The sequence below is a fragment of the Lactobacillus sp. VURO6/B1 (VP7) genome, from assembly GCF_058139575.1.
The window spans coordinates 1-57,671 of the sequence record NZ_JBVOWJ010000009.1; the positions used below are offsets into that span (position 1 = coordinate 1).

General features: G+C 36.6%; 53 protein-coding genes (1 of these 53 running past the window's edge). 18 read left to right on the forward strand and 35 right to left on the reverse strand.

Annotation, left to right across the window (positions count from 1 at the left end):
* Positions 1 to 575: 575 nt before the first annotated feature.
* A complete protein-coding gene (locus ACZ2M0_RS06040) occupies positions 576 to 1,682 on the forward strand; it encodes a serine hydrolase domain-containing protein (RefSeq protein WP_490058930.1) in 1,107 nt (368 codons plus the stop codon).
* Between the two features lie 170 nt (positions 1,683 to 1,852).
* Here ACZ2M0_RS06040 and ACZ2M0_RS06045 read toward each other — a convergent pair whose 3' ends face one another.
* Both ACZ2M0_RS06045 and ACZ2M0_RS06050 read right to left on the reverse strand, forming a co-directional pair.
* Positions 1,853 to 4,693 carry a DEAD/DEAH box helicase gene (locus ACZ2M0_RS06045; protein WP_490058867.1) on the reverse strand — a complete coding sequence of 947 codons (2,841 nt, stop codon included), beginning with the start codon at positions 4,691 to 4,693 and terminating at the stop codon, positions 1,853 to 1,855.
* Positions 4,694 to 4,766: 73 nt separating this feature from the next.
* Positions 4,767 to 5,594 (reverse strand): exodeoxyribonuclease III, encoded by an 828-nt coding sequence (locus tag ACZ2M0_RS06050; protein ID WP_490058868.1) that lies wholly within the window; start codon positions 5,592 to 5,594, stop codon positions 4,767 to 4,769.
* A 326-nt stretch (positions 5,595 to 5,920) separates the two neighbouring features.
* Here ACZ2M0_RS06050 and ACZ2M0_RS06055 point away from each other — a divergent pair, with 326 nt between their 5' ends.
* Positions 5,921 to 6,931, forward strand: a complete 1,011-nt coding sequence (locus tag ACZ2M0_RS06055; protein WP_490058869.1) for a D-2-hydroxyacid dehydrogenase — start codon at positions 5,921 to 5,923, stop codon at positions 6,929 to 6,931.
* An 89-nt stretch (positions 6,932 to 7,020) separates the two neighbouring features.
* Here ACZ2M0_RS06055 and ACZ2M0_RS06060 read toward each other — a convergent pair whose 3' ends face one another.
* The 3 genes from ACZ2M0_RS06060 to ACZ2M0_RS06070 form a co-directional block, all read right to left on the reverse strand.
* Positions 7,021 to 7,788, reverse strand: a complete 768-nt coding sequence (locus ACZ2M0_RS06060; RefSeq protein WP_490058870.1) for a pyrroline-5-carboxylate reductase family protein — start codon at positions 7,786 to 7,788, stop codon at positions 7,021 to 7,023.
* 13 nt (positions 7,789 to 7,801) lie between these two features.
* A complete protein-coding gene (locus tag ACZ2M0_RS06065) occupies positions 7,802 to 8,665 on the reverse strand; it encodes an aldo/keto reductase (RefSeq protein ID WP_490058871.1) in 864 nt (287 codons plus the stop codon).
* Between the two features lie 63 nt (positions 8,666 to 8,728).
* The gene (locus ACZ2M0_RS06070; RefSeq protein WP_122051749.1) at positions 8,729 to 9,439 is read right to left on the reverse strand and encodes a YjjG family noncanonical pyrimidine nucleotidase; all 711 of its coding nucleotides are present in this window, start codon (positions 9,437 to 9,439) and stop codon (positions 8,729 to 8,731) included.
* Positions 9,440 to 9,632: 193 nt separating this feature from the next.
* Here ACZ2M0_RS06070 and ACZ2M0_RS06075 point away from each other — a divergent pair, with 193 nt between their 5' ends.
* From ACZ2M0_RS06075 to ACZ2M0_RS06100, 6 genes are all read left to right on the forward strand, one after another.
* On the forward strand, positions 9,633 to 9,818 hold the full coding sequence (locus tag ACZ2M0_RS06075) for a hypothetical protein (protein ID WP_034978719.1): 186 nt from the start codon (positions 9,633 to 9,635) through the stop codon (positions 9,816 to 9,818).
* A 258-nt stretch (positions 9,819 to 10,076) separates the two neighbouring features.
* Entirely contained in the window at positions 10,077 to 12,311 is a 2,235-nt protein-coding gene (nrdJ, locus tag ACZ2M0_RS06080; protein WP_490058872.1) for a ribonucleoside-triphosphate reductase, adenosylcobalamin-dependent, read from the forward strand.
* Positions 12,312 to 12,347: 36 nt separating this feature from the next.
* Entirely contained in the window at positions 12,348 to 12,734 is a 387-nt protein-coding gene (locus tag ACZ2M0_RS06085) for a DUF4430 domain-containing protein (RefSeq protein ID WP_490058873.1), read from the forward strand.
* A 74-nt stretch (positions 12,735 to 12,808) separates the two neighbouring features.
* Positions 12,809 to 13,201 carry a DUF4430 domain-containing protein gene (locus ACZ2M0_RS06090; RefSeq protein ID WP_490058874.1) on the forward strand — a complete coding sequence of 131 codons (393 nt, stop codon included), beginning with the start codon at positions 12,809 to 12,811 and terminating at the stop codon, positions 13,199 to 13,201.
* Between the two features lie 8 nt (positions 13,202 to 13,209).
* Complete coding sequence (locus ACZ2M0_RS06095; RefSeq protein WP_046331385.1) at positions 13,210 to 13,728, forward strand: ECF transporter S component; 519 nt, start codon at positions 13,210 to 13,212, stop codon at positions 13,726 to 13,728.
* On the forward strand, positions 13,725 to 14,267 hold the full coding sequence (locus ACZ2M0_RS06100; protein WP_490058875.1) for a cob(I)yrinic acid a,c-diamide adenosyltransferase: 543 nt from the start codon (positions 13,725 to 13,727) through the stop codon (positions 14,265 to 14,267). Before ACZ2M0_RS06095 ends, ACZ2M0_RS06100 begins: the two co-directional genes overlap by 4 nt.
* Before the next feature lie 76 nt (positions 14,268 to 14,343).
* On the opposite strand, the gene ACZ2M0_RS06105 is transcribed toward ACZ2M0_RS06100, so the two are convergent.
* Both ACZ2M0_RS06105 and ACZ2M0_RS06110 read right to left on the reverse strand, forming a co-directional pair.
* Positions 14,344 to 15,207 carry an NAD(P)-dependent oxidoreductase gene (locus tag ACZ2M0_RS06105; protein WP_490058931.1) on the reverse strand — a complete coding sequence of 288 codons (864 nt, stop codon included), beginning with the start codon at positions 15,205 to 15,207 and terminating at the stop codon, positions 14,344 to 14,346.
* Positions 15,208 to 15,284: 77 nt separating this feature from the next.
* A complete protein-coding gene (locus ACZ2M0_RS06110; protein WP_490058876.1) occupies positions 15,285 to 16,136 on the reverse strand; it encodes a helix-turn-helix domain-containing protein in 852 nt (283 codons plus the stop codon).
* Between the two features lie 260 nt (positions 16,137 to 16,396).
* On the opposite strand from ACZ2M0_RS06110, the gene ACZ2M0_RS06115 reads away from it, so the two are divergent.
* Positions 16,397 to 18,142: a 1-deoxy-D-xylulose-5-phosphate synthase gene (locus tag ACZ2M0_RS06115; RefSeq protein ID WP_490058877.1), complete on the forward strand. Its 1,746-nt coding sequence runs from the start codon at positions 16,397 to 16,399 to the stop codon at positions 18,140 to 18,142.
* Positions 18,143 to 18,175: 33 nt separating this feature from the next.
* Positions 18,176 to 19,042, forward strand: coding sequence for an alpha/beta hydrolase (locus ACZ2M0_RS06120; protein ID WP_490058878.1), 867 nt, complete (start codon positions 18,176 to 18,178; stop codon positions 19,040 to 19,042).
* A gap of 5 nt (positions 19,043 to 19,047) precedes the next feature.
* Here the strand turns inward: ACZ2M0_RS06120 and ACZ2M0_RS06125 are convergent, their stop codons facing one another.
* Positions 19,048 to 19,401: a MerR family transcriptional regulator gene (locus ACZ2M0_RS06125; protein ID WP_490058879.1), complete on the reverse strand. Its 354-nt coding sequence runs from the start codon at positions 19,399 to 19,401 to the stop codon at positions 19,048 to 19,050.
* Between the two features lie 315 nt (positions 19,402 to 19,716).
* Here ACZ2M0_RS06125 and ACZ2M0_RS06130 point away from each other — a divergent pair, with 315 nt between their 5' ends.
* Positions 19,717 to 20,595, forward strand: coding sequence for a LysR family transcriptional regulator (locus ACZ2M0_RS06130; RefSeq protein ID WP_490058880.1), 879 nt, complete (start codon positions 19,717 to 19,719; stop codon positions 20,593 to 20,595).
* A gap of 87 nt (positions 20,596 to 20,682) precedes the next feature.
* Here ACZ2M0_RS06130 and ACZ2M0_RS06135 read toward each other — a convergent pair whose 3' ends face one another.
* From ACZ2M0_RS06135 to ACZ2M0_RS06170, 8 genes are all read right to left on the reverse strand, one after another.
* Positions 20,683 to 21,459 (reverse strand): ABC transporter permease, encoded by a 777-nt coding sequence (locus ACZ2M0_RS06135; protein ID WP_490058881.1) that lies wholly within the window; start codon positions 21,457 to 21,459, stop codon positions 20,683 to 20,685.
* Between the two features lies 1 nt (position 21,460).
* Positions 21,461 to 22,231 (reverse strand): ABC transporter permease, encoded by a 771-nt coding sequence (locus ACZ2M0_RS06140; RefSeq protein WP_490058882.1) that lies wholly within the window; start codon positions 22,229 to 22,231, stop codon positions 21,461 to 21,463.
* Complete coding sequence (locus tag ACZ2M0_RS06145) at positions 22,228 to 23,175, reverse strand: ABC transporter ATP-binding protein (RefSeq protein ID WP_490058883.1); 948 nt, start codon at positions 23,173 to 23,175, stop codon at positions 22,228 to 22,230. The genes ACZ2M0_RS06140 and ACZ2M0_RS06145 overlap by 4 nt, the downstream gene beginning before the upstream one ends.
* Positions 23,176 to 23,309: 134 nt before the next feature.
* Positions 23,310 to 24,203 carry an EamA family transporter gene (locus tag ACZ2M0_RS06150; protein WP_045927307.1) on the reverse strand — a complete coding sequence of 298 codons (894 nt, stop codon included), beginning with the start codon at positions 24,201 to 24,203 and terminating at the stop codon, positions 23,310 to 23,312.
* 282 nt (positions 24,204 to 24,485) lie between these two features.
* A complete protein-coding gene (locus ACZ2M0_RS06155; protein WP_490058884.1) occupies positions 24,486 to 25,709 on the reverse strand; it encodes an ABC transporter permease in 1,224 nt (407 codons plus the stop codon).
* Positions 25,702 to 26,598: an ABC transporter ATP-binding protein gene (locus ACZ2M0_RS06160; RefSeq protein ID WP_187160627.1), complete on the reverse strand. Its 897-nt coding sequence runs from the start codon at positions 26,596 to 26,598 to the stop codon at positions 25,702 to 25,704. The genes ACZ2M0_RS06155 and ACZ2M0_RS06160 overlap by 8 nt, the downstream gene beginning before the upstream one ends.
* Before the next feature lie 217 nt (positions 26,599 to 26,815).
* A complete protein-coding gene (locus ACZ2M0_RS06165; protein WP_187160628.1) occupies positions 26,816 to 27,493 on the reverse strand; it encodes an NAD(P)H-binding protein in 678 nt (225 codons plus the stop codon).
* 147 nt (positions 27,494 to 27,640) lie between these two features.
* Complete coding sequence (locus ACZ2M0_RS06170; RefSeq protein WP_490058885.1) at positions 27,641 to 29,617, reverse strand: PTS sugar transporter subunit IIABC; 1,977 nt, start codon at positions 29,615 to 29,617, stop codon at positions 27,641 to 27,643.
* A gap of 208 nt (positions 29,618 to 29,825) precedes the next feature.
* Here ACZ2M0_RS06170 and treR point away from each other — a divergent pair, with 208 nt between their 5' ends.
* Positions 29,826 to 30,557 carry a trehalose operon repressor gene (treR, locus tag ACZ2M0_RS06175; protein WP_122051731.1) on the forward strand — a complete coding sequence of 244 codons (732 nt, stop codon included), beginning with the start codon at positions 29,826 to 29,828 and terminating at the stop codon, positions 30,555 to 30,557.
* Complete coding sequence (treC, locus tag ACZ2M0_RS06180) at positions 30,554 to 32,206, forward strand: alpha,alpha-phosphotrehalase (protein ID WP_490058886.1); 1,653 nt, start codon at positions 30,554 to 30,556, stop codon at positions 32,204 to 32,206. The genes treR and treC overlap by 4 nt, the downstream gene beginning before the upstream one ends.
* 54 nt (positions 32,207 to 32,260) lie before the next feature.
* Here treC and ACZ2M0_RS06185 read toward each other — a convergent pair whose 3' ends face one another.
* Entirely contained in the window at positions 32,261 to 33,154 is an 894-nt protein-coding gene (locus ACZ2M0_RS06185) for a LysR family transcriptional regulator (protein ID WP_490058887.1), read from the reverse strand.
* Positions 33,155 to 33,274: 120 nt separating this feature from the next.
* On the opposite strand from ACZ2M0_RS06185, the gene ACZ2M0_RS06190 reads away from it, so the two are divergent.
* Positions 33,275 to 35,080, forward strand: a complete 1,806-nt coding sequence (locus ACZ2M0_RS06190; protein WP_490058888.1) for an FAD-dependent oxidoreductase — start codon at positions 33,275 to 33,277, stop codon at positions 35,078 to 35,080.
* Between the two features lie 13 nt (positions 35,081 to 35,093).
* A complete protein-coding gene (locus ACZ2M0_RS06195; protein WP_490058889.1) occupies positions 35,094 to 36,905 on the forward strand; it encodes an FAD-binding protein in 1,812 nt (603 codons plus the stop codon).
* A 737-nt stretch (positions 36,906 to 37,642) separates the two neighbouring features.
* On the opposite strand, the gene ACZ2M0_RS06200 is transcribed toward ACZ2M0_RS06195, so the two are convergent.
* Both ACZ2M0_RS06200 and ACZ2M0_RS06205 read right to left on the reverse strand, forming a co-directional pair.
* On the reverse strand, positions 37,643 to 37,909 hold the full coding sequence (locus ACZ2M0_RS06200) for a DUF2087 domain-containing protein (RefSeq protein WP_490058890.1): 267 nt from the start codon (positions 37,907 to 37,909) through the stop codon (positions 37,643 to 37,645).
* The gene (locus tag ACZ2M0_RS06205; RefSeq protein ID WP_490058891.1) at positions 37,899 to 39,497 is read right to left on the reverse strand and encodes an ABC transporter ATP-binding protein; all 1,599 of its coding nucleotides are present in this window, start codon (positions 39,495 to 39,497) and stop codon (positions 37,899 to 37,901) included. The genes ACZ2M0_RS06200 and ACZ2M0_RS06205 overlap by 11 nt, the downstream gene beginning before the upstream one ends.
* 145 nt (positions 39,498 to 39,642) lie before the next feature.
* Here ACZ2M0_RS06205 and ACZ2M0_RS06210 point away from each other — a divergent pair, with 145 nt between their 5' ends.
* Positions 39,643 to 40,488, forward strand: a complete 846-nt coding sequence (locus tag ACZ2M0_RS06210) for a helix-turn-helix domain-containing protein (protein WP_490058892.1) — start codon at positions 39,643 to 39,645, stop codon at positions 40,486 to 40,488.
* Here the strand turns inward: ACZ2M0_RS06210 and ACZ2M0_RS06215 are convergent.
* From ACZ2M0_RS06215 to ACZ2M0_RS06255, 9 genes are all read right to left on the reverse strand, one after another.
* Positions 40,485 to 41,354, reverse strand: coding sequence for an ABC transporter ATP-binding protein (locus ACZ2M0_RS06215; RefSeq protein WP_490058893.1), 870 nt, complete (start codon positions 41,352 to 41,354; stop codon positions 40,485 to 40,487). The genes ACZ2M0_RS06210 and ACZ2M0_RS06215 overlap by 4 nt on opposite strands.
* A 1-nt stretch (position 41,355) precedes the next feature.
* Positions 41,356 to 42,618, reverse strand: a complete 1,263-nt coding sequence (locus ACZ2M0_RS06220) for a tellurium resistance protein TerC (RefSeq protein ID WP_490058894.1) — start codon at positions 42,616 to 42,618, stop codon at positions 41,356 to 41,358.
* Entirely contained in the window at positions 42,615 to 43,733 is a 1,119-nt protein-coding gene (locus tag ACZ2M0_RS06225; protein ID WP_490058895.1) for an ABC transporter permease, read from the reverse strand. Before ACZ2M0_RS06225 ends, ACZ2M0_RS06220 begins: the two co-directional genes overlap by 4 nt.
* A gap of 286 nt (positions 43,734 to 44,019) precedes the next feature.
* Positions 44,020 to 45,486, reverse strand: a complete 1,467-nt coding sequence (locus ACZ2M0_RS06230) for a DUF4874 domain-containing protein (protein ID WP_490058896.1) — start codon at positions 45,484 to 45,486, stop codon at positions 44,020 to 44,022.
* Positions 45,487 to 45,500: 14 nt separating this feature from the next.
* The gene (locus ACZ2M0_RS06235; RefSeq protein ID WP_490058897.1) at positions 45,501 to 46,928 is read right to left on the reverse strand and encodes a DUF4874 domain-containing protein; all 1,428 of its coding nucleotides are present in this window, start codon (positions 46,926 to 46,928) and stop codon (positions 45,501 to 45,503) included.
* 14 nt (positions 46,929 to 46,942) lie between these two features.
* Entirely contained in the window at positions 46,943 to 47,953 is a 1,011-nt protein-coding gene (locus tag ACZ2M0_RS06240) for a substrate-binding domain-containing protein (RefSeq protein WP_045927287.1), read from the reverse strand.
* A 266-nt stretch (positions 47,954 to 48,219) separates the two neighbouring features.
* Complete coding sequence (locus ACZ2M0_RS06245; protein ID WP_045927286.1) at positions 48,220 to 49,053, reverse strand: PTS system mannose/fructose/sorbose family transporter subunit IID; 834 nt, start codon at positions 49,051 to 49,053, stop codon at positions 48,220 to 48,222.
* Positions 49,043 to 49,876, reverse strand: a complete 834-nt coding sequence (locus ACZ2M0_RS06250; protein ID WP_045927285.1) for a PTS mannose/fructose/sorbose/N-acetylgalactosamine transporter subunit IIC — start codon at positions 49,874 to 49,876, stop codon at positions 49,043 to 49,045. Before ACZ2M0_RS06250 ends, ACZ2M0_RS06245 begins: the two co-directional genes overlap by 11 nt.
* A 2-nt stretch (positions 49,877 to 49,878) precedes the next feature.
* Positions 49,879 to 50,370, reverse strand: a complete 492-nt coding sequence (locus ACZ2M0_RS06255) for a PTS sugar transporter subunit IIB (RefSeq protein ID WP_045927284.1) — start codon at positions 50,368 to 50,370, stop codon at positions 49,879 to 49,881.
* 166 nt (positions 50,371 to 50,536) lie between these two features.
* Here ACZ2M0_RS06255 and ACZ2M0_RS06260 point away from each other — a divergent pair, with 166 nt between their 5' ends.
* Positions 50,537 to 50,932, forward strand: coding sequence for a hypothetical protein (locus ACZ2M0_RS06260; RefSeq protein WP_045927283.1), 396 nt, complete (start codon positions 50,537 to 50,539; stop codon positions 50,930 to 50,932).
* Positions 50,933 to 51,043: 111 nt separating this feature from the next.
* Here ACZ2M0_RS06260 and ACZ2M0_RS06265 read toward each other — a convergent pair whose 3' ends face one another.
* From ACZ2M0_RS06265 to ACZ2M0_RS06285, 5 genes are all read right to left on the reverse strand, one after another.
* Positions 51,044 to 52,615: an ATP-binding cassette domain-containing protein gene (locus tag ACZ2M0_RS06265; protein WP_490058898.1), complete on the reverse strand. Its 1,572-nt coding sequence runs from the start codon at positions 52,613 to 52,615 to the stop codon at positions 51,044 to 51,046.
* A gap of 186 nt (positions 52,616 to 52,801) precedes the next feature.
* The gene (locus ACZ2M0_RS06270; RefSeq protein ID WP_490058899.1) at positions 52,802 to 53,260 is read right to left on the reverse strand and encodes a hypothetical protein; all 459 of its coding nucleotides are present in this window, start codon (positions 53,258 to 53,260) and stop codon (positions 52,802 to 52,804) included.
* Positions 53,247 to 53,465 carry a helix-turn-helix transcriptional regulator gene (locus tag ACZ2M0_RS06275; RefSeq protein WP_490058932.1) on the reverse strand — a complete coding sequence of 73 codons (219 nt, stop codon included), beginning with the start codon at positions 53,463 to 53,465 and terminating at the stop codon, positions 53,247 to 53,249. The genes ACZ2M0_RS06270 and ACZ2M0_RS06275 overlap by 14 nt, the downstream gene beginning before the upstream one ends.
* Before the next feature lie 122 nt (positions 53,466 to 53,587).
* On the reverse strand, positions 53,588 to 54,544 hold the full coding sequence (locus ACZ2M0_RS06280; RefSeq protein ID WP_490058900.1) for an NAD(P)-dependent oxidoreductase: 957 nt from the start codon (positions 54,542 to 54,544) through the stop codon (positions 53,588 to 53,590).
* A gap of 290 nt (positions 54,545 to 54,834) precedes the next feature.
* Positions 54,835 to 55,050, reverse strand: coding sequence for a hypothetical protein (locus ACZ2M0_RS06285; protein ID WP_045927272.1), 216 nt, complete (start codon positions 55,048 to 55,050; stop codon positions 54,835 to 54,837).
* A gap of 284 nt (positions 55,051 to 55,334) precedes the next feature.
* Between ACZ2M0_RS06285 and ACZ2M0_RS06290 the strand changes: the two genes are divergently transcribed.
* Positions 55,335 to 55,883, forward strand: a complete 549-nt coding sequence (locus ACZ2M0_RS06290) for a hypothetical protein (RefSeq protein WP_490058901.1) — start codon at positions 55,335 to 55,337, stop codon at positions 55,881 to 55,883.
* A gap of 84 nt (positions 55,884 to 55,967) precedes the next feature.
* On the opposite strand, the gene ACZ2M0_RS06295 is transcribed toward ACZ2M0_RS06290, so the two are convergent.
* Complete coding sequence (locus tag ACZ2M0_RS06295) at positions 55,968 to 56,687, reverse strand: MurR/RpiR family transcriptional regulator (protein ID WP_490058902.1); 720 nt, start codon at positions 56,685 to 56,687, stop codon at positions 55,968 to 55,970.
* 27 nt (positions 56,688 to 56,714) lie between these two features.
* A protein-coding gene (gene celB / locus ACZ2M0_RS06300) for a PTS cellobiose transporter subunit IIC (protein ID WP_490058903.1) crosses the window boundary here: on the reverse strand, positions 56,715 to 57,671 show its 3' portion. 348 nt of this gene lie beyond the right edge of the window; 957 of the gene's 1,305 nt are visible here — the last part of the coding sequence; the start codon falls outside the window, past its right edge — the gene reads right to left on this strand; the stop codon is at positions 56,715 to 56,717.

Genomic DNA, 57,671 nt, shown 5'->3' on the forward strand with positions numbered 1-57,671 from the left:
ATTTTTGCGAAAACATTGTTCAGTTTTCAAGGTACTACCTGCTGCTTCTTTAAAACAGCTTTTTTATTTTCCCAGATTCAGTCCCTTTTGTCAAGCACTTTTTTCTGGGTTCTTTTCGCCGTCTTCCCTGACAGCGTTTATTATCTTACTAAAGCAGCTCGCTTTTGTCAACTGCTTTTGCTCGATTTTTTGTGCTGCCTCTTAGGCCTCTTGCCTTGCGGCTCATTGCCCGACGACAGTTATTAATACTAGCAATTATTTTTGCCTTTTGCAAGTCTTTTTTATCATTTTTTCTGTTAAAACCAAAAAGCCTTAACTATCTGGCACTTTTAAGAAAAAGTAAAACCTCTTTTTCCAAGTATTTCATTCGCATTACCCTTGGTATTCTTTTGTGAGAGTTTTAAATGGTTAAAAGCACCACTTTTCAATGTCATAATAAAACAAAGTATTTTCAGACGAATTACAAACGTTATCTAAATTTAATCTTTTCGTATTCCCCAAATTAATTTTAAAGTCTTATAATACTACTATATTTTAAGGAGAAAAGAATTATTTTGAAGCATAAATTTATTACAATGGTGGCTTCCCTAGTTATTGCTGCCTCACCTTTAGTTACTGCAACCAGTCAGGTTAGTGCAGCAACTGCCACTAATAATAAGCAGACTGAAATGTACAATTTTGTTAGAGATACTTTTAAAAAGCACAATGTTCGTGGCATAGTCACAGTAGTACAAAACGGGGTTCCACAAACAATCAGCTACGGTTATGCCTGGTATGGCAAAAGAATTGGTAATGGCAGCAGCAAAATTGTTTATCCCACCGCTTCACTGCAAAAAGTAATTACTGGTGCAATGATAGTTCAACTAATTAATGAAACCAAGGGCACCAAAGACGAATTTACTCAATACACCAAAATATCTCGCTGGTACCCTAACCTCAAGAATGCCGATAATATTACTGTAGGAAATCTGCTGACCCATACTTCTGGAATTATGGCTACTAAAACAGAAATAGACAGAGGCTATAATTATTCAGAAGACAATGCTATTAACTGGGTGGTTAATAATATCAATGCCTCAAAGTCTGACACAATAGGTAATTATCACTACAATAATAGTAACTATATTTTACTCACCGGTATCATTAGGCAAGTTACAGGCAAGTCTTACGAAGATAACTTGCAAACCCGCATTATTGATAAGCTAAATTTGAAAAATACTTATCTTTACCAAAACATCCCTAAGAAAATGACTGATCCAATTTCATACTATTCAAATGGGAGTAAGAACTATCAAAAAGCAACTTATCTCAAAAAAAGCTTGGTTTCACAAATTCCTGGTGCTGGCAATCTTTTTACTACCACAGCAGAATATTACAAGATTCAGGTGGGCTTAACAGACGGCACAGTTTTAAATAAAGATGATTTCTATTATTTGACTCACCTAAAAAGCAAAGTAGTTAACTATTCAGGTGGAATGTACCTATACAATAATGATAATATTAGAAACGCCTATGGCAGCTTTAAGGGACAGCATTTTGGCACCTGGGTGCAGCTAACTGCTGATAATCAAAATGGAATTGTTATGTTTTTAAATCAAACTAACGATAATGAAAATGATCAAAAAGATGTAGGATACGAAATCCTGAAACGTATCAAACCTAATACTTTTGTAGAGCGCTAGGTTTTTATCAAAAAATTAGCTAAAGTGATTTCCTACTTACATATCAAAAGGACTAATAAATCAGCATTTATCAACGTGATTTGTTGGTCCTTTGTTTTGTAATAATCCTTTAAATATTACTTTCTTTGCTAACTCAAAAAGTCTAAGAAGTTCAATTCTTAGACTTTTTCTTATTCATCAAATAGTAGCTCATACATTTTTGTACTCAATGGCTTTTCTAGCAGCAAATTCATCCCTACCGCAGCTTTTTTCTTTGGCCCCAGTAATTCTTCCTTGACCGTATCCTTTTGAATATCTACCTGTCCTAAATAGTAAAATTGCTTGCCAATCGCATCGCTCTTCTTAACAAAAAGCAACAGCTTCATCTGCGGAGTATTAAGTAGTCTCTGAACTTCATCTGATTCTAGATGACGGGGCGATCTCGTATACCAGCGCAAACAGCGACCGTCTTCTAGCGTATTATGGTACAAAGCATTGCGCTTTTTAGTCGAATCTTTTTGATAAGTAATAAAAATAGGCGTTTCGTTTTCGTCTACACAATAGCCATACATAGGTGCGGAAACATCTTTGGGCCAGTTTAACAACCGACAAACATCTTTACGATCATATTGCTGGTAAAGGGTAAATTGTTTGTGATTGTCATAGTCTTGATTAAGTGCCAAACCCGTTTTAATCACATCTCTAAATAATTTCCTAAAAGTTTCATTTTGGTTAAGAGATTGTGCCAATATTGGTGCTAATGAATAGTCAAACAAATCAATTTTGACTATAAGAGGTTGACCGCCATACTGGTCTTTTTTCGTTGTCTTGCCTTGTTTGATGTCAAAAAAGTTCAAAGAAAGAATATCTTCTACTGAAGTCAGGACCTTTTCATTAACGTAAGCACCATAATCATGCAAGACTTGCTCAAATTCTTCTTGACTAACCTGGTCTTTTTCTAAAAGCAGCTGCAATAGTATTAGTTCATGTGGTCTTTTCCCATTTAATAATTCCTTGGTAACAAAAGACAAAACGCCATCTTCATAATCACTTAGCTTCACAGGTTCACCCATTTTAATCAAGAAGTCGCCATAATGTTTAAGACTATGGTTATTCGCAAAAACCATAGGTGAGGTTGAACCATAACGATAAAAATCAAATAACAGGGGCGGACGTCCTATCTTTTGCACTAGTTCTTGGTAAGACTGCCGTAATTCTTTAATGCTGTCCAATTTAATCTGATCAAGCGAAGCCAAAATTTTAGCAGAGGCAATTTGGCTGAAGTTAATCGTTGAAACATCAATAAAACCAGGAAGCATACTTTCCTGCCGGGCCTTATCTTGCGAACGACTATCATCTTGATTTAAAGCAATCGGAATTAAATAATTATTTTTGTAGTTACCAATAAAGTCAATGACAGTCACATAATCTTTACCAGGATATTTACGCAAACCGCGTCCCAACTGCTGGATAAACACAATGCTGGACTGCGTATTGCGCAACATAATAATCTGATTTAAAGCTGGAATATCAATACCTTCATTAAAAAGATCAACGGTAATAATGTAATCAATTTTACCCTGTTCCAGCTGGTTGACAACTTGTAGTCTTCTTTTTTCACTATCTTCATTAGTTAAAGCAACTGCTGGATGCTTACGTTCTGAAAAAGCCTGCGCTAATTTACGCGCTTCTTCTTGGCGACTGCAAAAAACCAACCCTTTAGCTTGAGAGCCACAATAACCATAATAATCCAATTGCTTTAAGACATAGTCTACCCGTTCGGGTGCCAGTAGTCTGCGCAAATTGGTAGTTTCATCAATCGTTGCACCATCTACTTCATAATCCTCAACGCCAACATAATGAAAAGGTGCCAGCATCTTCTCTTCCAGTGCTTCACGCAAACGGATCTCATAGGCTAAATTATAATCAAATAAGCGGTAAACATCCTGATCATCCATTCTTTCCGGCGTAGCAGTCATCCCCAGCCAAAATTGTGGCTTAAACTTGGCAAAAATGCGCTGATAACTTGGTGCAGCCGCCCGGTGAGCCTCATCAATCAAAATATAATCGAAAGTTGTTGCCTCCAAGCTGTCAAGTATATCTGGCTGGCTTAAAGTCTGCACGGTGGCAAAAACATATTTGCGTTCAAGTTGGTGCTTATGTCCTGTTAATAGCCCATAATCAGATAACTTGCCACCAATCACTTGGTAAAAACTTTTTAAAGCTTTTTTGGCAATTTGCTCGCGGTGGACAACATAAAGAAATTTATGAGGCTTAAAGTCTTTGACTGCAAATGCTCCCAAATACGTTTTGCCTGTTCCTGTTGCTGAAACTACCAGACCGCGTTTTTGCCCGCTATCTATTAGTCCTTTTAACTCATGCAAAGCTTCTTTTTGCATTTCATTAGGTACAATTTTAGCTTTTTCATTTAACTGAGCCCCTGATTGCGACTGTGGTTTTACCCAATTTTGCTCATATTCTGCTATCCAACTTTCAGATAAGGGCATACTGTTTCTTTTTAATTCATGTAACTGCCGGGCAATCTGTGTTGTCAGTGTCGCATTATTTTTGGAGCTGATTTTTAAAGCCCACTCACAGTTACTGAGCAAAGCTGCCCGGGTAAAATTAGCGCTGCCGATAACTAAAGTCTGCCAATCTTCGTGTTCAAAAAGATAGCCTTTAGCATGAAAACCGTTTTTAGAGGTGATTTTAACGCTTAAATTGGGAATTTTTAACAATTCACGGAAAACTTTAGGGTTGTTAAATCCTAAGTAGTCACCTGTAATTAAAGTACCCGTAATATTTCTTTTAGCCAAATCAGCCATGACTACTTTAAACGGAACAAGCATATCTTGAGTAATAAAAGCCACTGCCCAGGTAAAACTTTGGCAGCTAAGAAGCTCTTGACGCAGCGTCAGCCAGATATTCTCCTGTTTGTTATTTTGCAACAGTTTTGGTCCTAATAATTCATGTCCTGGATAGCTGGGATCATACAAACCGTTAAGAATGGCATCCTGCAAAGGCTCATTCATTCAACATCACCTCAAAGCTATTTTACACAAAAGAAAAAGAAACCCAACCCTTTGGATCTCTTTTTATTACTATTTATAAATCTATTTCCAATAAAATTGGGCAGTGATCGGCGCGCTCCCCAGTATCCATCATCTCGGAACGCTTGACCTTATCAGCAATTCTATTGCTTGTCAGCCAATAATCAATTCTCCAGCCTGAATTATTAGCCTTAGCAGTCCTTACACGTTGAGCCCACCACGAGTAAACTCCTTCAACGTTGCCATTAACTTTTCTAAAGGTATCTGTGAAACCGGCCTTAAGCATTTTAGTAAAATCGGCTCGCTCTTCATCGGTAAAACCAGCTGAATGATGGTTAGTGTCCGGGTGTTTCAGGTCAATTTCATGGTGAGCGCAGTTGTAATCACCGCTAGCCAAAACCGGCTTTTCCTGATCCAATTTTTGCAAATAGGCAGTGTATTTTTCATCCCATACTTGCCGTTCACTTAAGCGCTTTAGGCCATTACCTGAATTTGGCGTATAAACCTGGGTCACAAAATACTCAGGAAACTCCAACGTAATAATTCTGCCTTCATGATCCATTGGCTCTGGTGCACCAATCACAGGATAAGCTACTTTAGGCTTAAGTTCTTTTTTGTATAAAAACATAGTACCGGCATATCCTTTACGAGCTGGTTCTTCTGATGAGCGCCATACTATATCATATTCTGGAAACTCCTTGGTTAATATTTCCAAGTGTTTTTTGGTAGGTCCAGTTGAGCGCAATTTTGTTTCCTGGATTGCGACAATATCGGCATTTTGAGCATGTATTTTTTCTAAAACCTGGCGTGTTGCCACGGCACGTGAGGAAGTTCCTGTTAAAGCTGCATTAAGTGAATCAATATTCCACGAAATTAAGATCATTTTCTTCTCCTTATTAATCATTTCTTTCATTATATAGTTTTTTCACTGGGACTCAAAACTTCTATTATTTTTTTCAGTATTATTTTTTTAGCGGTATTAGGTATTCTTATTAAATTTGCTGTTATATTTTTCACTACCTCAGTAAAAAATAATTGTAATTTTTTTGTTTTGCTATAATCCCTTGTACAACATAAATGTAAGCGATTACTGATATAGCAGTATTTTTAAAAAAATAATTTTTTCACATTTTTATATTTTTCAATCACGTTAAGCAAGTGTATAATAGCACAAGAGACAACAATAATAATCTTTGGAGGTTAGATTTTATGACTAAAATTTATGCTTACGCCATTCGTAAAGATGAAGAACCTTATGTTCATGAATGGAAAGAGGCTCACAAGGATGTTGATGTTGATTTCACTGATCAACTTCTCACCCCTGAAACGGCTGAATTAGCTAAAGGTGCTGATGGTGTTGTAACTTACCAGCAACTGGATTATAAGGCTGATACTATTGAGGCTTTAGACAAATTAGGTATTCACAACTGGTCAATCCGTAACGTTGGTATTGACAATATTGACCTAAAGAAAGCTAAGGAATTAGGCTTTAAGATCACTAATGTTCCGGTATACTCACCAGATGCCATCGCTGAACACGCTGCTATTCAAGCTGCCAGAGTTTTGCGCCAAGACAAGGTTATGGACGAAAAAGTTGCTAAGCATGATCTGCGCTGGGCACCTACAATTGGTCGCGAAGTACGTGACCAAACTGTTGGTGTTGTAGGTACTGGTCATATTGGTCAAGTATTCATGAGAATTATGGAAGGCTTTGGCGCTAAGGTTATTGCCTACGATATCTTCAAGAACCCAGAATTAGAAAAGAAGGGTTACTACGTTGATGACTTAGATGAACTTTACGCTAAGTCTGACGTTATTTCACTTCACGTTCCTGATACTCCAGAAAATGTTCACATGATTAACGATGATTCAATTAAGAAGATGAAGGATGGCGTTGTTATTGTCAACGTTTCCCGTGGACCATTAGTTGATACGGATGCAATTGTTCGTGGTCTTGACTCAGGTAAAGTTTTTGGCTTCGTAATGGATACTTACGAAAATGAAGTTGGTATTTTCAACAGTGACTTCAGTTGTAAGGACTTTCCTGACAAACGTTTAGCTGACTTGATTGCACGGCCAAATGTTTTGGTAACTCCACATACAGCCTTTTACACTACTCATGCTGTTCGTAACATGGTTATCAAGGCTTTCGACAACAACTTGAAGCTAATTAAGGGTGAAAAAGCTGATACTCCAGTTGATTTAGACAAAGAGTTTTAGTCTCTAAACTTATTTTCCCTTCTTAAATACACTTTATTGTCAAAAAAGACATCAGATAAATTTATCTGATGTCTTTTTAATTGATTATTTTAATTAGCAGAAGCATTTATTGCCTGAATCAGCGCGTTCCTAAACCCTTCTTCTTCAAGTTTAGTTACGCCTCTAATTGTCGAACCGCCCGGCGTTGTAACTTCATCTTTTAACTCTTCGGGCAATTTTTTACTAATGAGTGCCAACTTACTAGTACCTAAAAGCATCTGGTTAATTATTTCGTATGATTCGGCTCGGTTAACTCCATTCTGTACTGCGGCATCACTGAGAGCTTCAACCATTAAATCAACATAGGCAGGCGTGCAACCGGCTACAGTACCATATATGCCCAGCAAATTTTCAGGTACAACGTAAACTGCTCCCATTTGGGTAAAAATATTTTTGACAGTAGTGATTACTGCCGGCTTTTCATCAGGTATAAAGCTGGCAACTGTAATACCTGCACCGATTTGTACCGGTGTATTGGGCACTATTTTGCCAAAAGAAGTTTCTGCTGGCAGCTTTTGATTAATTTGAATCAGATCGCCACCGCCAGTTGACAGAATAATGCCGTGATATTTTTGACCTAAATTTTTGATGATTGTTTCAGTGGCAGATCCGCCTACCGCTACTATAACTGCTTGACAAGCATTAAAGTCCTCATAATTATTAATCAAGCTTAAGTGACGTTCAGCTGCCATTTTTTGCGCAGTGTGATGGCGTCCACCGTCAAAAACATAAATGTCTTCACTAGGATTTTGGGCATTCAACAAGCCCTCAATAATTGCAGAGCCAATTTTACCAGCTCCAATAAAGCCAATTTTCATCAACAAGCACCTTTTAAAAATCTGTTTGGTCTGGATCATTTGCTACTTGAGCTGCTCCATGCAAACCATCAAGTTTTGCCATATCAGCCTCAGTAATAGTAAAGTCAAAGACCCGCAAATTAGCTTCAAGGCGCTCGCGATGAACTGATTTTGGTAGTGGAACGAAACCATGTTGCAACGACCAGCGTAATAAAACTTGTGCTGGACTCTTATCATAATGCTGCGCAATAGAAACTACCGTGTCATTAGCAAACAAACCACCTCTACCTAGTGGTGAATATGCTTCGCTCAGAATACCAAGTTCTTTATTATAAGCCGTCACGTCTTCTTCCATATCACTAGGGTTAAGATAAATTTGATTAACGGCAGGACGAATCTTAGCAGTTTTCAGAAGTTCATCTAAGTGCTTACGCCTAAAGTTAGAAACGCCAATTGCGCGAATTTTTCCTGCTTGAACTGCCTCTTCCATTGCCTGCCAGCTTTCCGCATTCAATTCAGCCCAGTGATCACGCACCGGAGCCGGATTAGGCCAATGGATTAAGTACAAATCAAGATAATCTAAATCCAGTTTAGTTAAACTTTCATCAATTGCTGCTTTAGTTTTCTGGTAACCGTGATGATCATTCCACAACTTAGTCGTCACAAATAAGTCACGCCTGTTAACTCCACTTCGTTTAATGCCCCGGCCAATGCTTTCCTCATTGCCGTAGGCAGCAGCAGTATCAATTAAGCGATAACCGAGACTCAGCGCATCCTCAACGGTTTTTTGAGCAACTTCACCATCAGGAGTTTGCCAAGTTCCCAGTCCGATAACTGGGATTTTGACGCCATTATTTAATTCATAAGTGTCATTTAAAGATTGAATTTTGCTAGTCATATTTTTCACCTCTCACCACTATTATACCGAACTGAACTATACTTCTACAGCAAAAGATAGCAATTATTGCGGCTGTTTTTGAAAGTCGCTTTTTAGTAAAGTTACAAATTGCGGATAAGTGGTTACTTCATATAGCGGATGCAGGTTCATCTTATTCTTGCGCCTGCGGTGGTTATACCAAATGCTGTCAAAACCATATTTTTCTGCTCCTAATATGTCTGACTGCAGTCCGTCACCAAAAAAGACTGTATCTTCAGGACCAATATTGGTGTGAGCAAAAAAGTAATCAAAAATCCGAGTATCAGGCTTAGAAAAACCAGCTTCTTGCGATGTCACAATTAAGGAAAAATAATCCTTAATTCCCGCTAATTGTAAACGATGCCTTTGCATAAAGGTCTCACCGTTGCTTAAAACCGTCAAGCAATAATTTTGTTTACGGGCATACCGCAAAGTATCCGTAACTCCCGGCAGCAACTTGTACGACTCACCAAAATAAGAGCGATATTCATTCATTATTGCTAAGCCATCAACTGTAATACCCAAATTTTCTTTAATAAAATTGGTAAAAGCCATTCTACTCAGCTGCTCATAATTGATCTTGCCTTGTTCCAGCTTACGCCACAGTCCTTGATTATATGCATGGTAATCACGTTGCATCTCTTCAGTTAGCTGCCAGTGATGTGCTTTAAAGAGACTATGCAATGCAAAACTTTCCGTGGCAGCAAAGTCAATCAAAGTATCATCAACATCAAAAATTATTTGTTTATAACGCAAGCAATTTCTTCCTCTCCAAATATCCCTAAGAATATAATGCGTATTCACTAAAATTAGTGTGGAGATTCATTATAACAATATTTCACTGATAAAGAACATAATTAACTATTTTTAAATTTTGTTTACATTGCTACTGCTATTTCAAAAAATAAGATATAATATCCCTTAATTTAAGCAAAAGGAGTGATTGGGCATGTTTACATTATTATTGATTTTGTTTCTCATTTGGCTTTTGGTCAAAATGGGAATTGGGATTGTCAAAATCCTATTTTTCCTTTTAGCTTGTGCTCTTGCTTTCTTTTTCTTAATTCACTTATTCATTCCTGCAATTATTTTTCTGGGCTTAATCTTCCTTTTCTTCGCAGCAGTCAGGCATTAGTTTTACTTTAAAAAAATAAAGATATATTCAAGCATAATAAGTACTAGATTCAACTTATTGTGCTTTTTTGTTGCTCTGAATTCTATATGTTTTTTTATTACCCTCTATAACTTACTCGCACATCATTTAATGCTTTTCTCTTGTGTTTGAGAGTAAACTTTGCTCTAGAAAATACAAGATATTGTGGTATAGTTCTAATTGTAGCCATAGATGATGTGTCTGTGGAACAATTTGCTAGTTTAAGGAGTAACTTTGAATATGAAAAATACGAGCATAACCTTAGATCAGGGTTACATTGATCAAGTGAAACAAAATGTCACTCCCCATTGGGGAGAGCTTGGCTGGGTTACTTATAAAAGGACCTATGCCAGATGGCTTCCTGAAAAAAATCGTTCCGAAAATTGGGACGAAACGGTTAAACGCGTAATCGAGGGCAACATTAATTTGGATCCCCGTCTTAAAGATTCTCCTTCGACAGAAGTAGTCAACGAATTAACAAACGAAGCTAAGGATTTATTTAAACTGGTTTACGGCCTTGGCGCAACGCCTTCTGGTCGTAATCTGTGGGTTTCTGGTACAGATTACCAAAAGCGCAATGGTGACTCTTTGAATAATTGCTGGTTCATAGCTATTCGTCCGCAAAAATACGGTGACAGTCATATAGTTCCAGATTATTTAAATCAAGATCAAGAAGCAGTTTCAATGCCTTTTTCATTTCTTTTTGACGAATCAATGAAAGGCGGCGGCGTTGGCTTTTCTGTTGTCCAAGATAATATTAGAAAGATTCCTGCAGTTGATAATAAAATTGACTTGACAGTCGTGATTAACAAAAAGAGTGCCTCATACGCAGATTCAATTAAGCTGGGTGCAACGGACAAAGACGAATGGATCAAGCAAAACGATGGTAAATCAGATTATATTTATTATAATTTGCCCGATACCCGTGAAGGCTGGGTTTTAGCTAACGCTCGCTTAATCGACGTGCACTTTAACCAAACCAATTCTGAAAATAAGACCAAACTGGTACTCGACATCAGCAGAATTCGTCCTTACGGAGCTAAGATTCACGGCTTTGGCGGTACAGCTTCTGGTCCTATGCCGTTAGTGGAAATGTTTTTCGATATTAACAACATTATTAACAACCGGGTCGGCGGCAATTTAACTTCTGTTGATTGTACTGACATTTGCAACTTAATTGGTAAAACAGTCGTTGCCGGCAACGTAAGAAGATCAGCAGAACTGGCTTTAGGCACTAGTACTGATCAAGACTTTATCGCTATGAAACAGGATAAAGATAAACTCTACCACCACCGCTGGGCCTCAAATAACAGTGTGGCAATTGATTCTAACTTTGATGAATATGAACCAATTGCTAACGGCATCAGAGAAAACGGTGAGCCTGGAATAGTTAACCTTGACTTATCTCGTAATTACGGCCGGATCATTGACGGTTATCAAAAAGATATTGACGGTGATGTTGAAGGTACTAACCCTTGTGGAGAAATTTCCCTGGGTAACGGTGAACCTTGCAACCTGTTCGAAGTATTTCCATATATTGCAGAACAAGAAAATTGGGATCTGAAAGACGTTTTCAGATTAGCGACTCGCTACGCCAAACGTGTAACCTTTAGCGACTATGACTGGGAAATTTCCCGTAACATCATTTATAAGAACAGGAGAATTGGTGTTTCAATGTCAGGTATCCAGGACTGGTTGTTAAATGACTTGGGTCACCGCGTTGTTACCGGCTTTGAAGACAGCATTGATGAAGAAACTGGTGCAAAGATTAAGAAGCCAATTTATGATCCTCAGGGAATTAAAATGGTTACTGATGCTTACCAAGCCGTCATCGATGCTGATAAAGAATACAGTAAGATTTTAAAATGCAACGAATCAATCAAGCACACAACTGTTAAACCTTCAGGTACTGTTGCCAAACTGGCTGGAGCTTCTGAGGGAATGCACTTCCACTATGCCGGTTATCTCATTCAAAGAATCAGGTTCCAAGCTTCTGATCCTCTGCTTAAAGCACTGGACGCCTGTGGTTACTACTCAGAACCTGATATTTATTCACCCAACACAACATGTGTTGAGTTTCCATTGCGTGCTGCTCACGCCGACAGCAAGAACTTTGCTTCAGCCGGCACGGTTTCAATTGAAGAACAGTTTGCAACGCAAGCATTCCTGCAAACTTACTGGTCAGATAATGCAGTCAGTTGTACCGTTACTTTCCAGAGCGACGAAGGAGACAAGATTACGTCACTCTTTAAACAATACCGTTATGTAATTAAGTCAACTTCACTGTTGCCATACTATGGCGGTTCACTCAAACAAGCGCCAAAAGAACCAATCGATAAAGAAAAATACGAAGAAAGAAAAGCCCAGATTACCGGTGATGTTGCTCAAGTCTTTGCCGAGCAAAATGATGATCAAAAAGACTTGGAGTTAGTTGACCAAACTGACTGTGAATCCGGTGCATGTCCTGTTAAATAAATTATTTAAATAATTTAAGTAGGCGAAATTTTAATCATGAAAAAAAGCAAGTTACCAATTATTGCTAGTGTTGCAGCCATTTTTGCCTTTACTTTATCCGGTTGTCAGAACAATCAGACCCAGCAAAAACCTAAAGCAAATAATAATATTTCTGTTAGCTATGTTTTAACTACGAAAAAAGATACAGAAAAAAAGACAGTCAAAGTGCCTAAAAAGTCTACTGTTATGACTGGTTTGAAAAAGGCCTGGAAGGTAGACAGCAATAAAGGGTTCATTACTGCAATTGATGGTAAAAAGCAAAATGCCAAAAAGAAAATATACTGGACTTACACCGTTAACGGAAAATACGCTACCAAAGGTGCTAACCAGCAAAAAGTCGCAAGCAACGATAAAGTAAAGTTTACTTTAGCCAAAATGAAATAAAAAATCCGTGCAAGCGACTAAGTACGAAATATTTTAGTGCTTGCACAAAAAATTTATAGATTGGGAGTTTTTATATGAAAAAAAGCAAATTATCTGTTTTAACCGGAATAGCCACTATTTTTACCTTTACGTTTGCAGGTTATGAAACAACCCAAAACGTCCAGCAGGTTGATGCCAGCAGCAAGATTAAAGTCACTTATACTCTGAAAGTACACAACAAGACTTATAAAAAGAAGACTGTTAAATTGCCTAAGCACTCAACAGTAATGCGTGGTTTAAAAAAGTGCTGGAAAGTAAAGAGTACGAATGGTTTTATTACTTCTATTGCTGGCAAGAGCCAAAAACCAAGTAAAAAAATCTATTGGACCTACAGAATTAATGGTAAGTTTGCTCAAAAAGGTGCCGCAATTCAAAAATTGGCAAACAAAGACAAGATTAAATTTACTTTAGCAAAAACTAGCTTTTAAAGTTTGCTATGGTACGTAATTCAACCAAGAAGTTAGCATTATTAGCCATTTTAACTGCCATGTGCGTGGCACTAAGAATTTTTAAGATTATACCTGTACCTAATGTCCAGCCAGTGACTGATATCTTAATGATTGTGACTTTAAATATTGGTTTTGGTTTTGGCTTTGCCTTAGCTCTTTTAACCATGGTCGTCTCCAACATTTACTTAGGCTTTGGCATCTGGACTGTATCACAGGTTTTAGCTTACGGCGGTTGCGTTTTAACCGTTGCTTTGCTAGGTAAATTTACACCGCTTAAAAAGCACTTTACTTTACAATTAATTCTCGCCGTTTTTCTTGGCTGGGAATATGGCTGCTTTGTCGACTTCGGTATGTCTATTTTCGGCGGTTTTAATGCCTTTTTAGCATACTGGGCCGGCAGTCTAGTCTTTGACACTTATCATGCAGTTGGTGATTTAGTATTTTATCCCATTTTATACAAACCACTAAACATTGCACTTGATCATTACAAACGGAGGCTGTTATGACAATTAAAATCTATACTAAGTTGGGCGATCAAGGTTTCACCAAACAGGTTACCGGTAAAATGGTACCTAAATATGACCTACAAATTGTTGCCGTTGGTGATATTGATGAACTTGATTCTTATCTAGGTGTTGTAATTGCCAACTTGTCTGCTAAATGTCAAAAATTGCATGATCCTTTACAAGATTTGCAACGTGACTTATATGAGCTTGAAAGTGACATTGTTGTCAAAAGGCATGAAGAAATTACGACAGAAAAAGTGGAGAATTTAGAAAAAGAAATCGACAACCTCAATGAACAAATTCCTAAAACAACCCATTTCATTCTACCTGGCGGTTCGGTTACTGCCACACATCTGCATTATGCACGTACAGTGGCCAGACGAGCAGAACGTTCAATGGCTAAGTTGAACGCTGAGGAGCAAAAACTTGCTCCTGCTTGTTTAAAATATATCAATCGCCTGTCAGATTATCTATTTATCTTAGCGCGCTACGCCAACGTCTTAGATGGTGTGCCAGAAGTCAAAAGTAAAATCAAATAATCTTACTCATATTAAAAAAGCGGAGTAGTTTCAATTACGAAACTACTCCGTTTTTAGTTTATTCAAAATTAATACTTTACTGCCACCATAGTTTGATCAATCCCTGTGTACCCAGGTCACCTAAATGCTTTTCATCAACCAAAGTCTCATACAATCTTTTAGCTTCTTCAGTAGCAGGCAATTCAATTTTCATTTCTTTAGCTGTCTCCAAAGCAATGCGTAAGTCTTTCAAAAAATGTTTACTGAAAAATCCTGGGGTATAGTCACCCTTTAAAACTCTCGGACCGTAATTACTTAGACTCCAGTTAGCAGCACTACCCGCACCGACGGTTTTGAGAACTGCTTCTAGGTTAAGGCCGGCCTTTTTGGCATAAACAAGCATTTCTGTCATACCAGTCATCGTCCCTGCAATCATAATCTGGTTTGCCATTTTGGTATTCTGACCCGCACCAGCTGGTCCAAAAAAGTGAACTTGCTTGCCGAAATCCTTAAAAACAGGTTCCAAGTTTTGATAAGCAGATGCATCTCCACCTACCATGATGGTTAAAGTACCATTTTTAGCGCCCAGGTCACCACCGGAAACAGGAGCATCCAGTACTTTAGCGCCCTGCTCTTCACCTGCAGCAAATATTTTTTGTGCTAAAGCTGGTTTTGAGGTTGTCATATCAACCAGGTTTTTGCCTTTGACATCAGCCTGCAAAATGCCGTTATCGCCGAAATAAACTTGTTCAACATCTTTCGGAAAACCTACAATTGTAAAAATCGTGTCTGCATGTTCAACAACAGCTTTAGGATTTTCACACCAAGTAGCACCTTGAGCAACTAAATTATCCGTCTTGCTTTTTGTCCGGTTATAGACCCATAACTGATGACCGGCTTTCAACAAATTAAGACAAATTGCATTGCCCATTACGCCAGTGCCAATAAAACCTATTTTCATCATCAACATCTCCCTTATAAAAGCGTTTTCTCGACAACTTAATCATACCACTAACTTATCTTTAATAAGCAAGTTTTTTATTTATTTAGGTTTTCATTAAAAAATATTTTTATTTGTTCACCATATTCCGGCATCCCCAGCAATGTAAAATTTTTAACAGCCCATTTGCACTTAGATAAATATTCTGACTTATGCTCAAAATGATAGCTGATCATATTTTCCAGCAATACTAATACATTTTTCAAAAAAAACAATTCAGGCCTCGTCTTAACGTTTTTAGCAGCTTTAACAAAATAACGCGCTTCATTATAAGCCTGTTGTTCAATGCAGATCATTAAGAGATTACAAATCACTCCTAATAGTTCTTCTTGCTGGCGCAACTTTGAAACGTTCTTTAATTTTTCAACTACCTTTTTACCTATTAGCAAATTGCTTTTCAAATCATAAATAGGAATCAAATTAATATAGATCCGCAATGCTTTTTCGTCAAAATCATTTTGATCAAAGAGCCAGCTTTTTAATTTATTCTTTTTAACTTCACTTAAATCTGCCAGCTTATTTTCCGCATCAGCTAATTCAAAGTCAATCAGCAAGAGCATTTTTTCTTGATCTTTGAAATCACTCTCTGCTACATACTGCCTGATTTGTCTAATTTTCTGAATGTCATTTTGATAATACGCCCTGTTTACTTCATCTTCTATAAAACTAGCCGCATTATCCTGAGCTTGATCTGGACTTAATTTACTAAAAAAATCCCACGGCTTAATCTGATTAGCAGTTAGAATTGCCAGCAAATCTTCTGCAGTAATGCGGTGAAGCCCTTTTTCTACCTTGGCATAGTATGAAGGACTAACTATGCCAGACGCCCATTCTTTCTGCGTTTTTAAATTTTTAATGCGAAATTCTTTTAGTAGTTCTCCGATTGTCATTTTGATTCCTTAACTAGTTTTCGCGTTTTGCGACTTACTCAATAATTATAGTTTAAATGGTATCAAGCTCTTTTTAAATAAAAATTTTAGTTTGCTATTTGACTTAACCTTAACATTAAGTACTACAATTTTAATAATTATAAAATTTTATGTTGCAGGTGAGAGCAATTCACACAATTGCTAGCTCGCTACCACAATAAAGTATTTTATAATTATAATTAATAAATATGAAACAAATTAGTGCAGGGAGGCACTTGAAAATGAACAAACATGAAGATTTCTTATTAAACCAAATTGCCGGACCCCAGGATCTTAAAAAATTAAGTATCTCTGAAATGGAAAAATTAGCCCAGGAAATCAGAACTTTAATTTTAGAAAAAGATGCAGCTGAAGGCGGACACCTTGGTCCCGATTTAGGAATTGTGGAGGCTACAATTGCCTATCATTACGTCTTTAATGCTCCACAAGATAAAATTATTTGGGACGTTTCCCACCAAACATACCCCCATAAAATGTTAACAGGACGGGCACAGGCTTGGCTTGATCCTGACCACTATGAAGACGTTACCCCATATTCTGATCCAGACGAAAGTCCTTATGATTATTACTCAATTGGTCACACTTCAACTTCTATTGCCCTAGCAACAGGTATGGCTAAGGCGCGTGACTTAATGGGCAACCATGAGAACATTATGGCACTGATTGGTGACGGCTCAATGACCGGTGGACTGGCCTTTGAAGGTTTAAACAATGCCGCAATTGAAAAGCACAACTTGGTAGTTGTAGTTAATGATAATCAATGGTCAATTGATGAAAATGTTGGCGGCTTAGTGACTGCTCTGAAGAAATTACGCGATTCAAATGGCCAGACTGCCGAAAATCCGTTTACGGCAATGGGCTTTGATTACCGCTATGTCGCAGACGGTAATAACCTTGCTGATATGATTGCCGCTTTTAAAGCTGTCAAAGATGTTGACCACCCAATTTTATTACACATTAATACTCTTAAAGGCAAAGGCTATGAGCCTGCAATCAATGATGAAGAAGCTCACCACTGGGTATCACCCTTTAATTTGCAAGATGATCAGCCACTTGCTCCAGAAAGTCAGGGTTCTACTCCCAATTCAGTTGCTCTCGATGTGATTAAAAATGAAATTAAAGCAGGAAAAAATGTCATGGCTATAGATGCGGCCATTCCGGGTGTCTTTGATCTGAAAGAGTTCAAAAAAGAATATCCCGATCATTACACTGACGTTGGTATTGCTGAACAAGAGTCAGTTGCTTTTGCTACTGGTTTTGCTAAAGAAGGTGGCATTCCAGTTCTAATGGAAAATTCTACTTTCCTACAGCGTGCTTTTGACCAACTTTCTCACGATACGGCTGCCAATGACCTGCCTGTCGTAATGTTAGTTGCGGGAGGACGAATTTCTAATCAATCTAAGACACACTTGGGCATCTTTGACCAAGTAATGATTTCTAATTTACCTAATTGGATTTACTTAGCTCCTACTACGCTAGAAGAAGAAAAAGCAATGATTAAGTGGGCAATTAACCAAAGAAAATACCCCGTTGCTATTAAAATGCCGGCTAATGTGCCAGACTCAGACGAACAAACAGTAGCGACTGATTATTCAGAAATTAAGTATCAAGTTAAACCAGGTAAAGATGTGGCAGTTTTGGCACTAGGAGATTTTTATCAATTAGGTAAAGACGTAGCAACTAAGTTAGGAGCTACCCTGGTCAATCCGCTCTCTGCCAATATTTTGGACAAACAAGCACTGGACCAGTTAGCAGCTAATCACCAATTAATTGTTACTCTTGAAGATAACTCTCTAGATGGCGGTTTTGGGCAAAAAGTGGCTTCTTATCTGGGTAAAGAAAAAGTTAAAGTGCTCAATTACGGCCAAAAGCGCGTTTATACCGATCAAACTCCAGTTACAGAAATTTACCAGCAAAATCATTTAACTACTGCTCAAATTGTGGCGGATTTACAGCAGCTTTTATAATTGCAAACTATGGCTGCAAGGAGTTGATTAATAATGACTAAAAAACATAAAACTATCATAGCAGGCACATTGCTATTAGTGTTATTGCTACTTGCGGTTTACATCTTCAAAAACAACTACCAAAAAGAAAATGGTGCCAGCATTCGCATCGATACGCCAACACTTTTTGTACATGGCTGGGGCAGCAGTTACCATGCTGAAGAAAGTATGGTCGCTTATGCGCAAAAACAGCATGTTACTAATTCTGTTATTCGTGCCGATGTTAATCCTAACGGTAAAGTTACTCTATTTGGAACAATAAAAAAACGGGCCAAAAACCCGGTAGTTGAAGTCAACCTCCAAAATAATAAGAGCATTTTTGCTGGAACAAAGAATCAAATTGCTGCCATGAACAAAAGCAGCAATTATATTAAAGACGTAATTAATGCACTGCAAAAAAGGTACCGTTTTAACCGCATCAATTTAGTAGGACATTCAATGGGTAATTTGCAAATTGCCTATTACTTGCGCAATAATGCCACTAATTCGCACATGCCTCACCTAAATAAACAGGTTTCGATTGCCGGTCATTATAACGGTTATATTGGAGAACAAGGGGCACCAAATAAAACCGTCTTAAATCGCGCTGGCAAACCGCAAAAAATGAGTGCAGGCTACCGCGGACTTCTAAGTTTGAGAAAAAAATTTCCTCAAAATGCTGACGTCTTGAATATCTATGGTGATATGGGGTCTGGCAGTGATGGTGACGTTACCGTTAACTCTGCCCGTTCTTACCGTTACTTAGTCAGTAAACGCGCCCGTTCATATCAGGAAAAAGAAATTAGAGGTTCTCGCGCTCAACACAGTAAACTACACGAAAATACTAAGGTTGACCGTTTATTAGTTAACTTTCTCTGGTAATTAGCTTATTGTATTTTACCTTGGTCGTATAAACTAATCTTATTTTTCAAACGAACAATAGTAGCCTGAATGTTCTGATCTTGCTTTTCTAACCTATGCAATTCTTTGACTAAAATTTGCCGTCTGGATTTCTTGGTATCACTCCCCTGTTGCAATAATTCTGTATACTCAAGCAAGTCTTTCACGGGAATTTTCACCTGCCGCATGCACTTAATAAAACTAATCCAGGTAAGATCTTTTTCTTCATAGTTTCTAACCCCGTGCTCTTTTTTGACTTCAGGTATCAGACCCATTTTTTCATAATACCTGAGTGTTACAGGCGTTAATTCTACTTTTTCAGCTACTTCTGATATTTTCATTATTGTTCCTCTTTCCGATAATTAAACTTAGATCTAAGTTTAAGTCTTATCTAAAAAAATATATTAATGTAAGAATAGTAATCTTACTTATTTTGCCAACCATAGATTAAAAAAGTGACCTATAATCAATCATTATAGGTGCTTTTTATATATTATTCATTTTATATAAATTAAAATACCGCAATCTTACTTAACAATTAAAATTTTAGTCATATCAGTTTTTATGTAAAATACTTATTAAACATGATGTAGTATAACCTGTTTGCATTAAAACTTTCCGTTATACTAAAAGCATTAGTCAAAAAGGAAACTAACATGGAACTAAGGGTTTTAAATTACTTTGTAGCCGTGGCCCAAGAAGGCAATATGACCCGTGCCGCCAAAAAGCTGCTTATTTCTCAGCCAGCGTTATCAAGGCAAATTGCTGATCTGGAAGCTGAACTCGGCGTTAAATTATTTAGTCGCAAGTCACGACATTTGACTCTGACATCTGCAGGCAATTATTTATTAGAACAAGCACAAGAAATTTTAGATTTATCTGCTAAAACGAAAAGAAACCTGGCAAAAGCTTCTTTTATTAGTGGCGATTTGACAATTGCTGCAGGAGAAAGCATGGGAATGCAGCGAATTATAAATGTGGTTAGTGCAATTATTAAAGAACATCCTTCCGTTAAAATTCACCTGCTAAGTGGGGACTACAGCTATGCCGAACGCAAGCTGGACAACGGAACGGTTGACTTTGCAGTCATTATCGGGAACGTTCCTTTAGCTAATTATGCTTCTTTGACCTTACCCGAAAAAGATACTTGGGGTATTTTAATGCCTGCTAATGATCCTTTAGCGCAAAAAGCGGTGATCAGACCAGCAGATTTACAAGGACGTTCTTTATTAAATTCACAGCAAGCGCAAAAATTGCAGCTTTTTCAAAATTGGCTAGGTAATTACTATGACACCGTGAATTTTATTGGCAGCTATAACTTAAACTTCAACGGCACTTTAATGGTTAAGAATCATACCGCATTAATGCTTACTTTAGATAAATTAGCCAATACTTCGAAAAACTCAGGCATTACATTTAGAAAATTACAGCCAGAGCTACAGCAAGCTATCAGGGTGGTTTGGAAGCGTGAAGTTAACTTATCACCAGTCGCAGAATTATTTTTAAAATTAATGCAGGAATCAATTTTTGAGTAATAGGATTTAATGCAATAAAATGAAAAGAAAAAGTATTCCAGAGACTTAAAAAGCCCTGTAGCCATAAGCTACAGAGCTTTTTTAGTGTTAACTGCCAGTACTTTGGTATTTTTGTAAAAATACTCGCCATAACTGATAAATTACGATAAAAAAGAATACACAGGCGCCAGGAATTAATAGCAACCATATCCACTCATGTTCGACTGCAATTTTTTCTTGTGGAATTGAGGCAACCCAACCGATTGGCAAGATAAAGGTCATAATTATCCTTAAAGCTGACGAATAGATCGCTAACGGATATTTACTCATATCAAAAAAGTCAAATGTCGTTTCTGCCAAGTTGGCTAAACCATTAGAAAGTAGTGCAACGATGTTACCTAATACGGCCAATCCCAAAAAAATGAGCGACGTAAAAAGTGAAATAAAAATAAACATGGCCGTGATATACCACGGATTATGCAACTGCATATCCACAATTATCAACAACAAAAGCGCAACAATTAAATCGCCCCACGCATCTTCATCGACTCGTTCATTAACAAGCTGAAATAAAGGATTGACGGGTTTAATTAAGATCGTATCTAAACGACCGTCATGAATATAGTCTGAAATATTAAGCGCATTGATAAAAAAGCAACGAAAAATAGCAAAAGCTAAAGTTGCCAAGGCGTAAGTTAAAAGCAATTGTGCAAAACTATAGCCTTTAATGCGGGGCACTATATTGAAAATAAATCTCAAAGCCACAATATTAAGCACGTTTTGAATGATCATACCTGCTAGCGCAAAATAAAAGTCCAGGTCATAAACAGCAAGTGATTTTAAATTTACTTTTAAATAAGTACTTAATAATTTTAAATATCTCATTTTATCCCCCTTGAATCACAGTTGAAACAACGGAGCGCTTAAACAAGATTTTAAAGAGCACGTTGAACAGGATAATGTAGAAAAGCTGGATCAAAACTACTTGAATAAATAAACTCCACGATGGCTTTTGTGCCAGCATTCCTACTGCACCAAATGAATACTGAAATGATAAAAAAGATGCCAGCTTTTTAATTATTGCAGGATAAAAATTGGCAGGAAACATGTTGCCGGCTAATACCAGCAGTATTGCTTCTTTAAAAGTGGAGATGCCCCAAATACTATAGGTATAAAAAGAAAATGTTCCTAGGAATAGCTCCAGTTCAAAATACAATAAATACGCCAAAGTGGTTGCTACTAAGACCATGAAAATTGTGCTCACTGCAATTTGAAAATTCAGAATCCATAAAAAAACTAATAAATCCACTGTACCAATCACTGCAAATTTGACAACTGAATAGCCAATACTTTCCCACAGTAACTGCGTTGCAAATGCTACTGGTTTTAACAGGTCAAGTGCAATATCACCAGAACGAACTTTATCATTCACATCGTAGCTGGTTTTAGGAAAAAGCACGGTCAAAAGCTGCATTAATACCAAATAACTAATTGTTTGTTTAAATTCACCGTTTGGCTTGCCAGTTAGAACAGCTTGCCACAAAAAATACTGTACGGTAAGCGAAATTAAAGATGAAAACAGCCAGAAAATCAAAGCATATTTTGAGGCTAGACCTTTTTTTATTCCTATTTTAATGAGCATTAGCCTATATTTCATTGCTGCACCTCCTGCTGTTTGAGGTGCGCCAATAAATATGCCAATTTATTGCTCTTAACTTCAATATTGGCAACTGGGATGCGGGCAGTAATTGTACTTAACACTTCTTTCAGATTTTCTTGCTTAATGCCTGCAATCTGATATGAACCGTTTTTAAGCTGCATCATGTTGGGCCATTGCTTAATTAAATCAGCACTTAATTTATCTGCACTGGTAAACGTGACCGTTGTGGGCACATCTAATTCTGCTAGTTGTAGACTACTTTGATCTAATACCAACTGACCTTTATTCAAAATTAAAATGCGTGAGCATACTTTGGCTACTTCATCGAGATCGTGCGAAGTGAAAATGATCGTTTTATCAGTTAATTGTTGTAAAAATTGCGTGATGCTATTTTTTGTAAGAACGTCAAGACCGATTGTAGGTTCATCTAAAATAATTAGTTCAGGATCGTGAATAAGAGCTGCAATAAATTCAGCCTTCATCCTTTGACCCAAACTAAGGGTGCGCACCGGTTGCGTTAAAAACTCGGTAGCCTGCAACATCCGCGCTAACTTTGTTACCCGTTTGGTAAAAATATCCTTCGGTACTTGATATATTTCACGGTTGAGTTTGAAGGTGTCTGTTGCGGGCAAGTCCCAGCGTAATTGGCTTCTTTGCCCGAATACTACTCCTATTTTAGCCGCATTTTTTTGTCTGTTATTAAGCGGATCTCTACCAAAAGTCTTGATACTGCCGCCATCAGGCTGCAAAATACCTAAAATCATTTTGATCAAGGTTGACTTGCCGGAACCATTTAACCCCACTAAGCCAACATGATCTCCTTGATGAATCTCTATAGAAACATTTTTTACTGCGTCAAAAATGCGATATTCTTTGTGAAACAGCTTAACTGCTTTCACCTTACGATACCGTTTCGCCAGGTTCTTGGTTTCAATTATCATTAATTATTCCCCAATACTTAATTCAGAGTGCAGATTTCTTCCCCAATATAGAAACCAGCACTCACCTTGAACCGGCGTTTCCAAATCATAGCGCCATTATAGCGCTTAATTCTTATTTTTCCAAACTCCTGCAGTTACTTTGAAAACAAAGCCAAGATAAAAATGGCCACAATTACCAAGATATCTGCAAATTTCATCTTTTCTTTAAGGAAAATATCGCCAAAGATGACGCTGTATAAAGAGGTCATGTTTAAAAAGATCCAGGCAATGCTTGAGTTGGGTGAAGACGTTGCCAAAGTATAAGTTACTTGCGCTAAAAGAGTCAAAACCGCCCGAGAACCATAAATCAGATAAACCTTGCCTTTGAGATTTTCAGCGCTGATTTTAAGAGTTCTATTTTTATAAATAAAAGTAATTAGGGTAATTAAACAGCGCACATAAATTGTCATGATAGTAAAAAAGACCAGATCAATCGGTTTGATAAGGCCTTTGGTTAATAACGGCGAAAGTGCAGCTTGAATAATCAATAAGGGCGCAATTACGGCAAAAGTCGTCAACAGGTTTTTCAAATTTAAATTATTGTGGCGCTGCTCGAAAACAATATAAATAACCACGATTACAGTGGAAATAATAGAAACTAAATATGAAGATTTGCTAAAGTAACCCATAGTCAGCAAAATGGCCCAAGGAATAAAAAGATCGGTTACCTTGCTCAAAAGCACAGACTGCATAATTGAAACTTTTTTGAACACATAACTGTAGCCATAAGCGACGACCTGAGCCAAAAAAGCATATAAAAGGACTTTAATAAGATAGTTATTGGTTATCCTAGGACTGGGAAAACTGTGCAGGACGTAAATTAGAAAGAAAGTTACTAAAACCGAACTACAAATATTATTTAAAAAGTTCACATCGATTGAACTTTGTTTCCGATACCCCATTTGATAACGGTCAATAACTGATATTATTCCCCTGGAAAATGAAGAAATAGTGGCAAAAATAATCAACCAAATATTACTGATAATCATGGTTCCTCCGAATGACAAATTTTGTTTAAAACTATTACTAATATTTTGGTCTTTGCAGCCACAATTAAAAAGTCAGAGAAATAGTTATTACCAGTAACTAGACATTGTTCAGTTACTAAAATCCAGCCATTGGACATACAAAGTTTAAATGTATTCAAATGATGTTCACTTAAGACTAATCATAAAAAACACATTATTTGGTTTGAATAGTATTTTATTATACACCAAGTTTAAAATTCAAAAAAGACTAGGATTTTTCCGTCCTAGTCTTTTTTATATTATTTATGCTTTACTATATGCCAGCCCTCGTTTTAGTCTCTTCCAAAAACTGGTATCTTCTGTTTGTAAAATTACGCCTTGATAAATTTTACTAATGTATACTGTTAAAGCAACAATACTTACTATTAAAATTACCAGCGACAAAATAACTTCCATATTACCAACGTGGCCATTAATTATACGAATCGGCATCATGAATGAGGAAAAGAATGGCACGTAAGATAATACTTGTGGCAGAATCTGTTCTGGGTTAGTAATAAGCGCAAACGACAGGAAAAATGCAATGAGGGAAAGCATCGTAGTACCTTGAGCAGCCTTCGAAGAATCTTCCGGCTTAGCTACTAAAGCTCCTGAAAAGGCTGCTAATATCGTATAAATAATTACACCAAGAATCAGAAAAATGAGATTGACATTTAACAAATTACCCAAAATTTTATTTATTACTACTTGATTGTTATGCATAAAAGAAGCCGTAATTTTTGCATGCAATGCCCAACGGTAAGTTGCCCAGCCGCCAACAATATAAATGATGAGCTGAGTAAAAATTACGCCGAAAATACCCAAAATTTTGCCTAAAAAATATTTTGCAGCAGTTGTACTGGAAAAAATGATTTCCATAATCTTCGTGCCCTTTTCAGAGGCTATTTCTTGAGCTGTAATACTACTGTAGGACATCAAAACCATATAAACGACCATAATCACAATAATTAAAGACACCATTTTAACCAATTTATCTCCCTGATGATTTTTCTGGAGTACTTCGCGATATTTTGGCTGTTGCTGTAAGGCTTTAAATTGACGTGGCGCTAATTGCGCTTGCTGCAAATTAAGCTGACTCTGCAAGACTTGTAAATAGCTTTTTACTTTGGGCTTCAACTCATCATCAATAGGTGACGCTCCATGATAAATGGCCTTAACCTGGTTTTTTTGCGTTTCAAATACCAAGTAGCCATCAACTTTTTCTTTTTTGACAGCCTTTTTAGCAGATTCAGCAGTTTTAATTTTAGAATCAACATATTTGCCATTGTTTTTAATAAAGTTTTGGCGAACTTGCTCATTGGAACTGATAACTGCAATCTGACTGTCTGGATCAGAACTAGCACCGATAGCTCCTCCTAAAGCACCACAACCAATTATGAGAAATGGACCCAAAATCAAAAGCAGAAAAGACCAAGATTTAACCTGATGCCAATAGGTTTGCAGCGTTACGGTCCATAATTTATTCATGTTGTTCACCAGCTTCCATTCTAAATATTTCGTCAAGCGTTGGTGGTTGTTGCCGGAACTCTTCAACATATTCGCCATTTGTCAATGCGTCAAAGACTTCCGCACCACTATTTTCATTGTCAATTCGCAAAAGATATTGGCCATGCGCTTTCTTTTCTACTTTTTTAACATGAGGGAGCTGCTGCAATTCTGCTAGCGACTTAGTAGTTTTGCAGTAAATTTCTGTTTTACCAAATGAGTCACGAACAGCGTCAACTGTACCACTTAAAACAACTTGTCCTTTTTTCAACATGATTAAACTATCGCAAATTTCTTCGACATTTGACATATCGTGACTGGAAAAAATAATTGCCGCATTATGCTTTTTAGCATCCAAAACTGCGTTTTTGAGCAAATCTGCATTTACCGGGTCTAACCCACTAAATGGTTCATCCAAAATAATTAATTGGGGTTGATGAATTAAGGTACAAATTAACTGCACTTTCTGCTGATTACCCTTCGAAAGTGTTTTTATTTTGTCGCTTTTCTTGCCCTGGACATCAAAGCGTTTTAACCAGTTATCAATTTGCGGTTTTATCTCTTTTGCCGGGCGACTTTTTAGCTCCGCCAAATAAACAATTTGTTGTTCAATAGTCATTTTCGGTAATAAGCTGCGTTCTTCTGGTAAGTAGCCGATAGTATCGAAAGTTTTCTCAGTAATGGGCCGATCTTCCCAAGTAATTTTTCCTTCATAGTGCAGAAAGTTTAAAATACTATGGAAAGTCGTAGTTTTCCCTGCGCCATTTTGACCAATCAAACCCATGATTTCACCAGGCTGAATGGTAAAGTTAACGTCTTTAAGAGCCCGAAAATCACCAAAGCGCTTACTTAAATGCTCTACTTTTAGCATAGCTTCCTCCTTTATTCTAATAATAACATAAGTTGATTTTACTATATGCATTCATGTAAAAGCAATACTTTTTTAATTTAATCAAACTAAAAGCAGCAATAATTGCCGTACTCTGTCATTCATCTTTTACTGGTCTTTAGCCCAAAATAACAGGCTAATAAATCATGTTAACGAAACATTAATTTATTAGCCTGTTAAAGTTGATGTTCATATATTTTTAGTGGAAGTTTGTTATTGCCTGTTTAATAGGTACTAACCCATTAGCAATATCAAATTCCTTTTGGTGTAATTTTCCCGTTAAAATAATATCAGCAATCGTTTGGGCCACATCTTGACGTGTAATTGTCATATCTGCAATAGAATCAGTAAAATGCTGTGCTATTTTTATTTTCCCTGTTGCCTTTTGATTAGTCAGTGCAACTGGTCGTAAAATTGTGTAGTCCAGTGAACTGTGTAACAACCATTGATCAGCATAATATTTTGCCGCATAGTAATAATTTTGCGGTCCTGCTGCTGGTGCATTATCCGACCAAAAACTGCGATCGTCAGATTTAATCGCACTAATCATGATAAAACGCTGAATGTCAGTTTCTTTTGCCGCATTAATTGCTTTGACCGCACCGTCAAGATCAATCATCATTGTTGCATCAGCACCTGTTTTGTCACCTGAACCAGCCGCAAACACTACTGTATCGACTGTTTGCATGGCTTTTGCCAATTGCCGTTGCGGTCCTGCTAGATCAATAAAAGCAGTAGCAATTCCCTTTTCTTGATAGGCTTTTTCCTGCTCATGGGAGCGCAAGCCTGCAATGACCTGGCAATTCGTACTTTCTTGTAGAATTTTTACCAATAATTGCCCAATCTGTCCGTGAGCACCAATTATCAGAACTTTCAATTTGTAATCACTCCATCCACTATTATTCATTTTATTATAGTTTAACCGAGTATTTCAAAAATGCATTATAAAAGGGCTCTTGACTAATCACTATCAGTTTTAGAACCCTTTTATAAAATTCAAATGTTTTATTAAATAATCATATCATTATACATTAGCTAAATTCTTCTTCTTGGGTGCATCTTTAGGACTATCAGCATCGTTTTCCTTATAACCAAAGAAGTAGGTCAAAGCAAAAGCAGCAACAATAGTCACAATAGAAGCAATCCAGAAGTTCAACAGGTTATTAGGATTGCCTTGTCCGGCTTTAGGCACAAAGGATGGAAAACCAATCAAGCTACCAGTAAAGCCGTACATATCAACTTTAAGCAAACCGTTTACCAATCCGCCAATGGCAGCACCAAGACTTGAAGTCATAAATACACGACCGTACTTTAAGTTAACACCGTACATTGCCGGCTCAGTAATACCGACAGCGGCGGAAATAGCTGCACTAAGGGAGAGGCCCTTTAGGTCAGGATTGTGCTTAGTCTTAAACCAAACTGCAAGGGCACCGGCACCTTGGGCAATCATCGTTACTGAAACGATACCGTTTAAGATACTGTGTCCAGTAGCTGCTATATCATTCGCAATAATTGGCACTACTGCCCAGTGCAGTCCGAAGATAACGAGTATCTGGTAAAGACCACCGATGATTAAACCAGAAAGTGCAGTGTTGACTGTCAGTAGCCATTGCAATACTTTGGCAATTCCCGTAGAAATAAATGAAATTACAGGACCCACAATAATTAAGACCGTCATCCCTACTAGAAAGATTTCTACTAGCGGAGTAAAAATTTGTCTTAATGTGACTGGCATCCACTTTTTAATCCACGGTTCAATCTTAGCAGCCATCCAAGCCGCAAAAATCATTGGGAAAATTGAATAAGTATATTGCGGAATATGAATTGGAATACCAAAGAAATTGGCATTAATACCAACACCAGCTAGAAAGTAACTGAATTTACCACTGGCATAAATCTTTACTAAATCAGGATAAATCAGAAAGCCGCCGATAATAGAAACAACTACCGGGTTAGAACCTAATCTTTGAGCAGCAGTAAAGCCAACAATTAATGGTAGGAAGTAAAACGACGCATCCCCCATCGCATTGATAATAGTGTAAGTTGGAGAAGCCGTAGACATGTGACAAAAGTTAGTTAAAATGTTAAGAATACCTTTTAACATACCACTGGCGGCCAACAAACCAATCACAGGCATCATAGAGCCGGTAATTACGCCTATTAACTGGAAGAAGCCATTTTTAATCTTGCTACCAAGAGATTGGTTAGCCTCTGGAGCCGGAGTTGCAGGTGCAGCTTCTCCTTGCCCAGCATATTCAGGTCCGAGTAGTTTAATTAGCTCGTCATAAACGTCCTCTACCGTTTGCCCAATTACTATTTGATATTGGTTATTAGCACGAGTAACGTCTATTACTCCTTTAATGTTGTTAACTTCATCATCATTCGGGATACTATTATCGTTTAAAGTAAACCGCAGACGAGTAAAACAGTGCATAACGTTTTTAACATTGCCAGCACCACCAACTGCCTTAACAATTTCACGTGCTGTAGTCTGATATTTATTTTCATCTTTACTAGCTACAGGTGAAGTCTTGGTTTGTTTCAACGTGATAGTGGCTGCAATTTCACCAGCAGCTTTAGTGCCCAGAGCAAGATCGATACCAGCTAAAACATCAGCGGTATTAGTAATTGCCAAAATCACTGTATCATCTTTTTGGGCATCTTTAATCGCTTGCAGATCCATTGTCCCCAGTTGCTGGCCAGCTTTTACTTCAGAGCCGGCTGCCACTTGCAAATCAAACGGCTTGCCATCAAGTTCAACGGTATCTATACCTAGGTGAATCATCACTTCCACACCATCCGCAGTTTGCAAACCAAGTGCGTGCTTTGTTTCGGCAACCATTACCACCTTCCCAGTTACAGGCGAAACTATTTTCCCAGAACTAGGTTTAACAGCAAAACCTTCACCTAGCTTCTTCTGAGAAAAAACCGGATCATTAACATCCTCCAGGTTAATGACCTCACCGGCAACAGGTGCCAGTATTTTAATCGTACTACTCATATTTTAGCCTCCAGAAAATTACAACATAAAAGGTCAGTCACATATACTGATAACGCTTTCCTTAAAATTATAGTTCTTGTATAGACAGGTGTCAATAAATTGCTTATTATGTTGTTGTAACAAAAATTTTTTTATTTTTTATTGGTCTAGACAGGTAAAAAATAAACGTAAGGTGGTATGATTAGTGTTAAAAGGTGGATAACTAATAATGAGAGCTAAATATTTACAAATAGCAGCGGATCTAACAAATAAAATAAAGCACAAACAATATGTTGTCGGTGATTTTTTACCGAGTGAGCCTGCTCTGTCAGAGCTTTATAATGTTTCACGTGAAACAATTAGAAAAGCTTTAAACGAACTCTTAGATGCTGGCATAATTCAAAAAATAAAAGGAAAGGGCTCAGTAGTTATTAATGCAGCAAGGATTGCCTTCCCTATTTCTGATATTGAATCTTTTGACGAACTGAACAAGCAAAAGCAAATGCATGCTGCAACGAAAATATTGGCCTTAGAAGATGCCCAGATGCCTTTTATAATCCGTAAACATTTATCCTTAACAGAAACTGCCGCAACATATGTAGCCCGTTTACGGTTAATTAATCAGGAGCCAATAGTAGTTGACGAAGATTATATTTTAAAAAAATATGTACCTGACATATCAGCTAGCCAGGCAAAAAGTTCTTTATACCACTATTTTGAACATGATTTAGGACTTGAAATCGATTATGCCACTAAAACTATTACTGTAGAACCGGCAAGTAAAAATGTAATGGCGCAGTTGCACCTTACCGATACTAACTTAGTGGTGGTTGTGCGTAGTTTAACTTATTTGAAAGATACATCTTTTTTTCAGTACACTATTTCGCAACACCGGCCCGACAAATTTAAATTTGTAGACTTTGCCCATAGAAAAGCACAAAATGGAGGACTTATATTATGAGTTTAGCTGACAAAGTAATTTATCAAATTTATCCTAAATCTTTTTACGACAGTGACGGTGATGGTATCGGAGATTTAAGGGGAATTATCGAGAAAATCCCCTACTTAAAAAAACTAAATATCGATATGATCTGGTTTAATCCCTTTTTTGTGTCTCCTCAAAACGATAATGGCTATGACATCGCAAATTATTACGAAATCGATCCATTATTTGGCACAATGGCCGATTTCGAAGAATTAGTCGCTAAGCTTGCGCAAAACCACATTGGTGTGATGCTCGACATGGTTTTAAATCATTGTTCCACCGATCACATTTGGTTTAAAAAGGCGTTAGCTGGAGACGAATATTATCAAAAATTTTTCTACATTAGAGAGCCTAAAGCAGATGGCAGTTTACCTAACAATTGGACATCTAAGTTTGGTGGGCCAGCCTGGGCCCCATTTGGCAAAACCGGCAAGTATTACCTTCATTTATATGACAAAACTCAAGCTGACCTCGACTGGCATAATCCTGCAGTTAGAAAAGAACTATTTAAGGTCGTTAATTTTTGGCGTGACAAAGGGGTCAAAGGCTTTCGTTTTGACGTGATTAATGTTATTGGCAAAGATGAAAAACTCACTGATGCGCCTAAAAACACTGCTAGCAAGTTAATGTATACAGACCAGCCGATAGTGCACCAATATCTAAAAGAATTAAATCAAAAAACTTTTGGTCAGGAGCCAGATGCGATTACTGTGGGAGAAATGTCCTCAACAACTGTTGCCAATTCCGTTGCTTACACTAGAAAAGATAATCACGAATTATCAATGGTTTTCACATTTCATCATCTAAAAGTTGATTATCAAAATGGTCAGAAATGGACCAAAATACCTTTTGACTTTTCCGCTTTAAAAGATGCTCTTAATAAATGGCAGATTGGAATGAGTCAAGGTGGCGGCTGGAATGCCCTGTTTTGGAATAATCACGACCAGCCCTGGGCACTGAGCCGTTTTGGTGATCCCATTCATTTTCGGGAAAAATCCGCTGAAATGCTGGCTACCGTAATGCACTTGTTACGCGGTACCCCTTATATTTATCAGGGCGAAGAAATCGGCATGATCAATCCCAATTATCAGAAGATCACGGATTATGTCGATGTCGAAACACTCAATGCTTATGATGAACTTAAAAAGCAAGGCTTAAGTGACCCTGAAGCACTGGCAATTATTCAGGCAAAGTCTCGCGATAATAGCAGAACGCCAATGCATTGGGATAACACCGTTAACGCAGGCTTTACTACTGGAACTCCGTGGCTAAAGCCAAAAGATCAAGAGCAAATTAACGTTGCGGCTGAACTTGATCATGGTGAAATTTTCCCATATTATCAAAAGCTGATTTACTTAAGAAAACATTACCCCATTATTGCTAAGGGAAGCTATGAACCCATTGACTTGGACCATCCACAAATTTTTGCTTATTGCCGACTTTACCAGGGACAAACCTTACTAGTAATTAACAATTTTTATGGACAAAAAGTGATGTACGGCTTACCTGCTTCTTATCAAGGGCAAAAAGCGCAAACTTTAATTAGCAACTACGATAAAAATTTACAAGAGGTGCCTAAAACTTTAGCTTTACAACCATATGAAGCACTGGCTTTATTAATATAGCTTAATGCAAAAAGAAAGACTGACCTGTCAGCCTTTCTTTTTATATTTTCTGTACTAGTTAAAATCAAATTCGAAATCTTGAATAAATTTGATAAACTGATAAACAACTCTTTTTTCATTATTTTTCTGCGTAATGGCTACTAAATCAACTTGCGGCTCCCAATCAAGCGGAACATAAACAGAATTTTCATTCAAATGAGGATAAAGGCAATACAGTCCGAAAGCAATGCCTTGTTCAGCTTTAATTAAAATGTTAAGAGCAGATAGATCATTAACATATGTAATATGCATTTGATTATTTATATGCATTACTTTATTTTGTAAATTAATTAGATCCTCTGCTGCCCAATTGTTATCAAGAAAAAGCATTTTTTCATTTTGAAAGTCCTCTAATTCAAGTTTATCCTTCTGACATAAAGGATTCTTTTCAGGAACAATTGCCTTAAATGATTCAGTCTCGATATGGTAACTTTTTATATTATTCAAATCTGCTGCATCCCGTCCCGTAGTGATAATAACATCTATTTCTCCCGATAAGACTTGTTGCTTCAATTCGTTGTGATTCAAACTAATAATTGAAAACTTAGCTTGGGGATACATTTGCTGAAAATTTTTAATCCAGATTGGAATGTACAAGTCGTTAAAAGGTGTATATGAATAGCCTATTGCTATTTTATAGTTATCAGCCAAGTCTTTCTTTTGGATATCTTGTACAGCTGAATAATAGTTATTAATTATAGGCCTGATTTTTTGGTAAAAGGCTTTGCCATCTTGAGTAACATTTACATAACGTTTATTACGATTAAATAGTTTCACACCAATTTCATTTTCAATTGCCTTAATATCATGAGAAACCGTCGGTTGAGTCACATGAAGTGCTTTTGCTGTTCTAGTATAATTGCGAGTTTCAACTAAATTAATAAAAGTCTCTAATTTTTTTATATCCATTTTTTCTTATAAATAATTTCTATTATTAATAACTGATATTGATTTCACTTATAAGTATAAATAAAATATACTAATTTCGAAAGCGATAACAATAAAATTAAATATTTTAGAGGTAAAACTATGAGTCAATATAGCGCAGAAGAAAAAGGCTTTCACGGCATAATTAAAGCTGTGATTGATGTCGATGAAAATAAAGGCAAAATTAAGCAGATTTGGGCTGAAAATGTTACACCCAATACGGTAGGAGCAGCGGGAATTGCAACTTGGCTGGAAAAAGCCAATGAAGAAAATTCCGTTGAAGTTGACGCAATTTCAGGTGCTTCAATTTCAACCGGTGCTTTAAGAAAGGCTGCTATCAAGGCTGCTAATGAAGCAGGAATAAAGACAAAAGCCGATGTAGATGCTGTATCGGGTGCCTCGCAACCTGATTCTCACACAAAAGAAAACGGTATTCCCGAGATTGCAAATTATCCGTTACTTAAAGAAACAGTTACCGATTATGATGTAGACGAATATGACGGTGAATATGATTTAATTGTCGTAGGCTCCGGTGGTGCCGGTCTAGCCGCTGCTGCTACAGCCGCAGAAAATCACGCTTCTATGATGGTAATTGAAAAACAAGGCATCGCTGGTGGTACAACCAACTATTCCGGAGGTGTCATTCAAGCAGCAGGTACGAAATTACAAAAAGAATCTACTAAATATCAAAACGATACCCCTGAAAATCATGAGCAGGAATATTTAAAGGCAGGTGAAGGTCGTGTTTACCAAGATTTAGTACATGATTTTACCCAAAATTCACCGAAAAATATTGAGTGGCTGGCCAATATGGGCATTAAATGGACAAATGTCTACGGCCACACTGAGATTCCTTATGCTAAAAATCATTTTGCGGATCGGATTCATGTTTACAAAAACGGTGGTGCCAGTGGCAACGGTATTATTTTAACCCAACATCTCCTCAAATATGCTTTAAAACAAGGAGCAGAAATTACTTATAATACTGCTGTGATAGGATTAATTACAGCTGGCGATGGTACCGAGCGCAAGGTGATTGGTGTTGTTACTGAGGGAAAAGACCATCAGCTTAAATATTTAAAAGCACGCCGTGGAGTTATTCTGGCAACAGCCTCGATTGACCAAAATGTAGCATTAGCTAAGGACTTGAGTCCTCAACATTATGAAGATGTTAAAGCTCATCATTGCTGGTCTGTCTTAACAGATCAAGGTGATGGCATTGTGATGGGCATGGCAATTGGCGCAGCGGTTACCGGCTTTGGCGGAACAATTGATTTTGATGCCAGAACTGGCAACGGTACTGATGACCGTGTTCCTACAATCCCTTCAATTTTTGTTAATGGCAATGGCTTAAGATTTGTTAACGAAGATGCAACTTATGCTTATGAATTCCGGGCAATTTTCAACCAGGAAAAGCAACTAGACAAACCAACTTATCAGATTTTTGGTGCAGATTCTATTAATGAAAAAACTAGTCCATGGAACCCAGAATCATTAGAGAGCGACGTCAAAAGCGGTTTGGTAGTTAAAGCCGATTCACTTGAAGAATTAGCAGACAAAATTAATGTTCCTAAAGCAAACCTTGTTAACAGCGTTAATACTTGGAATAAAAATGCCGCTAATGGCGCGGATCCAGAATACAATAGAACAAATGGTGTAAGACCATTTTCCGGACCTTACTACGCATACCGCAATACTCCAGGCAATTTAGGCGCTTTAGGTGGACTAAAGATTAATAAGAAATGCAACGTACTTGATGTTTATAATCAGCCTATTACGGGTTTGTACGCAGCAGGACTCAATGCTGGCGGCTGGCTTGGCTCATACTACCCTGGGTCTGGTACAGCTATCGGTGGCATCGTTCATCAAGGCAGACGTGCAGCAAAGTCAGTTTTAGGTTTAGAATAAAGGATTTTAAAAAATGCTAACAACACAAATTAACAATTTTAAATGGCAGGCTGATTTCGATGTTATAGTCATTGGTTTTGGAGGAGCAGGCGCTACTGCCGCAAGGTTTGCTGCTGACAATAATTGCAAAGTGCTTTTAACAGATGTTGCACCCGTTGGCCATGAAGGTGGTAATACTCGTTATTGTGGACAAATGATTGCAGGTACTAAAAGCAAATCTTCTTATCAAAAATACTATTCCAAAATGACAGCACCCTTTGATCTTAATCAAAAAATCATAGATACTTTTGTTGATGGCGTAGCTGATATGCCTAATTACTTAAAAAAATACCTTCATGTTGAACCTTTCAGCTTTTTAGCACATCCAGACAGACCAGCAGTTCAATCGGTCAAAGGAGATTTCCCTGATTATCCTGACTATCCGGGAGCTTCCGACTATGACTTATACACTGTACATGATGGGCAACAAATTGAAGACGGAGCTTTGTGGAAAGTACTCAGAAATGAGGTCATGAAACGCCTGGATCATATTACTATTTGGTACGAATCTCCGGCTATTCACTTAGTGCAAGACTCAACCGGCAAAGTCGTAGGAGCAGTAATCCACAGACATGGACAAGAAGTATATGTCCACGCCAAAAAAGGAGTTGTTCTCACAGCCGGGGGTTTTGAAAACGATCCTAAACGAATTCAGGATTACTTAGGTGTTCCTAAAATGGTGCCAATGGGTACTCTATATAATAAGGGAGATTCTGTCAATTTAAGTATTGAAGCTGGTGCTGATCAATGGCATACCAGTGTTTACAATGGCGGTGGCTTATATCACGGTTTGACTTATGCAGTTGCAAATGGCCAGCGTGGCCTTTTAGCATACACTTGGCCGGAACTATACACAGGCAGCATTTTTGTTGTAGGTAATGATGGTACACGTTACTTTGCAGAAGACCAGCATTCTAAATCCGGCTATCTGTTTATTCATGGTTTTAGCAGACACCCATATTTGACTACACAATCTTGGATTATTTTTGATCAAAAGCAAAAAGCCAAATTGGAAAAAATACAGGATAGTGCATTACAATCTGCTTTAAATAAAGCAATTGCAACCTCCTCTATTAGTGAACTTGCCGCAAAACTTAATTTTGATTCAACCATTTTTAGTAACACAGTTAAGGACTTTAACGAACTTGCAAAATTAGGTAAGGATTATTCATTTAGCAGAAGCGGCCAAACAATGACCCCACTTGCTGATGGACAAATATACGCAATTAAGTTGCAGCCTGCAGCTTTAAACACTCAGGGAGGTCCACGCAGAAACGAAAAAGCTGAAGTTTTAAAGCCAGATGGTTCGGCAATCAAGGGCTTATATAGTGCTGGCGAAGCCGGTAGTATAACCACTAATCAATATCAAGCTGGTCAAGATGTTGCAGAGTTGTTGATATTCGGTAAAATTGCTGGAGAAAATGTTGCTCAAGAACCAGTAGAAAAAGTAGAAAATGTTGCTCCACTTGACTCTAAAATTCTAGCTAGCGACGAACAAACAGAAAACTACCAGCTTGGTACCAATCAGTTCCTTGGTAAAAGTGATCAAGGTATGGGAAATGAGTTTGTGGTCAAAGTAACCATGGATAAAAATAATCAAAATATCGAAGACATCAATGTCATCAAACAAAGTGAAACTAAGGAAATTGGCCAAAAAATCATTAAACCTTTGCTTCACAACATTATTGAATCTAATTCAACCAATGTTGACGCATTTTCTGGTGCTTCGCTGACCTCGAAAGCTGTTAAAAGTGCTGTAGATGACGCATTAGCAAAAATTAAATAATATAATTTCTTTATAAATTCTAAAAATAACCACTTTTGCTTCAAATAAAAGTAAAGTGGTTATTTTGATATTAACTAGCAAGTAGAAGCACTTTACAACTACGACTATTATATTCTCTAAATGGGTGCATGAAGTTTATTTCATCTAGTAATTTGGCATGGTTTGTTGCTACTAAGCCTGCTTTTTTGGGTTGTCCGTAAATAATATCGTTGATATTTTCTCTGCATAATCAAAGCGTGAGGGATTGTGAAATTCATAGCCATTTTTTGAAAGTTAACCGCACAATATTTACCTGCCAAATCGTATATACCGCTAAATATAATTTTGCTTATTTTTCATTACATCATTGTCATATAGTATGATTTTAATCTAGTCACTCATCGTTGCCCTCTCAAATTTTAATAATATCTTTAACCTCTTCTGGGTCGGAATTAAGCACCACATCTAATACGCTCTCTACGTCTTTTTGATTGGGTTCTAAGCCTCTATTCAATAACTCCTTTTAGATTAAGATACATAGACTTATCAGAAACATAAACACCCTGGATAGTTTGTTTTTCACCGTTAATATCAAGTTTATATTCTTTGGATTGTAACATATTTAATAGATCACCTGCTCTTTCATTTAAATAGATTGCAAAAGCATTAAGCACTCTTACTGACTAACTTTCAGGTGGTTTAGCTACAATAATATCCCAAAATTTATCCTTCAATTGCTGACATACATTATTTGCTTTTTAATTTTCTTCATTTAGCCAGTAAAATCTACCGTCATCCGTTCTCTTTAAAAGATGATTTTCAATTAAATCTCGCCTTCTGGTAACATAATCAGCCACATAACGCATTAAAATTAAATTTACTTCCTGCTCAGAATATTTTTTAGCTGGTTCAAATTTAGTTGCCAAATATTGTAAAATCAACAGCCGGTTTTTAGCCTTACCAGGCCAAACTTTAACAACTCCATCATTATCAACATAGCGCATTAATACTTCTTTATTCTTCATTTTCTCCATTTAAATTAATTATCCGATCAAATAATGATTTTTCAGCGGCAGAAATTTTATGAGCCACTTCAATTACTGCCAAATTAGGCTTTTTTAATAACGTTTTATGAATTGCAAGTGACAGTTCCGGATCGAGGGCACTAGTAGCTTCATCAGCGAGCAATACTGGCCGTTCAGAGAGAAAAGCACGTGCAATTTCAATTCTTTGGATTTGTCCTCCGGATAAATTTGCCCCCTTTTCACCAACCTGATAATCCCAGCCTTTTTCATCCACGAGTTCAGTTAGTCCCGCCGATTCAACTGCTTTAGCCAAACTTTCTGGAGAAGCCTTCCGCCCCAGTAAAATATTAAATTTGATTGTATCATCAAAGATAAACGGCTTTTGGTTAACGTAACTGAAATTATCGTGAGCTGCGGCCCAATTACCCGTGACATCTTCACCATCAATATAAACATGACCTTCACTAGGTTTAATTTTACCTAATATTAAATTTAACAACGTAGTCTTTCCCCAACCACTTGGTGCCATGAGCAAGATTTTTTCATTAGGTGCTACGGTAAGATTAAGATGAGTGAAAATCTCTCTGCCACCTTGACTGTAAGTTGCATCTTCAACTTTCAAACCAGTAAATTTACCAGTTTTTGCATTTTTAGTACTGTCAGCTGAAAAAGACAGAGCCTGCTCTACTTTATCCCACATTGGTTTAGTAGACTTGATTGCATTCAATTGCTGAAAAATATTAACTATCGGGTTAATAAATTGATTGGATAGTTGCACTATCATAATTAAGGTACCAACGCCAATCTGTCCTTGCAGCATTAAGATGGCACCTACTAGAAACGGCAGTATAAAGCTAAAAATATCTGCAAAAGCCATAATGACTTCTCCTGCTGCAGCTTGTGTGAAGTTTAAGTTCTTTAATGCTTCTTCCATTCTTTTGGCACTATTAACCACTTTACTAATAGTCGAACTTTGGGCATCGTATAAGCCGACAGTCTGTGCTCCGTTTAACCCGTCATTTACACTCTGAGTGTATGCGACGTTATTTGTCTCCCAAACTTTTGCTTTTGTTTGAATTGTTTTGGTAAAAGCCCTTTGCACTAGTCCAGGAATTAAAGTAGTTACCATAAAAATTAATGTCAAAATCCAGGAATTGATTAAACCAACTACTACTGATAGCAAAAAAGATACTAATTCTGCAATGATCATTAATTCATTTGTAGTCTTAGATGTCTCAATCTGTTTAAGATCGTTCGTCATCAGACTTAAACCATCCTTTTGTGAATCACTGCGCTGTTCAATCAGATAGCTCATCGTTTTGTCTTTAAGATAAACATTGACATCTTGAATAATAGCGTACTTGATATAACGGTACACAAAATTAGACAACATAATAATTAAGATTGTTGCGGCACCAATGCCGGCAATTCTAATTAAATTGCCACTATCGCCTTGACGATATTGCGCTGCATTTAACATGATCTTAGTGACATATGCAATTACCACATTGCCAAATGCCATTACTATTGCTAAAAGTGTGTAGGCAACGAGTTTCCATTTAGGTGCAAATTTTAATGAAGATTGCATTTTTCTACTCCTTCTTTATTATTAAAACGGTTAAGATATTTTTTTGATTAAACATATTAAATTAAAGCATGAATTATTTTTCTGGCTTTTTTATTTCTCATATATGAGAAAAAAGTGCATAATATCTTAAAAAGGACGAAATAACATGCAGTCAGGAATTGAATTTAAACAATTAAGGAAAAAACAGCATATTACGCTTAAAGAAGCAGCTAAAGGCATTTGTTCCATTCAAATGCTTTCTCGCTGGGAAAATAATCAAGGACACATGGATTTTAACCGGGTATTAAAATTGTGTGAAAAGCTTAGTTTATCCGCAACTGAATATATTGCGCTTGCTAAACTCGACCCGCAGGATCATATTGCGCTTATTTTAGAAGAATCTTGGAATAACCACGACAAAAACTATTTGAAAAAACTGGCTCAAGCGGCATTAAATAAATACGAGTCAAGTCAAGATCCTTTTGACCTCGATTATGCAGCAATCGCCTGTAGTTTGTATTATAAAACTTCACAGCATAATATTTTTCCTATAGCCCAGCAAAATGAATTAAACCACCAATTAAGTAAGATAACTGTTTGGGGTCATGAATTTCTCTCACTTTTTGCCAATGTTATCCCTATTATTAGTCCCAGAATCATTTACCAAATCTCTGTTCAGGTTATCAGTAATATTTCTTTTATTAAAAAAGCAGGAGAAGGTACATTTCATTTTGGTATAGCAGCTCTATTTGAAGCTGTAATTGGTTTAATTACAGATAGTCAGTTTAAATTTGCAGATAAACTGCTAACACGAATAAACCAGATTGACTTACCAGATAACGAAATGTTGTTAATTGTTGGGCGCAAATTTTTAAATGCAATTCTTACATTCCACAATACTGCCAATGATGAAGCAGCTGTCTCAATCATTCATTTTTTAACTAATATGGACATGCAAACTACGGCTGCTTATTTTCTGCAAATATTAAATCAGGTTAAAGCTTTAAACTAATCATAAAATTTATTAAATAAGTCTTCGATATCAATTCTTTCAACTGCGTATTGAATATCAGCTCTAACTAAGCTGGCTATAAGTTGCGTCAGCTTATCCTGCTCAATTTTTTCTAGAGGAACTAATATCAGGTTATTAGGCAAAGTTTCGTAATCATAATTAGCTAGCAACTTAGTCGTTTCAGGGGTAGACTGCATCTTTAAATACCGTTTATTTTGCTTTTTATTGTCTAGATCTTCAATAATGTGTCCTTTGCCCATAAACAAGACCCTGTCAGCATACTGCTGCAAGTTAGACAAAAGGTGTGAAGCCATAATGATCAACTTGTTTTCATCCTTTAGTTTAAGAAGCATCTGTGAAATTAAAGCTACGTTCTGTGGATCAAGTCCATTCATTACTTCATCTAACAACATTACAGGAGAATCAGCTGCTACTACCATTGCAAAACAAAGTCGCTGTTTCATCCCCAAAGAATAAGTCTGCACCTTCTTATCCACATAATTTCCCATTTGCAAGTCATTAATAACCTGCCCGACTGATTTGACAGAATTGTGCCAAAGATCAGCGTATAAATTAAGATGATCTCGTCCAGTCATAAAGGGAAACAGGTCGCTTTGTTCAGGAAACGAGCAGATTTCCTGGTGTAATTTAATCGTATCTTTTTGTGTTTGATAACGTGTATTTTCATATTCAACAAACCCTTTTTGCGGTGTCAGATTATGCAAAATAACGTTGATCAAGGTCGACTTCCCCGTACCATTAGGCGCTACGAGACCAACGATCTCGCCCTGCTTAAATTCCAAGTTAACGTCGTCTAAAACAACGTTCTTACCAAATGCCAATGTGACATCTTTTATTTTTAACATTTTAATCACCTCGTCTAACTAAAGGGATGCTTTTAATTTGCGTGAACAAAAACAGTAAAATTTCAATGACAAGTGCCAGACAAATGAGTGGCCCTAAGCCAGCAGTAAAGCCCCATCCGGGTGCATCCATCAAATAAGCCAAGTTGCCAGTAATACTGTCACCGATAGAAAAGTAAGTCATAGGCCATTTTTCCAAAAACGGGTAAACAAAGCCCATGCCCAACGAGAAGTAAAGCATCTTCGCACTGATAGCAAACAAACTGCTAAGCATGCCGGCAACATATTCGTTACGCAAAACGATTGATAGCAGAATTGTCAACCTGATAAAGATAAACGAAATAATGATTGCAAAAATGATAAACTGCAAATAATACATACCTAGTGTTTCAGTCCTAAAGGTTGCTTTGAAGTTTATTTTGCCTAAATAAGCAACAGTATTTAGTCTTAATGATCCCAAACCATATCTAGGTGCTATACAAAGAAGAGCAATTATCCCAGCTGCTACAAAGTCAAGCAAAACCCCTACTTCAACGACTCCAGTTTTTAACCATAAAATGGTACGTTTACTTAAAGGAATATTTTCCAAGACCGTATAATATTTCCTGTCATTAGTCACAATGTCTGCAGCAAAGAAACAAACTATCACTACCATGATTAAGACTGCCCAGCCAGAAAGTGAGTTTTGAATTACTTGTAATGCTGTGCGCTCTTCCAAAATGTTTTTATTCAACCCTGTTTGCTTATCCTTTTTACCGGCTAAAAGTGCGTTATACAAGTGATACGTCCGTTGATAGCCAAAATGACCATCTTGCTTAAAATTATCATTTTGATTATACGCAGCTGGATACAAAAAGTTTTGGTTACCTTCTACAAAGATTAACTCGTCAATATATTGATAACGAGCACTGGCGTATTTAGCATAAGCATCCCAGTCTTTTTTCTTTATAGCAAGCAATATTTTTTTATCATAAGATAGGACCTGTGGGTAAGTACTGACAGCGTCCACTGCCCCTTTGCTAGGAATATAATCATAACCTGGCTTCTTGGAATAAGCAATCTCTTGCATAGCCACTTTCTGAAAGGCTGTATCATCAATATATTCCTTTCTGATAGGCTTGGCATCAACCTGTTCAATTACCTGACGGTTAGGCACACTGACCAGACTAAAATATAAAGACATAATCACAGTAGCAATAAACAGTCCAATATTTTTGGGATTAACCAAAAAAGCCTTCAACTGAAAGAGGAAATAACGCCATTTCATCGTGCAATACCTCCTTTATTAACCAGGTGTCTAAACCAGATGATCAAAATAAATGACCAAACTAATAGGATACAGCCGCTGGTGACTAGGTTTAGTCCTGCAAATCCTGTTTTACTTGCCACAGTGCCATTAAGCACATCATTAACATTTAAATATGCAGATGGCAGCCAAGCAATAAATTTAAGCATTTTGGCAGGCAAATACGTTAATACATATAGAGCAATGCCAATAAAGGTAGTGAGATATACATTTTTTGTTATCTGGTTAAGAAGTAAAGTTAAACTGGTCACAAATACTACCAATACTGCGGTATAAAGTAAAAAGAGTAAACAATCCAGCCAGACAGGGATTGCTATTATTTTATTAAAGTAAAAAACATTAGGATAATTTAAACTGCGAAAGCCATTTCGTAAGCCGGCAAAAAGATATGCACCAACTAGTCCAATAAGTAAAGGGCCCAAGGTTAAAGCCAAATTGATCATGGTTTTGCCTTTAACCTCATCTTCTACACGATAAGGGATATTGCGTAAAACCGTCTTATGATCCAACTTAACCATCCACACATCATTAGAAATAAGCAAAATATAAAAGAAAATAAAAATAGCCACAAAATTGAGAATATAGATTAAATAAGTTGCTGATGCCTTTGAATTCATAACTGCAGGTATATGATGACGATATAGATATTTATACGTAACTAATCTTTGATGCAATTGATATTTGGGCGGAACGTTCAATGTACTGGCTCCCAAATAATTATTCCGGTAGCCGTCTAACATGGTTTGAAATAAAGTGATCGATCCGTCTAAATAAGTTTGGGGATCACTTAAAACTTCCCCATTTTGTAAACTGAAAATACAACCTTCCTGGGCATTTAAATTGTCATAAGTCTCTTTATATTCTTGTTTACGTAATAGACTGCTGTCAAAATAACTGATATTAATCTCAAGTGAATCATAGTATGACCGCCACTGACGATAGTTATCTCCCAAATTCTGAACTTCAACCACCAGTACAAAGAGAACCATGAATAAAATCAAAGCGCCCATTAACAGAATATTTTTCTTTGATTTGCGTGCAATATTAAAATTTGCCTTAAAATAAGTTCTCTTCATGGAAATGCCTACCTGATTTACAAAAATGAAAAGTAATTAACAATGATTTTATCATATTTTATTCAGCTTTATTATAGCTAAAAATAAAGCTATTTTATTATACGTTATTTATAAACATAAATTTATAAATACTATAATATTTATCATAAACTCAGCACAATTGCATCTATGATAATTGGAATTAAGAAAACAGGTGAATTTAGCCTTTAATTTTTATCATAAATAAAAAAACCGATAAATCATCGTTTAAAGCGTAATTTATTGGTTTTTGTCTTTTTACAACTATTTATTTAAGCGTCAGCAAATAATTATACCCATCATCAAAAGCTATATTGTTTGCCAGGCGGTTTCCCGTATTACTGTAACCAGTAAATTTAAAGGCTAAATATTTTGCCTGACTGACTAAGGTTTTATCTATCTGCCATTTGATTGGTAAAATTTGCAAAGACTGCAAATGAGCAATATCAGTTACGTCCTTAGCAGCCACTACATTTTTAGATTCATCCAGCAATACCAGTTCTGCGTTATTAATTAAAACTGGAGCAGCCAGACCATAATTAGTTAGATTAACTTGATAGTCAATATTCTGCCCATCTGCTTGATAGCTAATATCTTTAACTGCTAAGCGGTAACCCAGATAATCCCTAATATATTCATACCAAGAACGACTTATTTCATTATCATTAGTATCTTTAAACCATGATTTTTGATATGGTAATTTATATTGGTCTAAAAGTGCAGGCGTTACTAGTTGCCGTTTCCAAGCACTCAAAGAATAGTCTTTGCCATCTTCTTTGTAATTATGAGCTATACTCAATGAAGTAAAATGATGAACTGCAAGACGGTGAGCAATCAGTGGTGCAGAAATTAACTGACCGTTATTGTCTGATGCATTGGCAGAACCCCAAATCATTTCACCGTCAACCGGTACAGTCTGAGATTGTTCTGCCATCGCCTTCCATTCAGCAGAATTAGGGTCTGCACCTGCAGTATTCCACACATGAGGGCGACCAATCAAGTAATCATCATGAAATCCAACTCTTTGCCAGTCAGAACTCTGGGGATCAACATTTCGTGACTTGATATTGTAATATCTGACTTGGATAAATAAATCTTTAGGAGTATTGGCTAATAATGCCTGCAGAATTGCTTTTTCATTCATACGGCTACGGGCTCCGCTGTCCCATTCTCCCCAAGCTCCAATAAATCCAGCTTGTAAATTAGCTATTTGATCACGATGCTGAGCAATCCAGGGAGCTAGTTGCTTAATATGTGCAACCACTTGCTCAGTTGTAGGTTCCTGAGATTTGGGATGAGCATCATCCCAAATATAGGCAAAACGTAGTACAGCCTGTAAATGGTTTTGCTTCAACTTTTGGAAATATTGATCCATATTATTAAAGGCAGTTTGATCTAGTGGCTTATCTTTATAATCAGTCAGATAAAAGTATACTTGTGCAAGTCGCGGATTATCATCAGCAAATGTAGCTATCGCATTTTGCATTTGCGCTATTCCTGTTTTATCCGCATTACCCCATAGTCCCATGCCGGTTTTAACATTTAAATTTAACTCTAAGCGAAAGCCACGATCGCTATTGTTAGCCATTTCTTGATTTTGCTGCTCTGTTAGAGGCTTTTCGTCATATTCAGAAATAGTTGCAGCCTTAACTGAACACAAATTTTGCTGATTTTGAAATAAAAGTAACCCTAAAAATGCAGTTATTAAAGTTAGCTTTTTAAATATTTTTTTCATGAGTTATTCCCCAGTTACAATTTAAACCAATTAATACCATCTGCCCACTGACAAACATTGGCAAGACGTGCTGTGCTATTATTAGTAGCCTGCAGCCTAACTCCGACTTTATCAGGTTGATTATGTTTTATTAACGGGATAACCGTATTTATTTCTCGGTTAGTTTGTAAAGCACTTTTTTCAACGAAAGCCTTACCAATAATATTCTGCTGTTGATCTACAGCAAATAACTCTATTTGTTTCAAAGCCAGAGGAGCGGCGAAGCCGGTATTCTTCAGTGTGAGATAAACGGCAGCATTTAAAGCGGAGTTATAACTAATTTGTTTAACTTCTAAACGGTAGCCTAAATAATCTCGCAAATATTCAAAATAATTACGTTCAATTGTCTGATTCTTTTGATTCAAAAACCATGATTTTTGATACGGCCAATGCTTTTTATCTAATAAATCAGGCGTAACAGGAACATGCTTCCAATATTCAAATGAGCCCATTTGAGGAAATTTAAGCCCCTCTGGTTTGCCAGTTCTTTTTAATTCATTTTCTAAGGTCACATTATAATATGAATTAGTTTTTATCTCATGGTAATTATGCGCAATACTTAAGGTAGTAAAATGATTTTCAACCATTCTTTGTGTGGTCAATTCAGGATCTACGTATTTTGTTTTTAAATACATAGGATTGGCAAATAGCCAGATACTTTCGCCATCAACGATTGTCGTTTTTGAATCTCTTATTAATTGTTGATACTCATTCGACTCATGATTTTTACCCGCTGTATTCCACTCATGTCCAATACCAATTAAAAAGTCATCGTGAAAACCAATTCGTTGTTCATTCTCTTTTTCAGCAACATCTATATTACGATTTTTTATATTTAAATAACGTACTTGTACAGTTAGATCTTGAGGAGAATTTAACAGCAAACTATGTAAAATTGCTGATTCATCAGTTGTCTCACGAGCATGGGCAGACCATTCTCCCCAAGGTCCAATAATGCCTGCCTGTAAGGCATGAATTTGCTTGCGATGTTCGTGGAGCCAGCCAGATAACTGTTCCAAGTGCTGCTCTACTCTCTTCACACTAGGAGCCTGTCTATAAGGCCTTTTATCTTCAGAAACATAAGCAAAACGAAGCAATGCTTTTAAATTTAATTTAGCCAGTTCCTCAAAAAATGCACTCATATGGTTAAAAGCTTGTGCATCCAGTGGATCATGCTGGTAACCTGTTAAGTAAAAATAAACCTGCACTATTCGTGGCTGATCGTCTGTATACAGTGATGCTTCTCTTTTTAACGCTGCAATAGCATCTTCATCCGCATATTCATATATGCTCTTACCCGTTTTTACATCCAAATAAACTTCAAAGCGAAAACCACGATCAGGGTTTGTGAGTAAAATCTTCGTTTGATCTCCACTTAACTGCTTAGGATAATAATTTTCCATTTTTTCCTCCCAAACTAATTACCAGTACTTTCTCGCAAAATTAGTTTAACTTCTAATAACGTTGTAGCGGCGCGCGTCTTTTTTTCTATTATGTCTTCTCTAATTAAATGGACAGCAGTTATACCTAGGTCTTTTTCCGGAACAGAAACTGATGACAATCTGGGAATATAATATTGCGCCATTTGAATATTATCGAACCCAATAATATGGTAATCGGCAGGAGCATGAAAACCTTTTGTATGCAATTCCTGCATTATTCCAATTGCCAATTGATCATTTCCAGCTAAAATTCCTTTGGGTAAAGTAGGTGATTGTGCAATTTCTTTACCCGCCTGGACGCCATCTTCAATGCTCCAACCCGGAGTAAGAATTGAACATTCATCTTGATCATGCAGTTTCATCCACTCCCGATAGCAATTTAAACGAACCTCACCTTTTGCTTGAGTTTTTTCTCCTTGCAAATTAGTCATATAACGGGGACCACCAACATATACAATATTGGTTTGAGCAAATTTTTCTAGTTGTGTTAAAGCTTCTTTTACTCCGGCAGTTAAATTAGCATTAACCAGCTTGACGGAATTATTTTTATATCTTGCTTCAATAATGACGATATTAGAGTTTAATTTTTTTAGTTCGCTAATGGCTGATTCGGACAAGCCGCCGATAACAATCACGCCGTCCCAATAATACAGTCCATCCCAAAATGAATTATCTAAAGATTTATTCAAATAGTAGATCGAACTTAACGTCATTTTCTCTTTTTTAAGTTCTTCAATAATCCCCTGCTTTACTTGCTGATAATACGTATATTCTGCTACTTGGTCTAAATTCATAGTTGTCAGCACGCCAATGACGGGACTCTTTTTACTTTTATTTTTTGTATGATAATTTAACTTTTTAGTAGCTGCCAAAACTTTTAAACGCGTTTGATCAGTTACACTTAGGGAAGCGTCATTATTTAAGATTCGTGAAACTGTACCAGCCGAAACACCTGCTAACTGAGCTACCTGTCTGATATTAGCCATTTTATTTTCTCATCTTTCATATTTGGTTATTATAACAGGTGCTATTAAAATTCGTTTTAAAAATATAAACTTTAGAACCTGATAATCTAAACACAATCTGCTATTACAGCATTTTTGCAATTATGCTATCAAATATTTTTTGTAAATCAAAGAAAATACGGTTGTATCATTATTGTCAATACATCCGCGTTTTCTCAATTTACCCGCTTAATTTTGCAACAGGCTTTTTTCAGCAGATAATCTGATTATTTTTAAATTTCTATGTTTTATGCAACAACTTTTAAATTGAATAAAATAATAGCCAATATTAGAACAAACCAAGTTGCTCTAGTAGAGTTCATATGTTTACGATCAAGCAGCCAATAAATAAAGGCAACTAGTAAAACTGGCAATAGGGATGGCATAATTTGATTAAAAATATCCTGCAGCTTCATCGAAACTTTTCCAGCTCTAAAGATAAACGGGATTTTTAAAGTAATAACAGTTGGAATCAAAGCTCCTACAACCGTCACTCCTAGCAGGGTTGCTGAATCAGTCAATGCGTTAAGCTTAGAGCTCATTGAAGTAACCAGGTTGACCCCTTGTTTATAGGCAAATGGCATCCAAGTATAAGCCCAAATGTAGATAACGCCTAATGCAACCATCCATAAAATAGCACCAAACGGGTTGCCTTTAAGAGCCATGTATGATGCAATCGCACCAAAAATAGTGGATTGAACGGTACCTAATAAGGTGTCACCTACAGCAGCAAATGGTCCCATAAGTCCAGTTTTAATACCTCTTACACCATCAACTGAATCAATTCCCTCTTTTTCTTCCAGAGCAATGTCGACACCTTGGATAATGGAGCCCATATGCGGACTGGTATTAAAGTACTCAGACTGCACACGCATCATTTTCTTCATATCTTCAGGCTTATCACCATATAACTTACGTAAAATTGGCATTTGTGAACCAACATAGCCTGGAGCCATCATAGTTTCGTAGTTCCAGCTTAGTGCGGAGGTAAAAATCCAGCGTAAGTTAGCGCTACGAATATCTTTTTTAGTTAACTTATGACTCTGTGTTGTCGTAGTTTTTTCAGTAGTATTATTCTTCATCACCGGTAATTACTCCTTTATCATCAACACCCATTTCAGCAGCTTTTTCTGTATCTAAGCCATTGCTACCGCTACCAGACTGGTTTTTGTCATGAATGATAGAATTATAATGATTAATGGCAAAGCCGACTCCGACAAGTGCAACACCAAGCATCGGTACGTTTAAATAAGCAGCGGCTACAAAGCCAAAAATCATGTATGCACCAAATTTCTTAATAGGCAAGTAATGCATTAAGATAGCAATACCAACTGCTGGTAACATAGTTCCGGCAGATTTTAATCCACCCATTAGCCACTGTGGCATATAGTTCAGTACATTTTTGACAAATGCTTCACCAAAAATCAACACTAACAGTACAGGAACCGATCTTGAAAGCCCCCACGGAATAGCCCCATAAAGACTATTTCGTACAACAGCTTTATCATCGTTACGATCGATTGCCTTATCTATTCTGTGTGCAAAATAGGTATTAGCAAAACGAGCCAAAATATCAAGTTGCACCATCAATAGACCCACTGGAATAGCAACACCAATACCATAGTTAATGCCTTTTCCTGAAATATGCGCAATTGCAGTACCTATGATTGCTCCGGTGGCATAATCAGGAATCGAAGCACCACCAAAGGTACCGACACCTAATATCATTAACTGCAATGTTGCTCCTACGGCCAAACCTAATTTCATATCACCAACAATTAGTCCTGCAATTAATCCAGCGTTAACTGGGTTACCAAAACCAATACCAACTGTGATAATTTCATTGATTTGGAAGAAAGCAAACAAAGACAGCAAAATTATTTGAACTACACTCAATGAATTCATTATTATTTCTCCATCCGTTTATTTAATTCAGACATAAAGTCTTCTCTAGGATCGTTTGGTACCATCTGGTGATAAAGCTTTACTCCCCGAGCATCAAGTTCCTTAAAAGCCTTTATTTCTTCGTCATTAACTCCCACACTCTTGAACAATTGCAGTCTGCCTTCACCACTTGGCAAGTTACCAACATTAACTTCTTTAATTGGTACACCTGCATCGACCATCTTAACCAGAGCCTCTGGTTCACGAGTAATAATAAATATTTTTTGGTCAGCATAGCGTCCTTGAACAATATTGTTACTTGCACGATCTGGTGGCAAAATACTTAAAGCTGCTTGAGTGGGACGAGCTAATTTTAAAGCTGTTTTTTCCAAGTCATCCTTAGATACTTTATCGCCAACGACCATTAAGCGTTCTGCACCTAATTGCCCAGTCCATACACGAGCCACTTGACCATGAATCAAACGGCTATCAACTCTTACATTAACTAACTGCACAATTCATTACCTCCTTCTTGTTATCGCTTACATTTACTTATACCAAAATTATAGTTTATATATTTTGTTTTGTAAACATAATTTTTTTTAGTAAACAAGATTGACATTAACCTGTTTTATTAATAAGCTAATCTTAAACATCTATTATTAAAGAAAGTGTAACGGTATGATTACAGTTCAACGATCAAAAAGTAATATTTCAATGGGCAAACCCACAACTGTAATAGTTAACGGTTTAAGAGTAGGAGGTATTGCGGCTGGCTATGCTTTAAAATTAAATTTAAAAAAAGGGGACACGCTGCAACTAACTCAAGGCCTACTAAATCGCTCAGCCAAAATGATTATTAATAATACTGACGCTCATTATAAAGTTATTCCGAATCCAAAATCAGCAGGCTTAATAGCTGTCATGATTGCTGCTTTATTATTAATTCCGCCTATGATTAAAAGCTATGTCCCTTTTTCACAAAATGTTTCAGCAATTATTATCTTTTTAATCTTTTTGTTTATTGAATTAATTTTTAATTTCCGGAGTGGTCTGATTATTGAGGAAATTAAATAAAGATGCTGCCAAAAAGTTCATTTAATGATTTTATATACATACAAAAAAGCTTACTTTATTTTTACAAAAAGTAAGCTTTTTATTTACCATACATTTATTTGAAACCATGTTTTAAATATAATTATTAAAGTCAATTACAGCATCATAACGCTTTAACTCAGCCGGCTCATAGTGGTGAATAACCTCAATAAAAGTGAAGTCTGAATCAAACAAGTAATCATGAATCGCCTGAGAAGTTGCCTTATCTAATGAGGCATTGACTTCGTCCAGTAATAAAATTGGTCGTTTGGCTAAGATAGCCCTTGCCAGTTCAATTCGTGCTAACTGACCACCGGATAATTGGTCCGCATTATCACCTAATTGATAGTCAAAACCTTTTTCTTTAACCAGCTGTCCCAGTTCTAAATGATCACAAACTTCCGTGACTTCTTCTAAGGGGAGGTCTGCACCCAAAGTAAGATTAAACCACAATGAGTCGGCAAAGATGACCGCGCTTTGGCTTGAATATGCAAACAAATTAGTAAAAGTACCAGGTTTAACGGCCTTTTGATTAAGCAACTCTTCTTGTGCCTGACCATAATCACCATAGATTAAATATTGGAGCATGGTGGATTTACCAGAGCCAGATGGTCCAATTACCGCAACCTTTTGTCCTTTTGCAACTGCAAAACTAATTTGACTAGCTAATTCTTTATCCTGCCGTTTTAAAGTCAGATTTTTCACTTCTAATTGTTTAAAGTCATCAGTAGCAACACCGTTTTGCGGTTTTTGCTCACCTTTAGCAATAAACTGATTGATCTTGTTAACGATACCTTTAGTGGTAGATAAATTGTTTCGTTCATTTAAAATTTGCAGGATAGGATTAACAAAAGAATTAGAAAGCTGAGTGATGGCAAATAATGCTCCCAATGTTATTTGACCATTGACTACTAGTAATGTTCCAAAAGCAAATGGTAATAAAAAGGCACTGGCAATCGCGATAATATTAAGGTAGGTATTAGTATTATTATTCAGCACATTCATTTTAGCCAGTTTTTCTTCAAGACGTTCAACGGCACGCTTATTTTGCTTAACAGCATTGTCTTGCTTGCCGTATAAATTAAAAGTTCCAGTACCAGCTAAAATATTTTTGGTTTGGCTGACATACTTGTCGTTAGCCTTAGTCCAATCACCTGAAGCCTTTTGAATTGGTTTTTGGAAAAAGTTGGACACAACTGTAGGGATTGCTGAGCCCACGAAATAAATCAAGGTAACAAACCAATTTAAATATAAAGCATAACCCAGCGCCAAAATAACGGTATAAGTATAGATCAGAATTTCAATTTCAGCTTCATAACGATTAGTTTCTAATAACTTAAAGTCGTTAGTTAAAAAACCTAAATTAGCACTATCTTCTTCTTTATTTAGCAGCATTCCCTTTAACACTTTAGATCTCAACTTAGTGTTAATTTGCTTAACGGCATCGGTTTTTAAGTAATTAAATAGTAAGCCTGAAATTAAGATTATAGTTAGCGCTACTATGATCTGCAGTATTAAAGAAGGTAAAGCTGAAAATTGTCTCTTAGTTGCCATATTGATCAAATTGCTAAGCATATAAGCAGCAAAGATATTTAAAGTACTGTATATCAAACCGAAAACATTGAGCCAAAAGAATTTTAAATGTGAATAGTTATGGTAAATCATTATTTTTCTCCCTCAGTTTTGTTAATAATTTTTTCATTCATTAAAGATGATAAATTAATTAAACTTGAGAAAAGCCATGATTACAATACTATTTAACTAAGAGGTCACTATCAGGAAAGTAATTGGGACAAATTTTATACTAAAATACAGAACCAGTTTTATATCCTTATAAATATTTAGGCCTTACTAGTTTCTAAGTTCATTGCTAATACCTATAATCATTTCGATTAATAATAATAAGTTCCATAAGACGCTTAAAGTAGCGGCAATGGTTGTCAATATTATGACCAGTATCGTAAAGCCTTGAGATTCATACATGAACGCCGCCCCAGTCATAAAGACCAGGCTCAGAATATAAATTAACCAGTTAGCTATTTTATACATTTGGTGATCAGTTTTTACTGCAATGAACTCATCACGCTCGTCTTCATCATCTTTATCTGTGCCCACAGTTTTGGCTTTATAATAAAGATAAAAAGCAAAACTAATAGCAAAAACTGCATAAATAATATTTTTCGGTATATCGGTTTCCCTGCGGTGCTGCAGAACCTCTAAACTGATCAGCACCAACTCAAGAAGCGCTAAAAATGTAAAAAAGCATGCTGCGAAATAATATTTGATCTTTCTTTTCTTATTCTTCTTCATTTTCTATATATTCCTGTAAACAAAATAAGGTTTCAATATCGGTCCTAAAAACTTGCGCTAGTTTATACGCCAAGATGAGTGAGGGCTTGTATTTACCCTTTTCTACTGAGATAATCGTTCGTTCGGTGACGCCCACTTTAGCGGCAAGTTCACGTTGCGTTAAGTGCAGCTTTTTTCTATTTTCCTTAACTAAATTTGTGATAATCTCACCTTCTTAATAATGTGAAGTATACTTCATGTAGTTAGCTTCATATTATATTACGGTAAAAGAAAAAAGCCAAGTAAAAACTTGGTTTTTATTCATGATTATTTTTACTAATTAAAAGATCACTTATTAACTTGATTTAATGGCTTATGATCCCGTAAATATGAAATGAGATTTTGTGAAGCCTCAGCAGCAATATTCGTGCGGGCAGACAGTGTTCCTGAACCTGCATGAGGTGACAAAATCACATTATCTAGTTCACATAAAGCTTGTGGCACTTCTGGTTCAGTTTCATATACGTCTAAACCTGCTCCGGCAATGTCACCGTTCTGCAATGCGGCAATTAAATCATTTTGTTTAATCAGCTTACCTCGAGCAACATTGATAATATAAGCTGTCTTTTTCATCTGCTTAAATATTTGAGCATCGAAAACGCCTGTTGTAGAAGGAGTTGCCGGGGCGTGCAAGGTAATCACATCTGCTGTTTTAACAAGAGTATCAAAATCTACATAATGAACATTCTTTTTTGCTTCTTCTTGAGAACTTAACTGATGTCTGTTATGATAGATAACTTTCATGCCAAAGACTTGAGCGTACTTGGCTACTTCAGAGCCGATACGCCCCATACCGTAAATACCAAGCGTTTTTCCCTGGAGTCCCGTCCCCATATTTTCCGGTTGAGAAACATCAACCCATTTTTCAGTGCGAATGGTTTTATCATAAAAATGCAAACGTCTCATAGTTGCTAGAATTAGGGCAAATGTCATTTCAGCGGTGGGAATAATAACGCTTTTAGGACAATTGGCAACAACGATTCCTTTTTGCTTTGCATAGTCAATGTCAATTTTGTCATAGCCAACGCCACTAGCAGAAATAATTTTCAAGTTAGTGCCGGCATCAATTAATTCACGGTCAGCTTGTGTCCCCATGAGTATCAGACCTTCATATTCAGATAGATGTGCTAAAACCCAAGCTCTACCTTCTTTTTCTGGTTTACGGGTCACAACAAAGTTTTTTCTTAACTCCGTTAAACCAGCTTCTGGCATTCTTCCTGTTACTAAAACTTTTATGTTACTCATATTCTAACCCTCCCTTAGTTTGTAAGCTTTTTTCTCTAGATTGATCATTATCTATAAAGCTTTAAATTGAATTTTCACGTTAATGTTAATTATACTTTAGTATTTGTCTTTCATCAAAAAAGCCTGACAATATTTAAATCTTGTCAGGTATTTTCTCTTGTATATTTTCTGTTAGATTTATTAATTGCAGTGGCACTTTTTTAGAAATGTGTGCAAGATTTTTAAAAAGACTATTAGTAACTACATATATAATTTGACCTTATTTAATGATGCCATAATCTTTTTTAATTTTATTTATCTTGCGTTAACTTAAGAATTGCACTGACGGCTGAGGCTGCAATAGCTGCTACAATCAACCAGCCAAGGGCATTTCGCGGTCTGTTATAGGTAATAATCGGTCCCATACTCCACAACTGATTTTTAGCGATGGCTACCGCAAAAATACCAATCACGACAAGCCACAAAACAATTGCTAACACCATAGTTAGTCTTTGAATATTTTTCATTATTATTTTCTCCTGTCTAAAAAATTATTTTGACTATTTTCTAGCATCACGTACTGGACTTATATCTGTTTTAGCACAAAGCAAGAGTTAATTTTCTTAAAAAATACTTAATTTATAGTATATAAATTTTTGCTTGTTTGCCTAAATCTATATTCAACTTGCTAACAGAATGATCCATTACGCACATAAATGAGCTGGTCAAAGCTAAAAAAATATCAGTACTATTTTTTATTATTAATTGTCAGTATATAATGGGCAGTAGTAGTAATAATTGGGAGGTAAAAATGAAATTTAAGAAAAAAATCATTACATTATTAGCACTAATTAGTGTGGCTGCCGGTTTTGGCATTGCACATAGTTCTGTAAGTAATGTGCAGGCAAAAACCAATATAACCACTTTTCCCAAAAAGATGCGGGGAACCTGGTACGCTTATTTCAATAAGAAGAAGATCTTGAAAAAGACTTTTACTAAAAATAAGGAAATCAGTTACGATACAAAGGGCAAACACATACGCTACTTACACAAACAACCTAAGGTTTTTCCTGAACCTAGTAAAAAGAATAAAGATTGGATTTATCGTTCTGAAACCACAAAAGTTAAAGGTCATACATGGTACGGCATAAACAGAATAACCATGCGTCCAGATTCAACAGGTGAATACTACAGTGTAGCCAAGTTAAAAGGAAATTCGGTATTGGGATATGCTATCGCACATGGAGACACTTTTGAAAGTGAAGACGTTCATTGGTATCGCAGCCCTAAATTAGCTAAAAAGTTCAAGAAAACTCACTATAAAGACTTTGACTTTAAAATCGTCTATAATTTAGATTGATGATTTAAAACTACTAACAAAAAACAGTTAGAAGTAATTCCTGTGTTATTATTTCTAACTGTTTTATTATGCTCAATATAAAATTTATTGTTCTATAGTGTTTAGCGCCCGCGATAATCGTTCAAGCAAATATACAACTGGAACCTGAGTAGTTAAATTAATAGTTTGACCGATAATTTTAAATTCTAGATGATAAGCAAAGTTTAAATCCGACAAATGCGCAATCGTATTATCTTCATTATTAGTAATACTGACAATTGTTGCACCTAATTGCCGAAAATTTTTTACCTGATCAATAGTCGGCTGACCCTCACCACTTACTGAGAGCACAATAACAGTTTTACCATGAAATAAATCCCGGCTTAGCTCCACTGGATAATAGGGATCACCAATTGCAAATGCATTTCGTCCATTATTAACAAACTGACGGGCACCATATTCACACAAGTCACCAGAAGATCCTATTCCAAAAAAGATAAAATCTTTTGTCTTGCTGGCAATTTTTTTAAAATCAGCAATCTTTTGGTCATAATCGGTTAAAAAATCTTGCGAAAAATAATATTGTGCCTGATAAGTAATATCATCAACTACTTTATTTCTGTTCAACTCTTCTTTAATTTCATTTTGTAAATCGTAATAATGTTTATAGCCCAAAGCTTTTAAGGTTCGTACTACAGAAGCAGGTGAAACGGACAGAATACCAGCAAGTTCACGTAAAGTAATATCTTTTACTTTCCTTTTATTAGCTACAATATAATTGTATACTTGCAATTGTGTTGCTGTCAGTTTCTGCTTTGTATGCATTTTTATACCTCAATTTAGATTTTTAATTTAAGCCTTTGCCTGCTCCATTTCTTTTTCAGCTTTTAGTTTAGCATTATTCATACTCTTAAAGAAGCCATAATATATCAATGTATCCATTACGATGTTAAACAATTGCATCACTCCGCCGGAAATATGTCCCGTGGAAAGAATTCCGGATAAAATTGGCGGTGTTGTCCAAGGTGGATATATTCCAATCGTTTTAGCTACCCAGCCCATTTTCATTGCAGTGTAAGTTGCAATGATATTGGCCATTGGCGCTAAGATAAACGGAATAATGATACGGTAATTTAATACAATAGGTGTACCAAAGACCACCGGCTCGTTAATGTTAAAAATAGCTGGACCGATTGAAATTTTCCCCAGTGCCTTCATTTCCTGGTCTTTAGCAACAAAAACCATTAAAATAACAAAACCGAGTGTAGCACCACAACCACCTATTCGGACAAAATTATCAAAAAAAGTTTTGGTAATAATATTAGGAAGAGGCTTGTTGGCCTTAAAAGCAGTGTAGTTTACGCTTAATGCAGCATATAATACTGGATCAATAACACCAGAAATTGCGTTAGCACCATGAATACCAAAGAACCATAGTATACATACTACTAATTCAATTACGATCGCACCGCCTAAAGTATTGGTAACTTTACTCATTGGTGCTTGTAAGAAGAAAGTAATTACATTTGGGATGCTCTTCATTGGGGTAGCTTCAACTCCAAGTCTGATTAACCAAACTACAAATAATGAGATTGCTCCCGGAAATAGTGCAGCAAACGAATTGCTCACGGCTGGCGGGACAGAATCTGGCATTTTAAAGACCAAATTTTTATGCATCATCCAAACATACAAGTCAGTAACAAATAACCCAACTAACAATGCGGTAAATAACCCTGATGAATCAAATTGATTCAGAGGGATTAGCAATCCGCCGTCTTTTCCAACTTGCATTGGAATTGTTAAGATAAA

Excerpts from the sequence above, each read along its gene's own strand:
- ACZ2M0_RS06205 (WP_490058891.1), bottom strand. The coding sequence starts at position 39,497 with ATGCAATCTTCATTAAAATTTGCACCTAAATGGAAACTCGTTGCCTAC.
- ACZ2M0_RS06200 (WP_490058890.1), bottom strand. The coding sequence starts at position 37,909 with ATGAAGAATAAAGAAGTATTAATGCGCTATGTTGATAATGATGGAGTT.
- ACZ2M0_RS06250 (WP_045927285.1), bottom strand. The coding sequence starts at position 49,876 with ATGAATTCATTGAGTGTAGTTCAAATAATTTTGCTGTCTTTGTTTGCT.
- ACZ2M0_RS06075 (WP_034978719.1), top strand. The coding sequence starts at position 9,633 with ATGTTTACATTATTATTGATTTTGTTTCTCATTTGGCTTTTGGTCAAA.
- ACZ2M0_RS06105 (WP_490058931.1), bottom strand. The coding sequence starts at position 15,207 with ATGAAAATAGGTTTTATTGGCACTGGCGTAATGGGCAATGCAATTTGT.
- ACZ2M0_RS06040 (WP_490058930.1), top strand. The coding sequence starts at position 576 with ATGGTGGCTTCCCTAGTTATTGCTGCCTCACCTTTAGTTACTGCAACC.
- ACZ2M0_RS06125 (WP_490058879.1), bottom strand. The coding sequence starts at position 19,401 with ATGAAAATATCAGAAGTAGCTGAAAAAGTAGAATTAACGCCTGTAACA.
- ACZ2M0_RS06235 (WP_490058897.1), bottom strand. The coding sequence starts at position 46,928 with ATGGAAAATTATTATCCTAAGCAGTTAAGTGGAGATCAAACGAAGATT.
- ACZ2M0_RS06050 (WP_490058868.1), bottom strand. The coding sequence starts at position 5,594 with ATGATCTTAATTTCGTGGAATATTGATTCACTTAATGCAGCTTTAACA.
- ACZ2M0_RS06210 (WP_490058892.1), top strand. The coding sequence starts at position 39,643 with ATGCAGTCAGGAATTGAATTTAAACAATTAAGGAAAAAACAGCATATT.
- ACZ2M0_RS06140 (WP_490058882.1), bottom strand. The coding sequence starts at position 22,231 with ATGAAATATAGGCTAATGCTCATTAAAATAGGAATAAAAAAAGGTCTA.
- treC (WP_490058886.1), top strand. The coding sequence starts at position 30,554 with ATGAGTTTAGCTGACAAAGTAATTTATCAAATTTATCCTAAATCTTTT.
- nrdJ (WP_490058872.1), top strand. The coding sequence starts at position 10,077 with ATGAAAAATACGAGCATAACCTTAGATCAGGGTTACATTGATCAAGTG.
- ACZ2M0_RS06115 (WP_490058877.1), top strand. The coding sequence starts at position 16,397 with ATGAACAAACATGAAGATTTCTTATTAAACCAAATTGCCGGACCCCAG.
- treR (WP_122051731.1), top strand. The coding sequence starts at position 29,826 with ATGAGAGCTAAATATTTACAAATAGCAGCGGATCTAACAAATAAAATA.
- ACZ2M0_RS06295 (WP_490058902.1), bottom strand. The coding sequence starts at position 56,687 with ATGCATACAAAGCAGAAACTGACAGCAACACAATTGCAAGTATACAAT.
- ACZ2M0_RS06150 (WP_045927307.1), bottom strand. The coding sequence starts at position 24,203 with ATGATTATCAGTAATATTTGGTTGATTATTTTTGCCACTATTTCTTCA.
- ACZ2M0_RS06195 (WP_490058889.1), top strand. The coding sequence starts at position 35,094 with ATGCTAACAACACAAATTAACAATTTTAAATGGCAGGCTGATTTCGAT.
- ACZ2M0_RS06160 (WP_187160627.1), bottom strand. The coding sequence starts at position 26,598 with ATGCTAAAAGTAGAGCATTTAAGTAAGCGCTTTGGTGATTTTCGGGCT.
- ACZ2M0_RS06215 (WP_490058893.1), bottom strand. The coding sequence starts at position 41,354 with ATGTTAAAAATAAAAGATGTCACATTGGCATTTGGTAAGAACGTTGTT.
- ACZ2M0_RS06290 (WP_490058901.1), top strand. The coding sequence starts at position 55,335 with ATGAAATTTAAGAAAAAAATCATTACATTATTAGCACTAATTAGTGTG.
- ACZ2M0_RS06100 (WP_490058875.1), top strand. The coding sequence starts at position 13,725 with ATGACAATTAAAATCTATACTAAGTTGGGCGATCAAGGTTTCACCAAA.
- ACZ2M0_RS06285 (WP_045927272.1), bottom strand. The coding sequence starts at position 55,050 with ATGAAAAATATTCAAAGACTAACTATGGTGTTAGCAATTGTTTTGTGG.
- ACZ2M0_RS06055 (WP_490058869.1), top strand. The coding sequence starts at position 5,921 with ATGACTAAAATTTATGCTTACGCCATTCGTAAAGATGAAGAACCTTAT.
- ACZ2M0_RS06280 (WP_490058900.1), bottom strand. The coding sequence starts at position 54,544 with ATGAGTAACATAAAAGTTTTAGTAACAGGAAGAATGCCAGAAGCTGGT.
- ACZ2M0_RS06185 (WP_490058887.1), bottom strand. The coding sequence starts at position 33,154 with ATGGATATAAAAAAATTAGAGACTTTTATTAATTTAGTTGAAACTCGC.
- ACZ2M0_RS06170 (WP_490058885.1), bottom strand. The coding sequence starts at position 29,617 with ATGAGTAGTACGATTAAAATACTGGCACCTGTTGCCGGTGAGGTCATT.
- ACZ2M0_RS06155 (WP_490058884.1), bottom strand. The coding sequence starts at position 25,709 with ATGAATAAATTATGGACCGTAACGCTGCAAACCTATTGGCATCAGGTT.
- ACZ2M0_RS06065 (WP_490058871.1), bottom strand. The coding sequence starts at position 8,665 with ATGACTAGCAAAATTCAATCTTTAAATGACACTTATGAATTAAATAAT.
- ACZ2M0_RS06245 (WP_045927286.1), bottom strand. The coding sequence starts at position 49,053 with ATGAAGAATAATACTACTGAAAAAACTACGACAACACAGAGTCATAAG.
- ACZ2M0_RS06270 (WP_490058899.1), bottom strand. The coding sequence starts at position 53,260 with ATGAAGAAGAATAAGAAAAGAAAGATCAAATATTATTTCGCAGCATGC.
- ACZ2M0_RS06135 (WP_490058881.1), bottom strand. The coding sequence starts at position 21,459 with ATGAGATATTTAAAATTATTAAGTACTTATTTAAAAGTAAATTTAAAA.
- ACZ2M0_RS06260 (WP_045927283.1), top strand. The coding sequence starts at position 50,537 with ATGATTACAGTTCAACGATCAAAAAGTAATATTTCAATGGGCAAACCC.
- ACZ2M0_RS06045 (WP_490058867.1), bottom strand. The coding sequence starts at position 4,693 with ATGAATGAGCCTTTGCAGGATGCCATTCTTAACGGTTTGTATGATCCC.
- ACZ2M0_RS06085 (WP_490058873.1), top strand. The coding sequence starts at position 12,348 with ATGAAAAAAAGCAAGTTACCAATTATTGCTAGTGTTGCAGCCATTTTT.
- ACZ2M0_RS06095 (WP_046331385.1), top strand. The coding sequence starts at position 13,210 with ATGGTACGTAATTCAACCAAGAAGTTAGCATTATTAGCCATTTTAACT.
- ACZ2M0_RS06240 (WP_045927287.1), bottom strand. The coding sequence starts at position 47,953 with ATGGCTAATATCAGACAGGTAGCTCAGTTAGCAGGTGTTTCGGCTGGT.
- ACZ2M0_RS06060 (WP_490058870.1), bottom strand. The coding sequence starts at position 7,788 with ATGAAAATTGGCTTTATTGGAGCTGGTAAAATTGGCTCTGCAATTATT.
- ACZ2M0_RS06265 (WP_490058898.1), bottom strand. The coding sequence starts at position 52,615 with ATGATTTACCATAACTATTCACATTTAAAATTCTTTTGGCTCAATGTT.
- ACZ2M0_RS06230 (WP_490058896.1), bottom strand. The coding sequence starts at position 45,486 with ATGAAAAAAATATTTAAAAAGCTAACTTTAATAACTGCATTTTTAGGG.
- ACZ2M0_RS06120 (WP_490058878.1), top strand. The coding sequence starts at position 18,176 with ATGACTAAAAAACATAAAACTATCATAGCAGGCACATTGCTATTAGTG.
- ACZ2M0_RS06110 (WP_490058876.1), bottom strand. The coding sequence starts at position 16,136 with ATGACAATCGGAGAACTACTAAAAGAATTTCGCATTAAAAATTTAAAA.
- ACZ2M0_RS06220 (WP_490058894.1), bottom strand. The coding sequence starts at position 42,618 with ATGAAATGGCGTTATTTCCTCTTTCAGTTGAAGGCTTTTTTGGTTAAT.
- ACZ2M0_RS06190 (WP_490058888.1), top strand. The coding sequence starts at position 33,275 with ATGAGTCAATATAGCGCAGAAGAAAAAGGCTTTCACGGCATAATTAAA.
- ACZ2M0_RS06225 (WP_490058895.1), bottom strand. The coding sequence starts at position 43,733 with ATGAAGAGAACTTATTTTAAGGCAAATTTTAATATTGCACGCAAATCA.
- ACZ2M0_RS06130 (WP_490058880.1), top strand. The coding sequence starts at position 19,717 with ATGGAACTAAGGGTTTTAAATTACTTTGTAGCCGTGGCCCAAGAAGGC.
- ACZ2M0_RS06145 (WP_490058883.1), bottom strand. The coding sequence starts at position 23,175 with ATGATAATTGAAACCAAGAACCTGGCGAAACGGTATCGTAAGGTGAAA.
- ACZ2M0_RS06090 (WP_490058874.1), top strand. The coding sequence starts at position 12,809 with ATGAAAAAAAGCAAATTATCTGTTTTAACCGGAATAGCCACTATTTTT.